This window comes from Sutcliffiella horikoshii (assembly GCF_044809035.1).
Lineage (GTDB): Bacteria > Bacillota > Bacilli > Bacillales > Bacillaceae_I > Sutcliffiella_A > Sutcliffiella_A horikoshii_G.
On record NZ_CP085237.1, the window covers coordinates 3727902 to 3785572 of the forward strand.

The 57671-nt window shown below is 41.5% G+C and carries 49 protein-coding genes and 2 pseudogenes (2 of these 51 cut by a window edge); 3 read left to right on the top strand and 48 right to left on the bottom strand.

Going from position 1 to position 57671, the window contains the following annotated elements:
* The 15 genes from LG307_RS19380 to secA form a co-directional block, all read right to left on the bottom strand.
* On the bottom strand, positions 1-429 hold the start of the coding sequence (locus LG307_RS19380; protein WP_404445432.1) for a DUF1646 family protein. Its footprint begins 579 nt before the window's first position; only the first 429 of its 1008 coding nucleotides appear in the window; the start codon lies at positions 427-429; its stop codon lies beyond the left edge, outside the window.
* Positions 430-510: 81 nt separating this feature from the next.
* Entirely contained in the window at positions 511-2007 is a 1497-nt protein-coding gene (locus LG307_RS19385) for a potassium/proton antiporter (RefSeq protein ID WP_404445434.1), read from the bottom strand.
* A 33-nt stretch (positions 2008-2040) separates the two neighbouring features.
* Positions 2041-2658, bottom strand: a complete 618-nt coding sequence (locus LG307_RS19390) for a DedA family protein (protein ID WP_404445436.1) — start codon at positions 2656-2658, stop codon at positions 2041-2043.
* A gap of 70 nt (positions 2659-2728) precedes the next feature.
* Positions 2729-3061 (bottom strand): hypothetical protein, encoded by a 333-nt coding sequence (locus LG307_RS19395; protein ID WP_404445439.1) that lies wholly within the window; start codon positions 3059-3061, stop codon positions 2729-2731.
* A gap of 132 nt (positions 3062-3193) precedes the next feature.
* Positions 3194-4390: a PDZ domain-containing protein gene (locus LG307_RS19400; RefSeq protein ID WP_404450510.1), complete on the bottom strand. Its 1197-nt coding sequence runs from the start codon at positions 4388-4390 to the stop codon at positions 3194-3196.
* A 90-nt stretch (positions 4391-4480) separates the two neighbouring features.
* On the bottom strand, positions 4481-5959 hold the full coding sequence (locus LG307_RS19405; RefSeq protein ID WP_404445442.1) for a S41 family peptidase: 1479 nt from the start codon (positions 5957-5959) through the stop codon (positions 4481-4483).
* Positions 5960-6224: 265 nt separating this feature from the next.
* Positions 6225-6779 carry a hypothetical protein gene (locus LG307_RS19410; RefSeq protein WP_063559521.1) on the bottom strand — a complete coding sequence of 185 codons (555 nt, stop codon included), beginning with the start codon at positions 6777-6779 and terminating at the stop codon, positions 6225-6227.
* Positions 6780-7229: 450 nt separating this feature from the next.
* Positions 7230-8573, bottom strand: a complete 1344-nt coding sequence (locus LG307_RS19415) for a murein hydrolase activator EnvC family protein (RefSeq protein ID WP_404445444.1) — start codon at positions 8571-8573, stop codon at positions 7230-7232.
* A gap of 105 nt (positions 8574-8678) precedes the next feature.
* Positions 8679-9572, bottom strand: a complete 894-nt coding sequence (gene ftsX / locus LG307_RS19420; RefSeq protein ID WP_404445447.1) for a permease-like cell division protein FtsX — start codon at positions 9570-9572, stop codon at positions 8679-8681.
* Positions 9562-10248, bottom strand: coding sequence for a cell division ATP-binding protein FtsE (ftsE, locus tag LG307_RS19425; RefSeq protein WP_404445449.1), 687 nt, complete (start codon positions 10246-10248; stop codon positions 9562-9564). The genes ftsX and ftsE overlap by 11 nt, the downstream gene beginning before the upstream one ends.
* A 385-nt stretch (positions 10249-10633) precedes the next feature.
* Positions 10634-13057: a S8 family serine peptidase gene (locus LG307_RS19430; RefSeq protein WP_404445452.1), complete on the bottom strand. Its 2424-nt coding sequence runs from the start codon at positions 13055-13057 to the stop codon at positions 10634-10636.
* 306 nt (positions 13058-13363) lie between these two features.
* On the bottom strand, positions 13364-13696 hold the full coding sequence (gene cccB / locus LG307_RS19435; RefSeq protein ID WP_404445455.1) for a cytochrome c551: 333 nt from the start codon (positions 13694-13696) through the stop codon (positions 13364-13366).
* Positions 13697-13757: 61 nt separating this feature from the next.
* On the bottom strand, positions 13758-14627 hold the full coding sequence (locus LG307_RS19440) for a YitT family protein (RefSeq protein WP_404445457.1): 870 nt from the start codon (positions 14625-14627) through the stop codon (positions 13758-13760).
* Between the two features lie 576 nt (positions 14628-15203).
* Positions 15204-16302, bottom strand: a protein-coding gene (gene prfB, locus LG307_RS19445; RefSeq protein WP_404445460.1) for a peptide chain release factor 2 whose coding sequence is annotated in 2 segments (ribosomal slippage) — positions 15204-16229 and positions 16231-16302 — 1098 coding nt in all. Because the reading frame shifts where the segments join, the coding sequence is not laid out codon by codon here.
* Between the two features lie 502 nt (positions 16303-16804).
* Complete coding sequence (secA, locus tag LG307_RS19450; RefSeq protein ID WP_404445463.1) at positions 16805-19315, bottom strand: preprotein translocase subunit SecA; 2511 nt, start codon at positions 19313-19315, stop codon at positions 16805-16807.
* Positions 19316-19560: 245 nt separating this feature from the next.
* Here secA and LG307_RS19455 point away from each other — a divergent pair, with 245 nt between their 5' ends.
* On the top strand, positions 19561-21033 hold the full coding sequence (locus tag LG307_RS19455) for a cell wall-binding repeat-containing protein (protein ID WP_404445465.1): 1473 nt from the start codon (positions 19561-19563) through the stop codon (positions 21031-21033).
* A gap of 50 nt (positions 21034-21083) precedes the next feature.
* Here the strand turns inward: LG307_RS19455 and LG307_RS19460 are convergent, their stop codons facing one another.
* From LG307_RS19460 to LG307_RS19575, 24 genes and pseudogenes are all read right to left on the bottom strand, one after another.
* On the bottom strand, positions 21084-21959 hold the full coding sequence (locus LG307_RS19460) for a DUF6843 domain-containing protein (protein WP_404445467.1): 876 nt from the start codon (positions 21957-21959) through the stop codon (positions 21084-21086).
* Between the two features lie 176 nt (positions 21960-22135).
* On the bottom strand, positions 22136-22696 hold the full coding sequence (gene hpf / locus LG307_RS19465; protein ID WP_404445470.1) for a ribosome hibernation-promoting factor, HPF/YfiA family: 561 nt from the start codon (positions 22694-22696) through the stop codon (positions 22136-22138).
* A 291-nt stretch (positions 22697-22987) separates the two neighbouring features.
* Positions 22988-23374: a hypothetical protein gene (locus LG307_RS19470; RefSeq protein WP_404445472.1), complete on the bottom strand. Its 387-nt coding sequence runs from the start codon at positions 23372-23374 to the stop codon at positions 22988-22990.
* Positions 23375-23383: 9 nt separating this feature from the next.
* Positions 23384-23737, bottom strand: a complete 354-nt coding sequence (locus tag LG307_RS19475) for a hypothetical protein (RefSeq protein ID WP_404445474.1) — start codon at positions 23735-23737, stop codon at positions 23384-23386.
* Positions 23737-24138, bottom strand: a complete 402-nt coding sequence (gene fliS / locus LG307_RS19480) for a flagellar export chaperone FliS (RefSeq protein WP_404445477.1) — start codon at positions 24136-24138, stop codon at positions 23737-23739. Before fliS ends, LG307_RS19475 begins: the two co-directional genes overlap by 1 nt.
* A gap of 19 nt (positions 24139-24157) precedes the next feature.
* Positions 24158-25912 carry a flagellar filament capping protein FliD gene (fliD, locus tag LG307_RS19485; protein ID WP_404445479.1) on the bottom strand — a complete coding sequence of 585 codons (1755 nt, stop codon included), beginning with the start codon at positions 25910-25912 and terminating at the stop codon, positions 24158-24160.
* A gap of 12 nt (positions 25913-25924) precedes the next feature.
* On the bottom strand, positions 25925-26272 hold the full coding sequence (flaG, locus tag LG307_RS19490) for a flagellar protein FlaG (RefSeq protein ID WP_404445481.1): 348 nt from the start codon (positions 26270-26272) through the stop codon (positions 25925-25927).
* 487 nt (positions 26273-26759) lie between these two features.
* A complete protein-coding gene (locus tag LG307_RS19495; RefSeq protein ID WP_404445483.1) occupies positions 26760-27725 on the bottom strand; it encodes a hypothetical protein in 966 nt (321 codons plus the stop codon).
* 280 nt (positions 27726-28005) lie between these two features.
* Positions 28006-28140, bottom strand: coding sequence for a flagellin (locus LG307_RS19500; protein WP_064097876.1), 135 nt, complete (start codon positions 28138-28140; stop codon positions 28006-28008).
* A 321-nt stretch (positions 28141-28461) separates the two neighbouring features.
* A pseudogene (locus LG307_RS19505) lies at positions 28462-28986 on the bottom strand (flagellin); the annotation flags it as partial.
* 285 nt (positions 28987-29271) lie between these two features.
* Positions 29272-29475, bottom strand: a pseudogene (locus tag LG307_RS19510) (flagellin B); the annotation flags it as partial.
* Between the two features lie 171 nt (positions 29476-29646).
* Entirely contained in the window at positions 29647-29874 is a 228-nt protein-coding gene (csrA, locus tag LG307_RS19515) for a carbon storage regulator CsrA (RefSeq protein WP_404445486.1), read from the bottom strand.
* A gap of 15 nt (positions 29875-29889) precedes the next feature.
* A complete protein-coding gene (gene fliW / locus LG307_RS19520) occupies positions 29890-30327 on the bottom strand; it encodes a flagellar assembly protein FliW (RefSeq protein ID WP_404445488.1) in 438 nt (145 codons plus the stop codon).
* A gap of 12 nt (positions 30328-30339) precedes the next feature.
* Positions 30340-30933 (bottom strand): DUF6470 family protein, encoded by a 594-nt coding sequence (locus LG307_RS19525; protein ID WP_404445490.1) that lies wholly within the window; start codon positions 30931-30933, stop codon positions 30340-30342.
* A 273-nt stretch (positions 30934-31206) separates the two neighbouring features.
* Positions 31207-32085: a flagellar hook-associated protein FlgL gene (gene flgL, locus LG307_RS19530; protein ID WP_404445492.1), complete on the bottom strand. Its 879-nt coding sequence runs from the start codon at positions 32083-32085 to the stop codon at positions 31207-31209.
* Positions 32086-32094: 9 nt separating this feature from the next.
* Positions 32095-33957: a flagellar hook-associated protein FlgK gene (flgK, locus tag LG307_RS19535; protein ID WP_404445494.1), complete on the bottom strand. Its 1863-nt coding sequence runs from the start codon at positions 33955-33957 to the stop codon at positions 32095-32097.
* 11 nt (positions 33958-33968) lie between these two features.
* The gene (locus LG307_RS19540) at positions 33969-34433 is read right to left on the bottom strand and encodes a flagellar protein FlgN (protein WP_404445497.1); all 465 of its coding nucleotides are present in this window, start codon (positions 34431-34433) and stop codon (positions 33969-33971) included.
* Between the two features lie 25 nt (positions 34434-34458).
* The gene (gene flgM, locus LG307_RS19545; protein WP_404445499.1) at positions 34459-34722 is read right to left on the bottom strand and encodes a flagellar biosynthesis anti-sigma factor FlgM; all 264 of its coding nucleotides are present in this window, start codon (positions 34720-34722) and stop codon (positions 34459-34461) included.
* Between the two features lie 66 nt (positions 34723-34788).
* Entirely contained in the window at positions 34789-35202 is a 414-nt protein-coding gene (locus LG307_RS19550) for a TIGR03826 family flagellar region protein (protein ID WP_404445502.1), read from the bottom strand.
* A gap of 61 nt (positions 35203-35263) precedes the next feature.
* Complete coding sequence (locus LG307_RS19555; protein WP_404445505.1) at positions 35264-35980, bottom strand: ComF family protein; 717 nt, start codon at positions 35978-35980, stop codon at positions 35264-35266.
* Complete coding sequence (locus tag LG307_RS19560; RefSeq protein WP_404445507.1) at positions 35977-37470, bottom strand: DEAD/DEAH box helicase; 1494 nt, start codon at positions 37468-37470, stop codon at positions 35977-35979. The genes LG307_RS19555 and LG307_RS19560 overlap by 4 nt, the downstream gene beginning before the upstream one ends.
* Before the next feature lie 289 nt (positions 37471-37759).
* Positions 37760-38602 carry a DegV family protein gene (locus LG307_RS19565; RefSeq protein WP_404445510.1) on the bottom strand — a complete coding sequence of 281 codons (843 nt, stop codon included), beginning with the start codon at positions 38600-38602 and terminating at the stop codon, positions 37760-37762.
* A gap of 297 nt (positions 38603-38899) precedes the next feature.
* Positions 38900-39619: a response regulator gene (locus LG307_RS19570; protein WP_404445512.1), complete on the bottom strand. Its 720-nt coding sequence runs from the start codon at positions 39617-39619 to the stop codon at positions 38900-38902.
* A gap of 25 nt (positions 39620-39644) precedes the next feature.
* Positions 39645-40787 (bottom strand): sensor histidine kinase, encoded by a 1143-nt coding sequence (locus LG307_RS19575; protein ID WP_404445514.1) that lies wholly within the window; start codon positions 40785-40787, stop codon positions 39645-39647.
* Between the two features lie 357 nt (positions 40788-41144).
* On the opposite strand from LG307_RS19575, the gene LG307_RS19580 reads away from it, so the two are divergent.
* Together LG307_RS19580 and LG307_RS19585 are read left to right on the top strand one after the other, a co-directional pair.
* The gene (locus LG307_RS19580; protein ID WP_404445517.1) at positions 41145-41780 is read left to right on the top strand and encodes a YigZ family protein; all 636 of its coding nucleotides are present in this window, start codon (positions 41145-41147) and stop codon (positions 41778-41780) included.
* Positions 41781-41804: 24 nt separating this feature from the next.
* A complete protein-coding gene (locus tag LG307_RS19585; protein ID WP_404445520.1) occupies positions 41805-42800 on the top strand; it encodes an LCP family protein in 996 nt (331 codons plus the stop codon).
* Positions 42801-43019: 219 nt separating this feature from the next.
* Here LG307_RS19585 and LG307_RS19590 read toward each other — a convergent pair whose 3' ends face one another.
* The 9 genes from LG307_RS19590 to LG307_RS19630 all read right to left on the bottom strand — a co-directional run.
* Positions 43020-44081: a glycosyltransferase family 4 protein gene (locus LG307_RS19590; protein ID WP_404445522.1), complete on the bottom strand. Its 1062-nt coding sequence runs from the start codon at positions 44079-44081 to the stop codon at positions 43020-43022.
* A 452-nt stretch (positions 44082-44533) separates the two neighbouring features.
* Positions 44534-44701: a glycosyltransferase gene (locus LG307_RS19595; RefSeq protein WP_404445525.1), complete on the bottom strand. Its 168-nt coding sequence runs from the start codon at positions 44699-44701 to the stop codon at positions 44534-44536.
* A gap of 142 nt (positions 44702-44843) precedes the next feature.
* Complete coding sequence (locus LG307_RS19600) at positions 44844-46898, bottom strand: S8 family serine peptidase (RefSeq protein WP_404445527.1); 2055 nt, start codon at positions 46896-46898, stop codon at positions 44844-44846.
* A gap of 149 nt (positions 46899-47047) precedes the next feature.
* Complete coding sequence (locus tag LG307_RS19605) at positions 47048-47965, bottom strand: glycosyltransferase family 2 protein (RefSeq protein WP_404445528.1); 918 nt, start codon at positions 47963-47965, stop codon at positions 47048-47050.
* A gap of 13 nt (positions 47966-47978) precedes the next feature.
* Entirely contained in the window at positions 47979-49106 is a 1128-nt protein-coding gene (locus tag LG307_RS19610) for a glycosyltransferase (protein WP_404445530.1), read from the bottom strand.
* A gap of 563 nt (positions 49107-49669) precedes the next feature.
* The gene (locus LG307_RS19615) at positions 49670-51970 is read right to left on the bottom strand and encodes a SpoIID/LytB domain-containing protein (RefSeq protein ID WP_404445532.1); all 2301 of its coding nucleotides are present in this window, start codon (positions 51968-51970) and stop codon (positions 49670-49672) included.
* Between the two features lie 27 nt (positions 51971-51997).
* Entirely contained in the window at positions 51998-52747 is a 750-nt protein-coding gene (locus LG307_RS19620; RefSeq protein ID WP_404445534.1) for a hypothetical protein, read from the bottom strand.
* A 58-nt stretch (positions 52748-52805) separates the two neighbouring features.
* The gene (locus LG307_RS19625) at positions 52806-54899 is read right to left on the bottom strand and encodes a cell wall-binding repeat-containing protein (RefSeq protein WP_404445537.1); all 2094 of its coding nucleotides are present in this window, start codon (positions 54897-54899) and stop codon (positions 52806-52808) included.
* Between the two features lie 262 nt (positions 54900-55161).
* Positions 55162-57671 carry the 3' portion of a cell wall-binding repeat-containing protein gene (locus LG307_RS19630; RefSeq protein WP_404445540.1) on the bottom strand. It continues 2047 nt past the right edge of the window, so the window shows 2510 of its 4557 coding nt (coding positions 2048-4557); its start codon lies beyond the right edge, outside the window; it ends in the stop codon at positions 55162-55164.

Below are 57671 nucleotides of genomic sequence, written 5' to 3' on the forward strand. Positions count from 1 at the left end.
CCCTATTGAAAAACAAGCAAGGACAGTAAGCCGAATTTGCTCTCTTTTTTCCAAATCCAGCCCCACTACGATGAATACTAACAATAGCGCTGCAATGATTGCCGTAATGACACTTGAGATCAATCCAAGAAATACGACAAGCAAAAAAATAAACAATTTAAAAGGAATCCAGTTTTTCAGAAAGTGGAGGATGCGGCTAAAAGGCGTCTGCAACCACCTGAATACCAGGCCCGCCATCAGGACTGCGAGTGAGATTAGGAACGGGTCGGTTGCGGCTATGAAAAATAGCTTTTCATTGTAGACTCCACTTACCATGCTGGCAAGTATCCCCATGCTTAATAGGAAAACTTCCATATTTTCTTCTATTTTTTTGACAAGTAAAGGTCCTAATAACACGACCAGAAAAATCGATATCAGCCCGAAATCCATTTTTCACACTCCCGCTGTCTGAAGAAATTCTTTAGATAACGGTTCATGTATATGCAGTTATTGGACAAACATGCCTGTTGCTTACAGCGGTTCGAATGAAACGGTTGGCCTTTTAGGGTCAAGCATAGTTACAAGCTCTTTTTTACTCGGCTTGGATACTAGAATATACAAGACATCTCCTGCTTTTATCTTCGTATTTCCTTGAGGTGTAATCAAGTCATTATTACGGATGATGGCATTGATAAGAACATCCTTTGGAAAAGTAATATCTACAAGCCTTTTGCCCTCAATCGGTGTAGCGCTACTGACTTCATATTCCATAATTTCGGCATTTGCTTGGCCGATGGAAACAAGCTCCAACGTATGAGGTGGTTCCGATCTTACAGGTCCGGTGAGTCCAAGTTTTTCTGCTAATATGGATATGGTAGAACCTTGGATAAGACATGAGGTTAATACAACGAAAAAGACCACATTAAAGACAAGCTGGCTGTTTTCAACTCCGGCTATCATAGGGAAGGTGGCGAGAACAATCGGAACCGCCCCTCTTAAACCAGCCCAGGACAGAAATACTTTTTCTTTCATACCGAATCCCATACCAATCGTGGATAAAAATACAGCTATAGGTCGAGCCACGACAATGAGAATAATGGAAAGTAACAAGCCTTTCCAAACGATATCAAATGTGAACAACTGCGTAGGGAATACAAGTAACCCTAAAATCGTAAACATCATGATTTGTGCCATCCAAGCGAACCCTTCATTGAACCGGAAAATGGATTGACGGTAAATGAGGTCTGAATTTCCGACCCAAAGTGCTGCCACGTATACAGCAAGCAATCCGCTGGCGCCGACCAATGCTGTAGCACTGTAAGTCAACAAAGCAAATGCAAGCGCAAAAACCGGGTAAAGTCCACTAGAATCCAAGTTGATATTATTAATGGCGTACGTTGCCAATTTCCCCATCAACACTCCGATTCCAAGTCCCACTCCCATTTGCCAGAAAAAAGTACCGACCAAGGCCAAATAAGAGGATCCTTCTGTGACCATCAACTCAATAATGGATATCGTCAAGAACATCGCCATCGGATCATTGGAACCTGACTCTGCTTCAAGCGTTGCTCCAAGCCTTGCTTTTATGTTCTGACCTTTCAGTACCGCAAAAACCGCCGCGGCATCTGTGGAGCCGACAATTGCCCCAAATAAGAAGCCTTCCATCCACGTTACTCCTAAGATCAGCTTTGCTGCCACTGCAACCACAACAGTCGTCAAAATCACTCCAAGTGTTGCAAGGGAGAGCGATGGCTTGGCAACAGCCTTTACCGTTGACCATCTCGTCTGCAGTCCCCCTTCAAAGAGGATAATGATAAGGGCGAAAACCCCGACAAGCTGTGCCATCTTAGCATTGTCAAACGAGATAAACCCCAGGCCGTCACTTCCTGTTATCATTCCTACTACGATAAACAAAATCAATGCCGGTACTCCCAATCTCGTGGAAAATTTGGTGGTGATAACCCCGACAATCAGTAAAAGTGCACTCAAAAGAATAAAATAATCTATATTTAAGTTTGTTCCAACCATGTTAAATTTGCTCCTTCCAAAAGACCTGCCTTCTTATATCTTTTTCTCCATTCCAATTCTGTTTTTATTATTTCTGTATCTTAGGATTAATATTACAATTAGGACCAGCATTACACCTATTCCAATAGGTTTCATATATATGGAAATTACAGAAGCCGCATCTGCCCAGTGGGGACCAAATCGGAATCCCAGGTAGACATAAGCTACTGTGATTGGAAGCATGGCAAAATAGGTGTAGACCGCAAATACCCATATATTCATCTTTGACAGCCCGCATGGTATCGATATTACCGTCCTGACTCCAGGAATGAATCGGCCAAAAAACGCGATGACCGGCCCGTATTTAGCAAAGAATTTTTCTGCTGTTGCCATATCCTTCTCCCGAATAAAAAAGTATTTACCATATTTATCGATTAAAGGCCTTCCTCCGAATCTACCAAGAGCATAAAGTGTCAAAGGTCCTGTGACTCCACCGATACTACCTGCTAAAACAGCTAGCACAAGGTTCATGTCCCCTTGATACACCCAGTAACCTACCAAGGGCAGAATCAACTCAGCCGGGATAAATTCGAACGTCAAAGCCAAGATAACCCCAAAATAGGATAAATCTTTGAATGACTGTATGAAAGTTAAGATAATTTCTTCAAACAAATTTTCTCCTCCATCTACTAGTTTTATTTCTATTTCAGATTATTAGGAATTATTTAATGTGAGGTTTGCATTAGGAAAGGTAGTTGGATTGGAATTTCTTGGGGAAGAGGTGAATAATTGCAACACAAATAAACTCCTCTTTTTTGTCGATTTGCGATGTAGGGAGCGCTCTCGTAATTGGTGCGTAATAGGAAGTGCTTGTTATGTCGTCTTTTTTATTTAGCTTTTGTGATAAGGTGGCGTAGATCCCAGACCTTGACAGCGACGAAACGATTTCCACATCTTTTCCGCTTTTTTCTATAGAAAAGGCCTTGCCTGTCATATCCATATTATTGTTTACTGGTAGGACAGCCTGGACACTGATCAACAACAGCACAACAAATAAAACACTCCAAATTCTCATAAGTTCTCCTCCTTTCTTTTTGCACATACTATACTATTATACCATTTTATTGGGACCATCTACTAAATTACTATTCATAAAAAAAGAACGTTCCTTGGCATCAAATACATCGCAAGGAACATCCCATTATGGTTATACAGCTTCCGTCTGTTTCCACTTCTTCCCTACCTGTACGAACAGCAATCCCAATTCATGATGGTCACCTTCATACAACGCACATTGCGCAAATCGTGCTTCTCCGTTCGCATCGACCACCTGCAGTTTGCAGAAGGCCCTGTTTTGCTGAAGCGCTTCGTAGAAATTGGAAACAGAATTTACCGGTAAATTGTTTACTTTTGTAATCACTTCGCCTATTTGAAGGTTCATTTTCTCTGCTGGACTTTCCGGGATGACACCCAAAATAACGAGGCCTTTATCACGCTGTACAAAAATGGGCTGTTGTTTGTCGTCTTGGGTTCTGGCTCTAAAGTACAACCATTCCCTCCCGATCACTGCAAGGACTGCTGCCAGGATAGCTGCATTTTCCCACCAGAAGCTTCCAATACTTATTGCCAGAACAAGCACTCCCATCAGTAGCAACTGACGACCAACCAGCGGTATCACGTCCATTGGCAGGCTTGACTTCAAACGCTGGTAATAGCCCATGCTGAACGGAACAAGCCAAATGGACAAGGAATTTTCCCCCAGTTGCAGGGCCGGCCACCATGTGAAGTCCGTCTCGATGCCTCCCGCACCAACCGGTACAAATAGAAACAATGGGAGAATCCATACACGCTGGACAACATGTGTGCCGACCGGCAACCCCCGTTTGCTTTTTTGAAGCTGAGGGGAAGTTTGAACTGGGGCCTGCTTCATGACAAACAGACCTTCTGCCACCATAAGGAATCCCATCAACAACGCAAGTGTCGGTAGATGTGTCTCTCCCAGTGAATCAAACAGTCGCTGAATGAGCGTGACACCTGTTTCCAGTTTAGGCAGGAGCACGACACCCAATAGTGTGAAGCCGAATATGTAAGCCGTCGACAACCATCTAGGCTTGATGAATAGGGTAAAAATAATACTGAAAAAACTTAGAAGGACAACCGTGCCGAACGGGAGAATAACTCCCAGACCAAGGGTCAGAACAGATAAAGCAAGTCCCACAAAAAGACTTTTACAAGCCTTCTGAAACTCAGTCAGTCCGTACTCCACTCTTATATGAAAGTCATGGCGTTCTCTTTTGACGCGAAAATAACCCAATACTACTGCAACGGCTAAGGTCACATAAAGGACAGGGTGGATGAAAAGACGTCCCACTCCTATCAGCAATTCCCAAGCCCACGATTCCATCACCCAATCACCGCCTAATCAAACTAACTTTTCTTATATTTTACCACAAAAAAGTCAGCTCCCACCATAAGGGAAGCTGACTGCTATAATTTATTTCAATAATGTCTTTATAGCCTCTTTCAGCTGTACGTCATTCTCTTTTGCGCGTACCGCTTCCAGGAGTTGTGCTTGCAGTTGTTCTGCCGTTTTGCTGTCCACTTTTCCAGATGAGGATAAATCATTTTCAGCTTGGAAGGATTTCACGGCATCTTCCGTCTCCTTGCTGAAGTAACCATCTTCACGGCCTGGGTTGAAACCAAGTCCTTTTAGCATCACTTGTACATTCTTCACTTTTTCGCTATTGGTATCAAGTGCCAGCTCTTCATTTTCTTCTAGGTTAATCGGGTTGGCATAGAAAAAGTCCGGTTGTTTGACAGGTACGGTCGGCTCCACGCCATCGTTATGGATCCAGTTCCCGTCAGGTGTCAACCATTTATAAAGAGTCAGCTTCAGGTTACTGCCATCACCAAGCTCTAATGCTTGTTGAACAGTCCCTTTACCAAAGGAAGCATCTCCGACTACTTCATAGTTACCTGCTTCTTTTAACGCGCCGGCAAGGATCTCGGACGCAGAGGCACTTCCTTTATCAATCAGGGTCACTATTTCATAAGGCTTTTTCTCTGTTAAGGAAGAGAAGAAACGCTGCTTTTCTCCATTGCGCTGTTCAATTTGCACGTAAGGTTTTTCTTTCGTGACAAGCTCCGCCGCGATAATCTGCACTTGATCTAAAAGACCTCCCGGGTTACCCCTTACATCGACTACTAATCCTTCAATGTTTTGGTCTTCTAGTGCTGCCAACTGTTCTTGAAAGTCTTTCCCTGTATCTTGCGAGAAGGAGGTGATTTGGATATACCCGACTTTTTTGCCGTCTTGTTCGATTGTTTCAGAATACACGGTTTCAATTGGAATCGTGTCACGCGTTACGTCCACATTAAATGGCTCCTGCACGCCAGGTCGCTGGATTTCCAGTGTGACGACCGTCCCTTTTTCTCCACGGATCTTAAGTACTGCCTGATATAAATCCAAGCCTTCTATGTCTTCCTCATCCACTTTTAGAATTTGATCATTCGGTTGCAGACCAGCCTTTTCAGCCGGGGAACCTCGGAATGGGGAAACAATGGTTACCTTCCCATTCTGCATGCCTACTTCTGCACCTATTCCTTCAAACGAAGATTCAAGCGACTGAGTAAATTGCTCTGCAGTATCTTTATCCATATACACGGAGTAAGGATCCTCCAAAGTATCAACCATTCCTTGGATAGCGCCTTCTATTAATTTGCCTGATTCTGTTTCCTCCACATAACGGGAAGAAATAATTTCATATGCCTGTTGAATCTTTTCCATCTGTGCTGCCGTTTCTTTCGGCGATTCCTGTGGTGCCGCTTGCTCTGTGTTATCAGTAAGAGGATTTTGCACGGAAGGTACAGCCGCTGCCGGTCCATGACCGAACCATTGTAATCCCGCATACATTCCTGCAGCTCCAACTAGAACTGATACAACCATTAATACTGTAACAATTTTGCGATTCATGAAAGCTCCTCCTCATCCTATACCCCGTACCGAACGATAGATATGACGCAATTGTACCATAGCCGGCGTTGGTTGAAAATTATTAAAACTTATGTAAGTGGCTAAGGTGATTTTTAGTTTTAGCCTAAAAGTAAGCTTGTCCTAGTTGCCTCATTTCTACCTTGTTACAAAAGGCATCACACAGGGAAGTGTAATGCCTTTGATAAAATAAGTATATGTGTTTGTAGGGTATATTATGTGAGAGAATTCAACCTATCCTTTTATATTAGACATTCTTTAGAAGCTCCTCAAGCCATTGAATATCCGAATTGTATCTTTGATTATTTTGGGACCAATATTCAAGAAATCTTTCTTTGTCATGTTCCCAGTTGGGATAGCTTTCTTGGAATTTTTTTATAAATAGAGCACTTCCCCCAACAATCGCATGATCTTCATGAGAAATTTGCACGCCCCATCTCCCTCTGAGTGAGTATAGGGTGTTTTCTAATACAAGAGGAATTGATTGATATTCACTAAAATTTAAAGACTCCTCAACTTTCCAGTGTTGTGATGGAAATTCTACATCTTGAACGGATGAGATAGTAAAACTATCACCTTCTGATTCAGAGATGAAAAAACCTTCTTCTCCTACAGACTCTATTGCATACTTTAATGCATAGAATTGTTCTTTATTTAAATAGTAACCGTCCGTAGGAAAGATAATCAGCTTTTTTTCTACCGTTTCTTTAAAGGGATTTATAAATGGATCTGATGTAAGTATAACTTTCTCATATGTTTCCTTTAACTTTAACAACTCTGATTGTTTTTGAATTCTTTTCATATGTTAGACCCCCTCTATTATAGGAACTTTATCTTCCTAATTCCTTAAATTTTGATTTAACTATTTTCCCTTCTAGCACTGGGTGCTTCTTATTTATCCCACTGTCTAGAACCGCTACTTTTTCTGGTTGTTGTGCACTAAAGGGACATAACATAAAGAATGCAAACAACATAATAATTATGAATGACCAATAATAGAAACTCTTTAACATTTCCTAACCCTCTCTAAAACCTATTATTACACTCTCAACACAACACAAAATGAACAGTTCTAAATATACAGGTTCAATCTAACAAGAAACTTAACAAAAACTTAAATTAACCTTTAATTTTGAGTTATATCAAAAACACCACCTCAAGAGATGGTGTCAGACTGTTCGCTAAAATTATGCAAATAAAAAAACACAACCCCGCCGCCTGGATTTAACAGCGAGATTGTGTTGGTTAAAAATTAAAAGTTGATATACGATGCAGGGTTCACTGCATTGGATTTAGAACCGTTCCAAGATCCTTTGTGAAGTTCAAAGTGCAAGTGAGGACCAGTAGAGAATCCAGTGTTCCCCATGTTACCAATGAATTGACCTTTAGATACGGATTGTCCTGCACTTACTCCCAAGCTTTCCAAGTGAGCATATACAGTCGTCCAAGTTTGGCCATCAATATAGTGAGTGATGAAAACTACATTACCATAAGAGCTGGAGTAGTAAGCTTGGAATACTGTTCCGCTTCCTGCTGCTACTACAGGTACATTTCCACTTCTTCCGTTTTTACCAACATCGATTCCGTAGTGCTGGGAGCCCCAACGAGTACCGAAACCAGATGTTACGCTACCAGTTGTAGGTCTTGTCCAAGATCCGGATGAAACTGGTGGTGGCGGAGAAGAGACATGTTCCGGCTTAGGTTCAGGTTTTCCTGCTGCCTTTGCTGCTGCAACTGCTGCATCATGGTCTCTTTGACGTTGCTCTTCAAGACGTTTTCTTTCAGCCTCTTGCTCTGCACGTATCGCTGCTTCGCGTTTCGCCCGCTCTTCCGCTGCTTTAATTTCAGCACGGATTGCTTGTTCTTGTGAAGCAAGTACTTCTGCTTCATTTTCTAACTGATGGATTTCATGCATGGTTGCTTGTTCTTTTTTCTTTAATTCTGCCAGTAATTTGTCTTTTTCAGCAATCTGACTCTTTAATTGTACTTCCATGCTTTCTAGGTCAACTAATTGTTGCTCTAATGAAGCAAGCTGTTCACGCATTTCCAGCTCTTTTGCTTCAAGTTCTTGCATGTCATTTTGATGAGCTTGTAGAATATCACGATCGGCTTGAACAATTGTTGCTACCGCACCAACGCGGTCCAGAAAATCTCCAAAGCTTTGTGCACCTAATAATACATCTAAGTAATTCACGGCTCCTCCACCTTGTTGGAAGGAACGAGCGCGATCTTCTAGAAGCTCATTTCTTTTTGCAATACGCTCTTTTAGTACTTCAATTTCTTGTTTTAGTTTTTCGATATCTTTACGAGTTGTATCGATTTCTACTTTTTTACCACTGATTTTATTCTTTGTTTCTGCAACAGCTTTATCTAAGCGTTCCACTTCTGCCCTAATTTCCTGTTGCTCTGCTTGCAGTTGACTAACTTCATTTTTCTTTTCAGTTCTGGTAGATTCATTTGATGATTGTTGATCTTGCACTTCATTAAGCTTTTGTTGCATCTCGTTCGCAAAAGCTTTTTCAGATAAACCTGAAGCGAAGAATCCGGAAAAGCCAATGACTGCAGCAATAGCAATTGTACCAATCTTTCTTCTCATCTCTTACTTCCCCCTAAACTCTTATGTATCCTGACAGGAACAAATTGGTTGTTCCCATCAAGTTTTCTGTATTTTCAAAGCGGGTAATGCATCTATAGTAATCTCTTAAACTCGCAGGAATTTTCGGACAGACATCATGCTTCCCCACATACCGATAAACGCTCCAATTGCAACCAAGATACCAATAACCTGGAATGCGAATGGATAAAACGGAAGCAATTGTATAAACGTGCCTTGAATTCTTGGTTGAACAAGATCTATTAAATAATAGTAGGATGTTAGGATAATGCCAATCGGAACGAATGAACCAAGTATTCCTAACCATAATCCTTCTAAGAAGAATGGCCAGCGGATGAATCCATTTGTAGCACCAACCAATTTCATTATCTCAATTTCTTTTCTTCTGGCAAAGATGGTGATTTTAATCGTGTTGGAAATCAAGAACATTGCTGTAAATACTAGTCCAAGAATCAGGGCCAGTCCAACATTTCTCGCAATCTCAAACACTTTGAACAATCTTTCCACTGTTTCTGCACCATAAATGACTTTGTGGGTGAAATCGAATTCGTCAATTTTCTTAGCCGCTGTAATGGTTTCTTGCGGTGTTGCTGTTTTAATGATGAAAACATCATATAGCGGATTATTTTGTTCAAACAGCTCAAAAGCTCCGCCGTCCTCACCAAAACTATCTACCAAACCTTTCAACTCTTCTTCTTTAGAAGAAAAATCGACTGTTTCTACTTCCGGTAGGTTCTGTATCTGTTGCCTCAATACTTCCTTATTTTCCTGGTTGGCAGTCAAGTCAATGTGAACTCTAATTTCCACATCGCTTTCAATTTCTGAAGCGACATTATTCAAGTTCATCATCAACACAAGGAATACACCAACCAATAGAAGTGTCACCGTCACTGCACTGACAGATGCAAATGTCATCCAGCCGTTACGCGCCAAACTTTTAAAGCTTTCCTTAAAGTGTCGCAGTAGAGTTCTAGGCTTCATAACCGTAGTCCCCCTCTGCTTGGTCACGCACTATCTTACCATTCTCTATTGCAATTACACGTTTTTTGATGGTGTTTACAATCTCACGATTGTGCGTAGCCATTACTATCGTCGTGCCTTTTTCGTTGATTTCTTCAAAGATGCTCATAATTTCCCATGAGGTGTCAGGATCAAGGTTACCTGTCGGCTCATCGGCAATCATTACTTTCGGTTTGTTGACTATCGAGCGCGCAATCGAAATACGTTGCTGCTCTCCACCTGAAAGTTCATTTGGAAGATGGCGTGCCTTGTGCTTGAGTTTTACTAGATCAAGAACTTCCATGACACGTTTTTTAATGTTTTTGGGACTTTCTTCTATTACTTCTAAGGCAAAAGCTACATTTTCATATACTGTTAACTGAGGTAAAAGTTTGAAATCTTGAAATACCACTCCGATATTTCTTCGAAGTATAGGCACTTTGTTTTCCTTCAGTTTGGAAAGGTTTATTCCATCTATGACAATGCTTCCGCTTGTAGGCTTTTCTTCCCTGTACATCATTTTGATGAACGTGGATTTACCGGCCCCACTGGGTCCTACTACATAGACAAATTCGCCTGTTTTTATTTTTATATTAATACCGTCCATAGCTTGGACACCATTTGGGTATTTTTTATAGACGTCTTGCATTTCAATCATTTAATCACCTATCTGGGTCAAAGATTTGAATCTCATTGTAATCCCTGCTTTCGACTCACAGGAAGGAGAGTATTCATTAAACGCTGTCGTAATGCGGATAGAACACTTGCTACTAGAATGCAATATGTATATTTATCTAATTTTTCCGCATAAATTCACTTTATTATTATATCATCTATTTCGACAAAATAAGAGTTTTTATTATTACAGTTTCTTTTCAAATCGAAGTCAACGTTGGTAACAAAGGGATAATTTTCCTAAAAGCAGAAATATGTCGAACGATATTTGTCGCTTTTTATGGGGAAAGAGAAAAAATTCACAAAAAAACACCTTCGGGGGTCAGACCCCCGAAGGTGTTTTTGAAGTTGTGTAGAATACTTTAAGGTTACTGGATTGTTAGTACGTCGGTCGCTGCTACTGCACGGTCAAGGTTGCCTTTTTTGGCGTAGACTGCCACGCGGTAGTTTCCAGCTGGCAGTTGGGTGCCGTCTGCTAGGGTACCATTCCAGTTGTGATAGTTATAGCCTTTTGCAAGATCGGCATCGTATAGTGCTTCCCCTACAAAATTACCTATTGCACCAGCAGGTGTGGCAGTGTAAATCCAAACTTCGAACTCATCCGCTCCACCAGGAAGGTAGGAGTAGATTTCAAAGTTATTTCCACCTAGTACTGTAAAGCCTGCAGAAGTTACGCGAGGGAAATCAGGCTCGCCTACAAATAATATAGTAGGAACTTGAACTACCGTCTCACCTTCTGTAACAATCAGGTGTCCTTCATAGTAACCAGGCTCAAGCTTGGAAGCATCCACTTGAACGTTTACATTTACATTTTGTTTCTTACCAGCTTTAACTTTTGTGTTTTTGCTAGTTTTTGCTTTAACGTGTTTGCCTACTTCATTTTTAAATGTAAATTCTACACTGTAGTTCTTGTCTTTATTAGACAAGTTCTGAATTTCGAACTTTTGACTTTCTGTTTGCTTGCCTTTTTTCTTATCAAATACTCCAAAAGAATAGCTTCCAGGATTCACAAGCGTTTCTGCTTGAAGCGCATCTACTACGCGGATGCTTCCTGCACCTTGAGAATTGTGTGCATATTCTTTATCTGTTGCAGGATCGATCAATTTTTCTGCTGTGTTCATAAGGGCAGATTTTACTTCATACACGCCCCAATCCGGGTTCGCTTGAAGGATTACCGCTGCAGCACCTGCTACGTGCGGAGATGCCATACTTGTACCTTGCTTTGCACCGTAACCGTGTGGTGCATCAGGGTTGAATGTAGGTACTGTACTTACAATGTTAACTCCAGGAGCAGAAACGTCAGGCTTGATCATCCAAGTGTCCACTACCGGACCGCGGGAAGAGAATCCTGCCATTGTTTCCCCTACTCTTTCAGAAAATGCAATGTTAAAACTAACTGTTACCTCAGCTGCTTTTGCTTTCAATGCCACACCTTCAGCTTGGTTTAACATAATTGTCGGAACAGCCATACCAGGAATCAAAGGCATCTCACCTGGTGCGTTGTTATAAAGAATTGCCCCAGCAGCGCCAGCTTTAGCAGCTTCTGTCGCTTTATCTACAAATGCAATGCCAGCTCCACGGCTGATCAAAGCAATCTTACCTGTTAAATCTTTTCCTGCAAATTCAGCAGGAGAACCAAAACCTACGTCAACTAATTCATAATTTTTTCCGTTTAGTGCTAATAATGCTTCCTCTGAAGGAAAACCTTGTACTGCAGAAGATGCATAAGATACACCATCAGAAGTTGTTGTTGCTGCTGTGAATACATTGTAAGGAAGTTGAGTCGCTCCTACAGAGATTGCTTCACGGGAAGTTCCCGGGGAACCTACTGTCCAGTTGTTAGGACCAGAGTTACCATTTGACGTTACCGCTACTACTCCCTCAGCCATCGCTTGATCTAAAGCAATGGAAGTTGCCCAGTCAGGAGAGTTTAAAGAGTTACCTAAGGAAAGGTTCATAATATCTGCACCATCAAGAACTGCGCGCTCGATAGCTGCCACTACGTTTTCCGTAGATCCACTGCCACCAGGTCCTAGTACACGGTATGCAAGTAATGTAGCGTCAGGAGCCACACCTTTAATTTGTCCATTTGCTGCTACTGTTCCTGCAACGTGGGAACCGTGAGTCGTTGCCGCTCCACGAGGGTCACCAGGGAACGTTTCTTGTGGGTCATTATCGTTATCAACAAAGTCCCATCCTAAATATTCACCAAAATTACCTGCTAAGTCAGGATGCGTGTAGTCAACACCAGTATCGATGACTGCTACTGTTACACCTTCACCTGTAAATCCAAGGTCCCAAGCTTCGTTAGAACCGATGAATGGCGCAGAATCGAACATCGCAGGGCTGAATTCCTCTTCGGAAACAACCTCAGTTGTTGTATATTCCACGTTTGGATAAACCGCTTTTACACCTGGAGTCGCTAGTAGACTAGGAATCTCGTTTGCTGGGATTTCAAGAGAGAAACCGGAGAATACATGATCATACTCACGATCTACTTTAGTTTTAGAAGTGCGATCTGCCACTTCTTTTTTCACTTTATCACGAGCACTTTTCAGATTCTGCTTAGACTGCTTTTTTCCTTTGTGCTTCGCTTCAACCATTGATTCTTCTTGTAATTCGACAATAACCTTTACTGCTTTGGAGGATGATAAATCAAAATCTCCTTGTAAAGTTGCTAACTCAAGGTTTTCTTTCCCTGTGTTAGCAGAAACACCATTTGTGGCAAAAGTACTGAAAACAAGTACGAGAACCAACAAAGGCATGAATGCTGCGATTAGTTTCTGTTTCAAATCATCCCACTCCCCTTTTGTTGTATCTAACGACTTTTGTAAAAATTTCTAGACATATACTTAAGTACCATTTACTTACGATAGTCCAAAATCTTTACAAACCAAATTATATTTCAAAAATTGAAATTTTCAATATACTTTAATGCATTAAACGAACAATTCCGACAATTAGGTTATAAAGAACCAGCAAAATTCCACAAATAACCAACAGAAACACCCTGAATAGCCTACTTTACATTTTAGATGAATAGGTAAATTAGAACATAAAAAAGAACCCTCCAGTTTTTAGGAGAGTTCCATTCATTCTTATTTGTGCTGCGCCAACCATTCAGCTAAAACAGTTGCATCTTCTGCAGGTACAAGTCCTGCCGGCATGTTTCCTTGCCCGTTATTAATGATGCTTTCAATTTCTTCTTGGCTGTATTTGCTTCCTACTTTTTGAAGGTTAGGACCACTTGCGCCCTCCATGTTCTTACCATGACAACCTATACAGCTTTGATACAATTGCTGCGCTTCTTCATTTTCGACCATGGCGAATTCGCCACCGCCTGATGTTTCCTGCTCCTCATCGCCACCGCCACAAGCTGCAAGAGTCAAAAGAGAAGATCCAAGAACAAATGCCATAAAATACTTTTTCATAGGTAGGTCCCCCAATTTTTGAGATGTAATTATTACCAAGATTGTTTTTATTATATCCTATTTATTCTCTTTTAAAACCCTCGCCCAACACTTCAGAAGCATTGGTTACGATCACAAATGCAGCAGGGTCAATGGTCCGGACCACTTGTTTCAATTTTGTGAATTCGGTCTGATCCACCACACACATCAACACAGGCAATTCATTTTCCGTATATCCTCCATAAGCGGCAAGCTTGGTCACACCTCGATCAATTTTTGTAAGGATGGCGGCCTTAACTTCTTCTTCTTTCTTGGTGATGATGATAGCCATCTTGGAATACCCAAGGCCCACTTGTACGAAGTCAATTGTTTTGGATGTCACAAAAAGCCCGATAAGAGCGTACATTCCAAGCTCCAAATCAAATACTACTGCGGCTGAGATAACAATTAGCCCGTCAATCATCGCGACACATGCGCCGAGCGTCAGACCCGTATATTTGTGGATGATTTGTGCTGCCAGGTCTGTTCCACCTGTTGAGGCACGTCCTCTGAAAACGAGCCCTAGCCCAAGTCCGACACCAATTCCTCCAAACAATGATCCTAGCAGCGGATCTTCTGTGGCAGGTGCAACATTACTTGTCCAAAGTACAATCACTGGCAATGTGATCGTCCCTACAAGTGTTTTTAACCCAAATTGCTTTCCAAGCAGAATTACTCCTGCTAAAAAGAGCGGAATATTAAAGCATAACTGCACAATACCCGGTTCCCAATCAAGGAGCGATTTCAGTATGGTACTGATTCCACTTACCCCACCGGAAGCAACCTTGTTCGGCAGTAAGAACAAGTTGAACGCCAATGCCACAATCGCAGACCCCAACACTACATATGTATATTCTTTCACCCGTTGATAGACGGGGTTCACTTGATACCCATTTCTATTTTTCCGACTCAACTTAAAGCCCCCCAGAATCTTTCTTAAATACACACAACGAGCAAGAGTATAGCACGCGATTATAAGGGTGTAAATGGCATTGGTATAACGTGGTAAAGCGTTAATGCAAAGTGCAAACCTGGGATTTTTGGAGTGATTAAGGTTTGTCAAAATAACGCATTCATTCCTCGTAGGATTTCCATTTGTTTGTACACTATTCAGATATGCTAGGAACCCTAGCTCATCAAAATGTCCGATTGGTTGGTTTGATTACCCCTATCTCCATTTTTCTCTCTCGTCGGGGCACCAATGAGGCTCTTTGATTACCCCCAACTCCATTTTCCTTCTTCTCCGGGCACCAATGAGGCCCTTTGATTACCCCTACCTCCATTTTTCTCTCCTCGGGGCACCAATGAGGCTCTTTGATTACCCCCAACTCCATTTTCCTTCTTCTCCGGGCACCAATGAGGCCCTTTGATTACCCCCAACTCCATTTTCCTCCCCCTCAGGGCACCAATGAGACTTTTTAGGTTACACTTTCCCGTTAACACAAAAAACACCCCCGGCCTTCCGAGGCCAGAGGTGTTCCCATTCAAATTATAGTTTCGATCTCAAATAAGCATCAATAAACGGATCCAAATCGCCGTCCATGACCGCTTGTGTATTACCGACCTCCGTGTTTGTACGGTGATCTTTTACCATGGAGTATGGATGGAACACATAGGAACGAATTTGGGAACCCCAGCCGATATCCTTCTGCTCGCCGCGGATCTCATCCAGTTCCGCCTGCTGCTCATCCAACTTCTTTTGATAAAGCTTTGCTTGTAACATTTTCATCGCGCGCTCACGGTTTTTGATCTGAGAACGCTCCGTCTGACACGTTACGACCACATTTGTCGGTAGGTGAGTAATACGGACCGCGGAATCGGTCGTATTGATATGCTGTCCACCCGCTCCACTAGCGCGGTACGTATCAATTTTTAAATCTTCCGTACGGATATCAATCTCGATGTTATCATCAAACTCCGGCATAACCTCACAAGAAACAAAGCTTGTGTGGCGACGGCCTGAAGAATCGAACGGAGAAATACGCACAAGACGGTGTACCCCTTTTTCCGCTTTCAAATAACCATAGGCATTGTGTCCCTTGATTAACAATGTAACACTCTTGATCCCCGCTTCGTCTCCTGGCAGGTAATCAAGTGTCTCCACTTTGAAGCCTTTACGTTCTGCCCAACGAGTGTACATGCGCAGCAATAGGGAACCCCAGTCCTGAGACTCCGTACCGCCAGCACCAGGATGCAACTCAAGGATTGCATTGTTCTTGTCATGCTCACCGCTCAACAATAATTGAAGTTCAAACTTGTTGAAATCCTCAGCTACCGTTTTCACTTCACTGCCCAGCTCTGCTTGCAGCTCAGCATCTGGCTCTTCTTTTACCAATTCATATGTCAGTTGCAGGTTTTCATAGTTCTCGTTCAACTCATGAAATTGTCCAACAGGTTCTTTCAATGCGTTCGCTTCGTTGATGACTACCTGAGCCGCACTCTGGTTGTTCCAGAACTCTGGATTGGACATCTCATTATCAAGCTCAGCAATACGACGTTCTTTGGCCTCTAAGTCAAAGAGACCCCCTAAACTCGACTAATCGCTTAGCCATTTTTTCTAACTCGTGACGAATCTCTACTAATTCCATTTATTTCACCTCATAAAATTTTCACTAACACGGATTTAACAACCCTCATTAAACGAACAGGGCAACTAATAATCTATATTATCGTATTTCACACAAATAAAAAAGTACCTGAGTGATGGTGCTCCATCAAAGAGAGGAGAAATGTTCAATCAATCGGCCTTTTCCTTTCCTAAGATAGCTTTTTCAAAAGTTAATCCAAAACACAACCTCTGGACCCCTTGGGAGGCCTCATTTCCTATTTTCGGTTATTCAAACGTTGGTTTAAAAAGAACTATTTTAAAGTAGGAAAAACACTTCAAAACCATCATTTAGCACCTTATCCCACAATAGCTTCTTCAAAAGTTAATCCCAAATAGAACGGCTGAACCCCTTGGGATTCCTACGTTTCCATTTCCCATTATTCAAACGTTGGTTTAAAAAGAACTATTTCAGAAAATGTCTAAGTGTTCAATGAACATGGAAAAAGTGAGGCCAATTAAGCCCCACTCTTCACAAACTACCATTAATTCCCACAGCAGTTTTTATATTTTTTACCGCTTCCGCAGATGCAAGCATCATTGCGGCCAACGTCCATTACTTTTTTCACTGGCTTTTTCTTTGGAGGTTCTCCGCCGCCCTCTTTCGGAATAACCGCTTGGCCTTTTGCTACTTCTTCACGCTGCAGGTTGTTACGGATTTGTGCCTTCATGATATACTTTGCAACATCTTCTTCAATGGAAGCAATCATGTTTTCAAACATCGCAAATCCTTCGAACTGATACTCACGAAGCGGATCGATCTGACCGTATGCACGAAGGTGGATACCTTGGCGCAATTGATCCATTGCATCAATGTGATCCATCCATTTACTGTCCACTGCACGAAGAACGATAACTTTCTCGAACTCACGCATTTGCTCTGGAGTAAGCTCCTGTTCCTTCTCGTCATAGCGCGCTTTCACTTTTTCGACGATAAGCTCGGACATTTCTTCTGGCTCTTTGCCGCGAAGATCGTTTAGCGTAACTGCTCCTTCTTCTAGAAGGTTTGCATCTACATAATCAACGATTCCTTGCAGGTTCCAATCCTCTGGAACTTCTTCTTTTGGTGTATAAAGACCTACTTGACGCTCGATGGCGGAAACAAGCATTCTTTCCACGACTTCACGAAGGTTCTCGGAATCCAACACTTCAAAACGTTGCTTGTAAATAACCTCACGCTGCTGACGAAGAACATCGTCATATTGTAGAAGCTGTTTACGAGCATCAAAGTTGTTACCCTCGACACGTTTCTGAGCTGATTCTACTGCACGAGAAACCATTTTACTTTGGATCGGCTGCGTATCATCCATACCCAAACGCTCCATCATCGTCTTCATATTGTCAGAACCGAAACGGCGCATCAATTCATCTTCCATGGAAAGATAGAATTGTGTCACACCAGGGTCTCCTTGACGACCAGAACGTCCACGAAGCTGATTATCAATACGGCGGGATTCATGACGCTCTGTACCGATAACAGCAAGACCGCCTACTTCTTTCACACCTTCGCCAAGCTTAATGTCCGTACCACGACCAGCCATGTTCGTTGCGATCGTAACAGAACCTTTTTGACCTGCTCCAAGGATAATATCCGCTTCACGCGCATGGTTTTTCGCATTCAATACATCATGCTTGATGCCGCGCTTCGCTAAAAGTCTAGAGATAACTTCAGACGTTTCAATGGCAACCGTACCTACAAGAACAGGTTGCCCATTTTTATGACGCTCAGCGATATCGTCCGCCACCGCATTGAACTTACCTTCAATTGATTTGAAAATAAGGTCGGCACGGTCATCACGTACGATGTCTTTGTTCGTTGGTATCGCAATAACGTTCATATTATAGATGTTGCGGAACTCTTCTTCCTCTGTTTTCGCCGTACCAGTCATCCCGGCAAGCTTTTCGTACATACGGAAGTAGTTCTGGAATGTAACGGTAGCAAGTGTCATGCTTTCGTTTTGGATATCCAAACCTTCTTTTGCCTCAATCGCTTGGTGAAGTCCATCAGAATAGCGGCGGCCTTTCATCAGACGACCTGTGAATTGGTCAACGATGACAACCTCGCCTTCCTGCACCACATAATCCACATCATGATGCATCGTGACATGCGCTTTTAAAGCCTGGTTGATATGATGGTTCAACGTAACATTGCCGACATCAAACAGATTCTCGATGCCGAAAGCCTTCTCGGACTTCGTAATGCCGTCCTCTGTTAATTGAACACCTTTAGTTTTCACATCATACGTGTAATCCACATCTTTCACTAATGTACGAGCAAATGCATTTGCTTGGATGTACAATGCGGCAGACTTCTGGGCACTACCTGAAATAATCAACGGTGTACGCGCTTCATCGATCAAAATGGAGTCAACTTCATCGATTACCGCAAAATGAAGGGGACGCTGCACCATCTGCTCTTTGTACAACACCATGTTGTCACGCAGATAATCGAATCCAAACTCATTGTTTGTACCATAAGTGATATCCGCTTTGTACGCTTCAATCTTTTCATCGCGGGACAATCCGTTTAGGTTCAAGCCAACAGTTAATCCAAGGAACGCATAAAGCTGACCCATTTCTGTCGCATCACGGCTTGCCAAGTATTCATTGACTGTAACAACGTGAACGCCTTTTCCAGTGATTGCATTCAGGTAAACAGGCATCGTTGCCGTCAACGTTTTACCTTCCCCTGTTTTCATCTCGGAAATGTTTCCTTCATGCAAGGAAACACCACCCATAAGCTGTACTTTATAAGGATATAGTCCGAGTACTCGCTTAGACGCTTCACGAACAACCGCGAACGCTTCTACCAGCATGTCCTCAAGCTTCTCGCCTTTTTGATAACGACCTTGAAATTCAGCCGTTTTCTCTTTTAACTGTTCATCCGTAAGTCTTGCCACATCGGCGCTAAGGGAATCTATCTGATCCGCCATTTTTTCCAGACGCTTTAATTGACGCTTATTCATATCAAACACTTTATTTAATAAACCAAGCATACAAACGCTCCTCTGTAACTATAGTCTTATAGCCTAAATAATATATAAATTTTAACACTTATTGGGGGGCGGTACAACTTATTACCGGAATTGCCACAACGGTTTCCTTTTATCGAAATATGTCAAGTGGAATTCTGTCGAAAGAACAAATATATTTTTCGCTATTGGCTATTCCATTTTTAGTAAGATGGAACTATAATCATTCTGTCACACCAAAATATTTGACAAAATCGGAGGAACAAAGCGTGTTAAAAAGTAAATTTTTTGTCGTTGCCCTAGCCTTTATTTTTGTAGTATCATCACTTGCCGCTCCTGTTGCTAATGCCTCTAACTCCTTCTTCCAAGATACTAATCTTGAACAAGCAGTAAAAGACAGCCTTGAAGTGGACAAGCTAACTGAGGACAGTTTCGCAGATTTCATTGAGCTATACGGCTCTGAATATGGAATTAGTAGTTTAGTAGGTTTAGAGACTTACGGTACAAACCTTGAGTTCGTTCTTCTAGACAACAACAATATATCTGACTTAACACCATTTACAAACTTAAAGCAAATCCAACACTTGGAGCTTTCCGGAAATAATATTCAAAACGTGAAACCACTTAGTGGATTGAAAGAGACTTTCTTATCGCTTGGATACAATAACATTTCAGACATCTCCGCCTTTAAAGGATGGACTTCCGGTATGTTGGACCTTTCCGGAAACAATATCACGGATATCACTCCATTAAAAGATATGAAAGAAGGTATGGTTTTCTTATTTGAAAATCCATTAAACGATAAATCACTAGAATTAATTAAACAACTTGAAAAAAATGAAGATTTAATGATCATTCATGACGGTTCTAAATTTGCAGACCGAATTTCCGGTCCATCTAGATTTGAAACAGCTGTAGAGATTTCCATGTCCGGCTGGTTTGAAGCAGATACAGTTGTACTTGCAAACGGATTGAACTTCCCTGACGCACTTGCCGGCGGTCCTTTGGCTTATGCGATGGATGCACCAATCTTATTAACTCGTCCTGAAACATTACATGCAGCTACAAAAGAAGAAATCCTTCGTTTAGGCGCTAAAAAAGTTGTCATTCTTGGCGGAAAAGCTGCAGTTTCTGAAAAAGTAGAAAACCAACTTAAAGGACTAGGCATCAAAATTGATAGAATCAGCGGTACGGACCGTTACGAAACAGCTAAAAAGATTGCTGACCGTTTAGGATCCCAGCATGATGAAGTGGTAGTAGTTAGCGGGAAGAACTTCCCAGATGCTTTATCCATCGCACCATATGCAGCGATGAATGAATTACCTATACTTTTAGTAGCTCCAGATAAAGTACCTGCTTCTACAAAAGCAGTATTAAGCAAAGCTTCTGAAACACTTGTCATTGGTGGACACGCTGCAATCGGCAAATCCCTTGAAAAAGAATTCCCGAACCACACTCGTATCTCCGGTGCAAACCGTTACGAAACGGCAGCAAAAGTTATCGATGTGTTAGCAATGGAACCTATGCATGTTTTTGTTGCTAACGGCAGAGGATTTGCAGATGCTTTAACAGGCTCTGTGCTTGCAGGTTACTACGGTTCTCCACTTCTATTGGTTAACCCAGACGAAGCTCCTGAGGCGACGATGAAGGCTGTAGAAAAGTACAACATCAACAACTTTACCATTTTGGGCGGAGAAGCTTCTGTACCTGAATTTGTAGTAGATCAATTGCTACGTGACTAATAGATTAACGCAAAAAAGCACTGCAAACGCGCAGTGCTTTTTTCTTTTACCTAATAATATCCCCAATACTTCAACACTTCCCTCGTCTGCGCGTCATACCGCTCCTTTCCAGACATCCGGAAATCCTCACCGCAGCTCGAATTTGTTACTTGCAAGGTTTCATATTCCACTCCCATACTCGAACTGCTGCCAGGACCATGATGAATGCAGGACGATTCAATTTCCGACCTGTTTCCTGATTCATCTACATAGAAATATTTATCCGTTACCAATCCCGCTCTCCATTTACTAGATGTCTGGAAAATGGCATACTCCTCTATACCTGAACCTTTTAAAGTGGGAAGTTCCTCCACACTTAAAGGAATGACAAAGAACTCTTCTTCTTTTGCTACACTTTCTTCATTTTGCCCATTATATAAAACAACTATCGAACCCTCATACCCCTCAGGAATTAAATAAATGGTATTCGTCTCCTCATCACTACTTGTAGTAATTATTTGAACATTCACACCCCATATCGCCAATGCAGCGAACGGAATGACAACTAGTAATCTCAAGAATTGAAGCTTTTTCGTTTTATCCTTTGGTGTATCCCTGACAACCTTGATGCCCTCATCAATAAAATAGAACAATACAGCACATATAATAGAAAAGATTGCAAGCCCTTCTATCACGAGCACTGTTATGTAACCAAAAAATATATAGAGAAAACCTGCAACATACACCCTGCTCTTATTTAGACTTTTAGTAAGAAGTTCTGATAGAAAGGAAACTGGCACACCATAAATGTAGTTTCCGATTAAGGCAAAAATCAGAACAAGTAAAATATACCCTATTTCTCCTGAATTCCAAGAGCTCGTAAGCAATAAACCTATTGATAAAATAATACTTGAAAACAATGCAGATACTAATTTTCTCAATAACATTTTTCTCACTCCATTTCCAATAGAACCAATATCCTCCAATATCCATCAAATATATCTTATCACAAAGGGGAAGTGACAAATGGATATTTTCCGACAAATACCTGCATCATTTCCCGAGAAATTACGACAAAAAAAGAGGCCCGTATAGGACCCCTTTCACTTAACGTATTTACTTATTAATAGGATTCAATCAATCCATATTTCCCATCATTTCGCTTATACACCACATTCGTTTCATTGGTCGCAGCGTTTAAGAATACAAAGAAGTTATGGCCGAGCAAGTTCATTTGAAGAATCGCTTCTTCGCTGTCCATCGGCTTCAAGTTGTAACGCTTCGTACGAACCAAGTCTGCTTCGTCCTCCTCATCCTCCACTGTCACATGGGCTGGAGCTCCGTTATCAATCACTTCGTTAAATAAGTATTTAGGTGAACCTGTATCACGAAGTTTACGGTTGACCTTTGTTTTATGCTTTCTAATTTGTCGCTCTAGTTTATCTACGACAAGGTCTATCGCTGCATAGAGATCATCGTGACTTTCTTCTGCACGTAACACTAGGCCTGTCATAGGAATGGTCACTTCAATTTTTTGTTGGTTGTTGTAGACTTTCAGATTCACTTTGCATTCTGCATTGTCTGTGGAATCAAAATAGCGTTCAATCTTTCCGATCTTATTTTCTACATAATCTCGGATTGCTGGAGTTACCTCAATGTTTTCACCGCGTACGTTGTACTTCATAAACGAACTCCTCCTTTTGTTCCTGTTTGGATTTTCCTTGCATCCAAACAATCTGCCTACGTTCCCTTTCTTAATGGAGAAAGGTTAAGCTTGCATTAAGCTTATGTAAACATATTTCTACAATACCCAACAGAATTCCTGCCTAAACGTAAAAGAATTATTAAGAATTTGTGAAGGGGTGTGTTTGGCTTGTTTTTGTGGGGTGAAACAAGTATATGCGGGGAGATAAGAAAACTTTCATTTAATTTTATAACAAACTACAAAACAAAAACCCTCCAAGTTTTTAGAGAGTTAGTGGGCGATGTGGGGGAGGATGTGGTGTTGCATTTGGGTTTTCCAGTTTTCGTATGCTGGTTTGATATAGGTTTGCAGTGCTTCTTTTTCTGGTGTGGTGTTTTGTTCGAAATGGCCGATTTGTTCGAGTTCATCTACAAGATCGCCAAATTGGGCAATGACTTGGCGGGCCTCTTCGTTTTTTTCAAAAAGAAGGACGAGGTTCACGTGCGCTTCTGCAATTTTACCGATAGCCTCGTAGCTGTCCAGCACGACTTGGCGAGTTACAGGTGCCGAGGCGTTTTGATTTCCGTCACTCAAATAGTCGAAAGCTTCTTCTACTGTCTCAAGCAGGGCATTATATTTCTTTAATAAGTAAAATTCACCTTCTGTCAAATCAGCCATCCTGTACACCTAGTTTCTTTTGTCATAATACATTCCATCTGCTGTCGGAGACCGATATGCTTGTCCATATGCCTTCGCAGTCTTTTTGGACTGCTGAATCTGGGCCCACTCCTGCTTTAACTGTTTATGAAAACTTTCAAGCTTCGGCGTTACTTCCTGGCTGGCAAGGGCCACCTTTTTACCGAGTGCCATCTCTGCCTCCGAAAAAGGTGGAGCAAGACGCTCTAACAAGGAATCTCTGATTTGCAACACCTTATCGATCTCTTCCAAGAAAGCGTCCCGGCTTTCTTCGACGGGTAAAGGCCCATCCAGTAGCGCCAAAAGATGCGTAGTGACTTTATCCAGGTTTTCAACGACGTTCATTACGCCTGTCCACCTTGAACAAAAGCCTGCTGGCGGGTTGCCTGAATAACTTGCTTCCAAGCATCACAGAACTCCATCATAAGGCCTTCCACTTCATCCACAATGGAAGAATCATTCTTCAGGTTAGCATCAATCAGACGTCGGTTCATATAATCATACATCGTCATCATCGACTTTCCGACATCATGACTTGTATCCAATGTCACCATCAATTCCTGAACAATTTTCTGCGCTTTGATCAGGTTCGTGTTCTTCATCTCAATATCCTTATCTTCCATTCCCTTTTTGGCAAGCTTCATAAACTTGATAGCCCCATTATAAAGCATCAACGTCAACTCACCAGGCGTAGCGGTGTTGACGGAATTTTGCTGGTAAGCTTGGTAAGGGTTCTTCATAGCCATGGTTGTTCACTCCTTGTTATCAGCCACTGAAAAATTGACTCATTAATTGCGTGGATTGTTGGTTTGATTGTCCGATAGCTTTTTCCATTGCGGTAAATTGGCGCCAGTAACGGTCCTCTACGGTTTGCATGCGGCGTTCGAAAGCAGAGATACGCTGATCAACGTTTAATAGTTCACGTCCGATGGTGAATTGCTGCGCGGTACGGGTTGCGTTTCCGGCGCGTGCTTCGATTGAGGTTATGGTCGATCCTGCAACTTCACGCAACTTCCTTGCTATCCCAAGTCCTGTTCCATTTTCACCATTTGAAGTGAACATCTGCATTACTGAATTCGGGTCATTTGCAATTGCCGCTCTTAGTTTATCTTCATCGATAAGAAGTTTCCCTTTATCACGATAATTTGCGCTGGTAGTTATCCCGAGTTGTGCTAGTTGATCATATTGTCCACTTAAGCCCGAAATGGATTCATACATGACCGATCTCATTTTACCTAAACCAGAAGTTAGGATAGAATCATTTCGCAACAGTCCGCTTCTTGCTTTTTCTTCCCATTGTTCAATCTGTTTTTCCGACAAGGCTTCTTTTTCTTCATCTGATAACGGCTTATAATCACGATAGACAGGCTCACCTGTCTTTCCATTAATTTTTTCAATTAGTTCATTGTATTTCGTTATATAATCCTTTATTGCATTGAAGGTCTTATCTGTATCATTCGCCACGTTGATGGTCGCCGACTCACCTGGTGCCATATTTTCTTTGAGATTAAAGGTTACACCGTTAATGGTGAAAGTATTAGTATTACGTTGAGTAGTGACCCCGTTAATCGTAACAGATGCAGCCGTGCCACCGTTCTCTCTGCTTTGATCAAGATTCATTACACCTGTTAAAAATGTCCCTTGAAACTCTATTTCATTACCAGTACCGTTGAAATTACCGGCTTCCCTTTTGCTTAGTACTAAACCACCATTATGCTCATCATAAAAAGCGGTAAGCCCAAGGGAGGAGCCGTTTATTTTGGAAACCATTTCGTCCATCGTAGTGTCTGCATGAAAATTAAACTCAATATCCTGCGCTTCCCCTGCCTGGTTGTAGGTCGTGATGGCAAAACGAAAATTAGCAGGTACTTCCACGACAGCTCCATCATCCAAAGTGTTATTAAAAACGATCTCGCCTGTCGTTTCATTGTAATATGCTTGATTTTTTCCGGCTTCAAACTTGTCTGCACCGTCCACCATTGTATAGGTAATTATTTCATCTGCACTATTTTTCACTTTAACTAAAGACATATCGTCTCGGTCAAGTCCAGTCCCAACCTGAATTCGATCTGTAGCTCCAGTTATAGTAGTGGCAGGAACGATTGGCGGGAGCAAATCATAATTTGCAATTTCTCCCCTTTGTTCCCATAAGCTTTTTGTGGTATCAAGCTTGTTTGTACCCTCCATCATGGAAGTGGTAGAACTATTTGTGGCCACTGTTGCTACCTGAGCATCCTTAATTGTATAGGAAACATTCGCTGCAGATGTAGTAGCTGTAGCCGAAACCTTATCATTTGTAGAAGTTACCTGTTTTTGCGAGTAGGTCCGCTGCAATGTCATATCAAAAGAAAGATTACGAAAATCGTTTAACAATCTATTCGTCTCGCGGTAGTCATCCCGCTTCCACTCCAACAACTGCTTTTGCTGAGTCAATTTATTCATTGGCATACGCTGGGCCTTCATCAAGTCACTAACCATCTGATTTATATCCAACCCACTCTGAAATCCAGTTAAGCGCATATCCTTCACCACCTAAATCTTTTTATCAACGAACAACCCCATATACTCGGTCATCGCCGCATACATATCTAAAAACTTTTTGGAAGGAATCTCCCTTATAACCTGATCAGTGGCAGCATCCACCACCGTCACATAATACTCATTCAGTTCATCATGCAACTCAAACCTTACAGACACATTCATCGGCTTCATAAAATCATTCATGCCGTCAACGATTGTCTCCATCTGACGTCTGCTCTGTTCAGGATGAGCCTGCTTCGTTTCCTTAATTGATACATCTATTTTAGTTGAAACTGCACCTTGAGTTTGTACTCTAGTTGTGGGATCTATGGTGCCGCCTCCAATTGGCGAAATTTGCATACGGGTCCCCTCCGTGGAAATTATACTCTAGTAGTAATATCGGATAATAGTTCTAATGTTAAAGAATAGAATCAAATTTATTCTTGATTTCCTCAAATCCAATGTTTTTAAAGTCTTCCGGTAGTATGGGCAAAAATGCGTATCCATCTAGATTTCTATAGAAAGCTATTTTTCTATCAGCCTTTTCTTTGTAACCTTTGTATTTATTGCTATGATATAACCCATATAACCCGAAATATTCTACAATAATGGTTTGTTGTCCTAGATTAATTATCCAATCTGGCTAATAGCAATCATTACTTATTGGGTTAATAAATTTTATCTTTTCTCTTGTAATTTCTGCATCCTCCAACCAATCACACTAGAAATTGTGAATTTGCAACTCTTCCATGGAATTACAGAGTTGACCGTCGACTCTACTAACAATTTGTTCTTCAGGAGAGAATGTATATTCCGGAAAGGCTTCCGTAATCAAAGGTGGAATTTGCTATCGCCGATCTACCAAACTTATAAACCTTGGGAGAACCTTTCTAAAGTATGACCTATTTAGAGTGGGAAGGTCATCACGTGGCATGCTTCTCTTTTGACAAAAGGAACGTAAAGCTTGAATTCTATTTTCCTTACTATACCAATACCTTTTAGGGACCCGCTGGAATTCCGTTATTTCAAATTGACTAGGGTATAATGCGTTAACGAGTTCAATTGGTGAAGCGTTATATTCTTGGATGAGCCCATAGAGACCTTGTTCTTGGAAGAATGATTTAGTGAAGTATTTTGGTATATCATGATGAGGGATATTGTGTTCTTTAAGTAGAGAGTCGATAGTAGTTCTTACATTTTGGATGTTTTTCCAATATCTATTGGCTTTACGGAATTGATCCAAGGTGAAATCTAATGGAAAGAGGGATAATAATAATTGAGAGGGTGAGCCTTTATGTTTTTTTAATAGAGCGGACAATCCATACTTAATTAACAGCTCTTGAGTGACTATAATTGGTAGTTGGTCAAAGTTAATATTTTCTTCATTAACGATCTCCATAACTCTTTTTCGAGCATGATTAGGATTGTTCCAGTACCTTTGAGGAACGCTCTCGAAATCAGAGACATTAAATTTATCAGGGTATAAAGCATTCATTAAACGATTGGGTGAATGGCCATATCTTTTTAATGGATTAGAAAATCCCCAACTCACTAGAGTTTCCACTTTTGCTACCTGAGGAATATCTTGGAAAGTATAACCATGGTTCTGAAGGCATTGTTCAAAATACCGTTTTATATTATTTGTGTCAGCCCAATATCCTTTTGTAACTCTTTGGAAATCGGTCTCAATAAAGCAATCTTTATACACAAACTTAATTAATTTTGGGATAGATCGGTAATGATTTAAAAGTCCAAATAGCTTATAATCCTTAAATGATTTAATAGTTAATAAAGGTATTTGTTCACGCTTCAATTTTAGGACTCCCTCAACTGCATATCTGAAAATAAAAATTATGTTTTCTTTATTTTCTAATGTACCTTTAGGAAACGATTTCCTTTCTCCTTTAAGCACTTCTATATAAAGCTTAACTACTTATTGTTCCATTAATTTTTCTAATGGCATAGAACGAAAGGTATCTAATATATCCAATCCAATCACCTCCTACAGTACTATCATACCTTAAAAAGGAACGCATGTTCTATTTTCAAACAAAGGAAAAAGCCCGGAAAATCCAGGCTTTTTCTTGTTATAATTAACGAAGAAGTTGTAAAACTCCTTGTGGTTGTTGGTTCGCTTGAGCCAACATTGCTTGTGATGCTTGTGCAAGAATAGAATTCTTAGTTTGCTCCATCATTTCTTTCGCCATCGTGCGAACATTTACTTTCATAAATGACTAGACTATATCTTCACCCTAACATATTTGTAGGGGCCGGGCACTTCGGATTTACAGTGCTGATGAACACTGTTTCACCTATGGATTTCATCACCATAGCTTTCGCCTTAGATGGTTTATCCTAGTCGTTGAACCTTCTCCATCCTTTCGGAACAGGAGCTTGGCTGCTGATTGCCAAATCTTTTCTTTTTTTGGACCATCACGCCTGTCGTTTACAACTACGTTGTGGCAAGAAAAGCTCTAATGGGTTTCCAGCAATTCACCCGATAATAATCGCTAACCGTTACCAGTTAGGACGACTGTGCTTTTTACTACTTAAGCAGCTAAAGCATAATCAACGTCACGGATACGAGATTCCGCAGCAGTTAGGTTTTCAGAAGAAGTGCTTAGGTTGTTGATAGTGTGCTCTAGGCGGTTTTGATTCGCACCTAACATTGCACGCTCAGATGAAACTTCTTTAATTGCTGAATCTAAGGATGTTATTGCACTATCTGCACCTGCTTGATCAGAAATATCGACAGCACTAAGGTTTAATACTGTTCCACTTGCAGTCATATCTCTAATCGTTAACTCCATGTTTTGTCCATTATTGGCACCAATATGAAATTTAAATACTCCTGAACCTGAACTAGTTGTATTTAATAGTTTTTCTGTGTTAAATTCTGTTTGATTTGCAATTCTATCTGCTTCTGAGATTAATTCACTAACTTCTTTTTGTAATTCTACACGATCATCATCGGTATTAGTATCATTAGAAGATTGAACAGCTAATTCACGAATTCTTTGAAGTATGTCATGAGTCTCATTCAATGCTCCCTCAGCTGTTTGGATTAATGAAATCAATTATGTTATCGCAGTGGCTTTTTATCCTCTGCTTCTTTATGTTTCCATAAAGTTCAGGTCATATCTTCACCCTTGTAGGGTGCCCCGCGCTCTTGGGTGGGTTATTGGTACGGATCCTCACCACCTGACCGTCACACCTTCCTAGTTACTTTATTTCCGATTCACTAGGCTTGGCTCGGTATTGCCCACCATCCACATGATAGCTTAGCTGGTTTGGGGTTCCACCGAATTCACGGAGTTATCATTTAAGCATTACTGCTTAAAGCGGCATTTCTATTTACCGTCTTGTGCATTTCGGGAAGCTTGATCCAATCCACGAACCTGAGCTCTCATTTTTTCAGAAATAGCTAGTCCAGCTGCATCGTCCCCAGCTTTGTTAATACGTAAACCAGAAGACAATTTCTCCATAGACTTCATTTGTCCTGCAGTTGCAGAACCTAACTGACGGTGCGTGTTTAACGCAGCGATATTGTGATTAATTCTCATTATAATTTTCCTCCTTGAGTTGTCGCCGATTTCACGTCCTTGTGTAATCGGTATTAGATTTGCAGATAGGTCAAAAGTCGGCCGCCTTTTGATTCTATTTGCTTACATGTTTTATATCGACCTGTCTCGACAACTGTTAATAGGGGTGGAGAGAATTTTTTACTGATTATATTATTTTTTTAGTTGGTTGCTTAAAGCTTGCAGTAGATCAAGAGAGGAGTGGGATGCTGCATTATTTTCCTCCTGAATGGAAAGATAGATTTCTTTTCTATGTATCTCGATATGCTTTGGTGCTTGGATGCCGAGTTTTACCTGGTCACCATTGATGCTAAGGACAGTAATTTCGATGTCATCACCAATTTTGATGGTTTCGTCTTTTTTGCGTGTTAATACTAGCATGCGGTCTCCTCCTCTCTATTTTGCTATCATTTCTGAAAACAAATTATGCTTCGTCTGATAAGGGCTGCCTGTCAAGATCACTTGCTTTCCGAGTTTCTTTTTCACGTTCACCACAACAGGAGCCTGAAGGTTGGCAGTTGTCTTATTAAACGGGTCCGCCATCGTCAAAACTGTATAGACAGTCACATCTTCAGGGGAATCGAGCTCAAGGGTATCCACTGCTTGATTCTCCAAATTAAAATCATAATCCGGGTAGAATGTGAATGGATTGGTCATCACAAATCCTAGCTCTGATGTCTGGACCGACTGCAAAATATAAAACGTTCCTTCTTCCGTAAAAGGAATAATCGCGAACTCCTTCTCGTCCACGAAACCAGGAATACCATTCGGAAATCTTAACACTTCTTCTCCCCTTATCTCTATCAATCCATGATACTTCGTTTCTATTTTCATCGTTTCACAACCTTATATTTTTTGTTCGTAGCCACCTGTGCCCACATGGCGCAGGTTCTCAAAATCAATCTCCAAAGATGGATGATTGGCCAAGTTAACCTGTGCGGAACCTGGTGTGTAATCATGTACCGGCTTGTTTATTTTCGCATCAATCACAGGTTTTCGTTCTTGCGCATCAATATCCACCCTGCCAGGCTCATAATCAATTTTCACACTAAAATGCGATGGAATCCAGCCAATATTAAATTCCTTCAGGGGACCTTCACTATTCCGTTTCGCCTGACGTCCAATTGCGCCGCCGCCATGTTCAATCCGCATCATTTCATTGCCGTCCTGCGCAACCCGTGCAAGACCAGCCAACCAGTCCTGCCGTCCAAGCTGCGCCGCTTCCTCAATCCTTCTCCCTACACTCTTCAAATCCATATCCTCCCGCGCCTGCGTCTGATCAATCGTCAACCTCCCAGGCGTCCGCCGCATCGTCAACTCCGCCTTCGGTTGCTCAATACTAAGTTCAGACTTGGGCTGCTCAATCTGCTGAACAGGCTTCTGAATCTGCAACTCCGTCTGCGCAAAGGTCGACTGTAATCGAATCTGAGGAAATAGCATTCTTTCTCACTCCTTTATTTATGGGTTTTCGAAGTCTTTTATGGTGAATACAAATCCCTAGTTGATTGAAGTGGAAGGCGCGCAGACGCCCGCGGGAGGAAGGGACAGGGGTGACCCCCACAACGAAGTGAGGATGCTCCCGGACCGCCCGCAGGCAAGCGAAGCGCCTGAAACGGAAATCAACTGTATAGTGTATATCCTAATATTTTCACAAAAAAACTGCCCCAGAAACAACTGCCACCTAAACAGCTCCCTCCAAGACAGTTCCTCACCCTACCTTAAAAAATCCAACAACGAAGGCTGAATCACACGCGCACCCACACCAAGCGAAGCACGATGCACACTCTCCTGCGACGTCAAATCCGTAATTACCTTCTCAATATCCGCATCCTCATTATCAGACAAAATCCGTGTCGCCACCACTTCCTGATATCCAATGCGATTGTCCACCATCTCCAAACGGTTATAACGGGCACCAAGCTCCGAACGCTCCGCCGAAACAGTATCCGCCGCTTTATCAAAACGCCCCATCAAATCCTTCAACGCACCCGTATCACTCTTCTCTAGTGCCGACTGAAGCCCATTCCAGATCTCCAACATGTCCTTGTTAAATACATTTTCCGAATTGATGTTGGACTGAAGCTTGATTCCACGAGATACCTCCACCTCAAACGGAGAGTTTTCTGTGCTAACAGAAGCTGGATCATTCGCATCCGTAATTCGGGGTTTATCTATCGCTGTTCCGTTGAAGATGTATTTTCCGGCAACCTGTGTGTTGGCAACCTGAACGAAATCGTGTTTCAGCTGCTCGATTTCTTTTGCCATCGCCTGACGATCTTCAGGTGAATAGGTATCATTCGATCCCTGCACCACCAATTCGCGAGCACGGTGCATGACACTTTGCACGTGGTCCAGTGCCGCTTCCGAATTTTCCATCCAGGCATACGACTCACTCAGGTTTCGCTTGTATTGTTCAAGCTCCGTCAGGTTTGTACGGTAGTACATCCCCTTCATCGCCACGACCGGGTCATCGGATGGGCGGGAGATTTTCTTACCTGTAGAGAGCTGTTCCATCAACTTGCCCATTTTGCTATAGCTTGTGCTTAATTGACGCAGTGAGTTCTGCGTCAGCATGCTTTGTGTAACTCGCATCTATCTAACCTACCTTCCGCCTATTCCCATGCCGTTTATTATTTTATCTAAAAGTTCGTCCGTTAACGTGATCATTCTGGCTGAAGCGTTGTATGCATGTTGATACTGGATCATGCTCGTCATCTCTTCATCTAGTGATACACCGCTTACCGATTGACGGCGCTGATCTACAGACAACCGTAACGTTTCGCTGTTATGAGAAAGTCGATTTGCTTCCTGTGCGTCTACCGCCAATCCGCCGATCACACTTTCATAGTAGTTTTGGAATGTAGTAGATACGCCGTTCAACTGAAGCGAGCGCGCTTTTACTTCAGCCAAGGCTACCGCGTTGCTTCCGTCCCCAACACGACCGCCGACCTGTCCGGTTTTTGGGATGTCCACATTGATGAAATTCCCTTTGGACACATCTTCCAGACGTACCTTATCAAGATTAAAAGTAACCGAAGGATTTCCCGTCTCATCTATAAATTCCTCGGACAATGTCGCTCCAAGCGCTTGAAGGCTTGTAAAATCTCCAGACGTTTTCAGTTCCTTTTTCGGGGACTGGGTTGCATCATATACCTTATAGGTAAACTGCTGAACACCAGCAGCATCCACACTAGATTGAACAGTGACAGATACATTTTCCACGCCGTTATAGCCATGAAATTCTCCAGTTGTGACGATTCCTTCGTTATAGCCGGATGCAGCGATATTATCCAGTGACTGTACGATATCCGCCGATACTGTTAAAAGTTTCGCGGCGTTCTTTTTATTTCCAGCAGTAATGTCTGTATTTTGAAACTCAAAGAATTTGAACGCTGTATGCTCTCCCGTTTCCATGCTCGAGATGCTCCAGCCGGATTCATGGACTCGGTTTATTTCTTGCGCAAATTCAAAAGCCACTGTATCAAGATGGTTCAGCATATCAGGGTAAAGTCCCTTTTCCGTGTTGCCTTGCATAAAACCATAAGAGTCGATCAAGCCGAGAAGTTTACCAGAAGCCTCCATGCTTCCGATCCCAAAGCTTGCATCACCAAGCTTGAAGCCATCCACAAGTCCCGTGTCTGCGCGATATTCAAGGGAAAAGCTGTTTACTCGAAGATTCGCACCATCGACCAAATTGCCGATTTTGCGACCAGTGTCATCCACCAAATCAACTGTTAGCTTTCCTTCCGCGAGCGCATCGGGGCTTCCGCCAGTTCCCACTCTTGAAGTTTTGATGTTCACAAGCTGGGACAGTTCGTCCACAAGGCGGTCTAGTTCATCATATAGATCATTAGCAAGATAGCCATGTGGCTCGATTTCACCAATCTGCTTATTAACATTGTTAATCTGCTGGCTAAGCGCGTTCACTTGCTTCAACGTAACATCCATTTCATTTTTGATATCTCCGCGAACGGAAGATAAAGAATCCGATAAAAATTGAAACGTTTCCGCTACAGCCAATCCGCGCTGTCTTACAACGGAACGGGCACCTGCATTTGTCGGGTTAACCGCCAAGTCTTGAAACGCTTGCCAGAAGCGGTCCAACGTGGTGGAAAGACCCGTCTCAGATGGTTCGTTCATAATTTCTTCCATCTTTTGCAGAGAGTCCGCTCGTGACTCCCAGTACCCAAGCTTATTATTTTCCCCGCGATACTGGATATCCAGGAAACTCTCCCTCACACGCTGAATACTACCTGCCTCTACACCTGTCCCAATTTGCCCAGGAATTTGCGGACGATTTAAGGATGGAGATGGATATGGTTCAGTCTGGACAAAATTGACTCTTTGTCTTGTATATCCTGGTGTATTGGCGTTGGCGATGTTATGACCGACCGTCTGAAGGGCAGTTTGCTGGGTAACCAGACCACGTCTCGCAACTTCGAGACTATGAAATGTTGAACGCATGGATGTTCCTCCTAAGCTCTTGAATCAAACAGCGAACGCGCCGGGGCACTCACAGGTTTCTTCGTATTCGCAGGTTTTTCGTAATTCACCGCATTTGGCTGCGGATTTAAGGTGTTTATAGTCATGGTGACAAATTGCAGAGATTGCTCAAGCAGAAGCTGATTTAGCTCATTTTGCTTTTGAATGTTGGTGATGGTTTCAGTCAGTCTTGCTTTCAAGTCAAGCAGGGTATCCCTTTCCGTAGGGGTGCCCAATTCTGCAAGCTCCGTAACCGTTTTCCCATCGGACAGTTCCGCTCGTTGCTTTTCCAGTTGGACGATTGCTCGGGTATATTGTTTTTCTTCTTTAGTAATCTGTTGAAGCTCTTCCACTTTGTTCGCCTTGACGATCTCTTCTTTCCGTACGGTGAGCTCATTGAGGTAGGCGTGCAACGTGAGCATTTTTTCAAGTATGGTGATGATAGTTGGAATCGACATAGGTTCTCCTTGTTTTGAAGCTCTTTTATTTATTTGAGTAATAATCAATCATTTTGTTGGCGACGGCTTTGGAATCTACTTGATAGGTCCCGTTCTGCACGGAGATTTTCAGTTTCGCGACCTTTTCCTGACGGGCTTCAGCAAACTGAGAACGCTCTTGCAATTCTTTAGCTTTACTAGATATTTCTACCTGGTCGCTCTTGGCTTGGTTCGTTGTCGCAGTTTGATGCTGTTTCATTTGATTTTTATATGGGTTAACCCCTGAAGGTCCTAAATTGTTTATCTTCATACAATACCCCTTCCTTTACGAACAGTTTATCTATCTATTTTATCGGCACAATGGATAGAATGTTTATTAAAACTTCTTATTTAGTACGTGGTATGTTTTTCCTTCTTCACGAACCGAACGTGCTCGCTCTTCTTCGCGTTCTAGTTGGGAAAGTTGTCCGTGTATATCTTTTTTACAACTCGCACAGAGCTTGTCCTCCCTAATAATCCTACCACAACGGTCGCATGGATAACCTAAATTCGGAAAGTGAACCAGTTGGATGCGGCCTTTTCTGATGAATTTGATGATCAGATATTCCTCGACTCCCGTTCTTTCCACAACCTGGTCCATCGACGCCGTCCGATTTTCACGTTGGCGGATATATTTATAAACACTTTGGTACTTTGCTTCTTCTTCTTTATAACACGTTTCACACACTTCCCGGAACGCATTTTTCACATATATCTGACCGCAACTTGGGCAATTATCTAGCTGAGACATACCGCAACTCCCTTTCGAGCAATAAATTCTTATTCTTTATATCGTAAAAGGTGGCAAAATGTTAACTGCGAACAAGTGTATACGAGGAAATATCCTTTGCACCGGCATCCTTCAGAACCTTCGCTGCCATCCGCACGGTTGTCCCCGTCGTGTAAATATCGTCAATGAGGAGGATGCTTTTCCCCATTACTTTTTCAGGCTCAGGAACATAGAACGTATTCTCCCGTTCCAATCTCTCCCGTCGTGCCTTTTTTGATTGCTTGTCTGAATTGTTTTTAGAGAGTAACTCTTCCGGCTTTCCAGGCAAAAACTCTGCCAATAAAAGCGACTGATTGAAACCACGTTCATATTTACGTTCTGGACTTAAGGGGATGGGAACAAGAATGGGCCGCACTTTTTTATCCCACACCTTTTCAAATGTGTTCCGGAATTCTTTCTGAAACCCTTGAGCAAGCACGGCATCCCCCCGGAATTTATACCTCGCCAATATATCTTTCATCTGTTCATTGTACTGGTAGACGGACCGGTTTTGTTGGAGCAGACCGGTTGTCTCCGGGTCGCCTTCCCATCTGAAGCAGTCGGAGCAGGTATCTCCATGGCGGTTTTCTTCTGCAACCAGTGTCCACTCCCGCCCGCAAATTTCGCAAAGCTCTCCGGTGATTAGTTGAAAAGAATTTTCGCAGTCTTCACAAACAGGATGACGTTTTTGCAACCCTAAAAATGCACTCCATCCAAATGCAGAGGAAACATTACCGTGACAAAACAGGCAATTCCTCATTTCAAAAATCCTCCCTTCCTTGCTCGATAATTCATCCTTCTAATTTGATCAACCGCAGCCACCATTTCATTTGTCTTTCCATAATGGAAAAAACGGACATCCCCATTCGGGTAGCTCCTGCTTCTACCAACTCTGCCAGTAATCTGCACAAGTGCACTTTCCGTGAAAACATCCTCTTCCGCCCCAAGCACCCCCACCTGAACATCAGCTACCGTCACACCACGCTCCAAAATGGTCGTAGTCACAAGAATCTTGATTTTCCCTTTCCGGAAATCTGCCACTTTCTCTTTACGCTCTTTGTCTTTTGCATGGACGCCAGCTACGAGCTCGCCATGTTCCTTGGCTAAAATTTTCACGACTTTCTCCAAAAGGGCTATATTGGGGACAAACAAGAATATGGGGCTTCCTTTTTCCATGTGTTTTCTGACCCAAGTACGGACATTCATTGGAAGTTCGTCATTTTTCACTCGCTTCTCCCATTTTCCACACCACTCTAAGGCTGGAACCGGTAAGGGATGTTTGTGATATCTAGCTGGGATCACGACAGATTCAAGATTTTTAGCACGAACCTCTCTTTGCATCTTTTTCGATGGAGTCGCACTTAGGTAGATCAGGCTCCCGTCTTCCGTTCGTGCCTGGTTTGCCCCATACTCAAGCGTTGGATCCATGGAGTAAGGAAAGGCATCGACCTCGTCAATGATGAGGGTATCAAATGCGCGGTAATAACGAAGAAGCTGGTGGGTGGTGGCGATGGTGAGCGGGGCATTTTTCACTCTGTTCTCGCTCCCTCCATAAAGAGTTGCAACATCAATGGTAGGAAAAACTTGTTTTAACCTTGGGGATAGCTCAAGTACCACGTCTGTTCTTGGTGTGGCAATACAAACTCGGCCGCCTTTCCTTAGCGCGGCTTCTATTCCTTTAAAAAGAACCTCCGTTTTCCCTGCGCCGCAGACTGCCCAGACAAGGAGCGAGGTGTTGCTTTGGATTGTTTCGACGACTTTGTTGGAGGCGAGTTGCTGGCCTTTGGAGAGGGTGCCGTCCCATCTGAGGGTGGTATCTTGGTCAGTGGTGTTTGGTCGTGGCCCACTCCAAGAGAAGAGCGGAGTGCACTCGCTTACCCTCCCCATCATGATGCAATGGCGGCAATAGGTGCAAGGTTGTTGACAGCGGGCACAGTCGAACGAAGCAAACAGGTTTTGATTCACGTTTCCGCACCGATTGCATTTGGACTCTGGATTGGTTGAGCGGACTCCAACATTCAGTTGTATGTATCCATTTTGGTAATGTGCTTGGAGGGTGTCATGGCTAAAGGGGAGTTCATCAGGTAGAAGGCGCTTACCGCTTAGGAAGTGTTGGAGTTCCTTTTCGAAGGGGTATGTTGCCTGGATGGGAGGGTGCGGGATGGAGGGGACTTGGGAAATCCTTTGAGTGTGTTCGGTTTTTTGAGTGGTGATTTTTAAGTGGTTATTGGTTGTTTGGGTGAAGATCATTGGTTTCCTCCTTGGAATTGGGATTTTTGTAATAGATGGGCTTTTCTCTCTGCCCGTTTGGTTGGTACTTTTGTTTGAACGGTGAGAGAGGAGCGCTCTCTACGACCGTTTCGTAGGATTTTTTCTTCAAACGGGACGAGAGACGCCTCCTCTACGCCCATCCCGCTCCATTTCCACCTCAAACGGTAACAGAAGCCCCCCATCTCCCCACAAACAAAAAAAGACACCCCAAGCAACCCACTGCTCCTGATGTCTTTCCACTCTCGATGTTGTGTCCATATAATTAATATTATCGCTTATACCAGCCAAGACCCAATGCGCCTTCACCTAAATGCGTTCCGATTACCGGGCCAAAGTAGCTTAGGAAAAACTCCACGTGCGGGTATTTCTGTTCCAGCTCTCTTTTCATTTCTTCTGCTTCCGTTTCACGGTTTGCGTGGATCACACATGCTCGCATCGGAACTCCTAAAGAAGCATCCTCATCAAACAGGTCATGAATGCGTTTGACCGCTTTTTTGCGTGTGCGGATTTTCTCGAAAGGCACAATTTTCGTGTCGACGAAATGCAACAGCGGTTTCACCTGCAAGAGGCTTCCGACAATCGCTTGGGCGCTGCTCAAACGTCCACCGCGCTGCAGATGGGAAAGGTCATCCACCATGAAGTAAGCACGGTCCGATTCTTTCATAACATTCAATCGTTCCATAATTTGTTCGGGCGACTTTCCTTCTGCGGCCAATTCCGCCGCTTCTAATGCGTAGAAGCCTTGGATCATACAGCTGATTTCGGAATCAAATGCGTGCACATCGATTCCTTCTACCATTTCGCCTGCTGCTACAGCACCTTGGTATGTGCCGCTTATTCCACTGGATAGGTGTATGCTTACAACGGCATCATAGTCTTTTGCAAGCTTTTCAAATAGGGAAACAAACTCGCCGATTGCAGGTTGAGACGTGGATGGAAGCTCTCTGCTGTTTTTAACCTCTTCGTAAAATTGCTCTACTTTGATGTCGACTTCTTCTTGGTACGATTCGTTCCCGAAAATAACATTTAGCGGGATCATATGTATGTCATGCTTTTCGCGTAATTCTGCTGAGATATAGGCAGTACTGTCTGTAACAATCGCCGTTTTCATAATGTAGACCTTCCTTATACTGAGTATTTCTGTTATCTACTATAGATTGTACATGAAATGGGAATAAGTTTCATCTTTTGTTTGATATTTATTGGCAGAGCGTTCGCTCGTCAAATTTTATAAGCCAAGTTTAGGATTTATAAGCCAACTTTTTGATTTATAGTCCAAGTTTTCATTTTATAAGCCAACTCGCACGATATAAATGCCAATCGACACGAACAGACAGGTTTCGCACCCCCGCCCCCCACACACAACCCAACACCATAAAAAAAACCTTGGAGAAAAAAATCCCCAAGGTTACCTAACCTCTACCCAGCCATTCTTGATTGCCACAACAACAGCTTGTGTACGGTCATTTACATTCATTTTTTGAAGGATGTTACTAACATGGTTCTTAACCGTCTTTTCACTGATGAACAACGCTTCCCCGATTGCCTTGTTGCTTTTTCCGTCAGCCAACAGCTGAAGTACTTCGCATTCTCGGCGTGTCAACAGGTGAAGTGGGCGGCGAATTTCAACTTGCTGATACGTTGTAACGGTAGAACCGCCTCCAACGCTTCCGCGTGAACCGCTTCGCACACCATTTTCCGTTAGTCGGCGATATTCCCTTACAAGGTTGTGCGTCACTTTCGGGTGAAGGTAAGAGCCGCCGTCAGCAACGACCTTGACTGCATCCACTAACGCATCTGCATCCATCTCTTTTAACAGATAACCGCGAGCGCCTGTTTGCAGTGCGTGGGTAACGTAGTTTTCATCATCATGAATGGATAGTACGATGACCTTTGTTTCCGGGTTGGCTTCCACAAGTCGCCTTGTAGCCTCTACACCGTTTACTTTTGGCATGTTGATGTCCATGATGATGACGTCTGGATCATGCTTTTCCATTAAATCAACCGCTTCCTCACCATCGTCACCTTCTGCCACCACGTGAAAGTTAGTTTCAAAATCAAGAATGCGTTTTACTCCTTCACGGAAAAGCTGATGATCATCAATAATCACGATTTTTGTCGTATCCATTCCTCTCATCCTCCCAAATACATCTTTAGCCTAATGGAATCTTGATGAAAACGTTGGTCCCTTTTCCGGAAGAGGACTGGATGTCCATTTCCCCGTTAATCAGTTCCACTCTTTCTCTCATTCCAATTAAACCAAACGACTTTTCTTTTTTTTCTGTCGTATCAAATCCTACTCCGTCATCTTTGACAATGACAATGATATGGGTAGGTTTCACTTCTAATTTCACATAAATGGAGCTTGCCGCCGCATGCTTAATGGCATTTGTCAGCGACTCCTGTACAAGCCGGAACACTGCTACCTCGAGGTTGGAGGAAATGCGATGTTCCACACCGAGGTTCATAAATTCAATCTGTGGATATCCATTATGATAATCCTCGATAGTCGAAATATATTTCTTTAAAGTAGGCACCAACCCAAGATCGTCGAGTGCCATCGGTCGAAGGTCATAAATGATCCTTCGCACTTCATATAGAGCGGAGCGCACCATTACTTTCAAGGAGCGGATCTCTGATAAGGCCTCTCCAGGGCCCCGCTCCCGGAAAGTACGGTCAATCAAGTCGGATCGCATCATTACATTGGCCAGCATTTGCGCCGGGCCATCATGTATCTCCCGAGAAAGTCGGCGACGCTCCTCTTCTTGGGCTTCCATAATCTTAAAGCCGAAGTCACGTTTTTCAGATGCGTCGGCAATCATCTGACCAACCTGCTGAAGATCACCTGTGACATAATTCAATATCACGGATACCTGACTGACCAGGCGATCAGCTTTTGTAATGGTTTCCTCCAGATTCAGCAGCCTGCGCTCTATCTCATTTCTGCGATTGCGAAGCTGTGCCTCATTTTGCGAAATCGTATGGAGCTCCAACTGAAGCTCATGTGCATGGTCATATGCTTGTCTGATTTGTTCTTCTGTATAATTTTTAAATTGCCTGCTTACTTCTGAAAGACGGTTTCTTGCATGCCGGACTTGGATTTCAAGCTTGTCCTGTTTCTGGATAAGCTGTGCCACTTCCAACTTCACCGCATTTAACTCTTTTCCAAGGTTCTCGAATTCTTTACGAGAGCTTTCCCCGATTTCAAAGATCTCGTCCTTGCTCAATTCAACGGTTTTCACCATTTGTTCAATGATCATGTCTAATTGTTTAGAGTTTATAACTTTCCGAGACATAGGACATCCTCCAAAAGACCCTGTATTCTTAAAAGAATATTATGAATACTTCTTTATTGTTATAGTACATTATACCCAAAAAGAAGAAAGACACTATATGCTATATCATTCCATATCTTCCAAACATTTGTGGGGGTAGCTGTCGAAATTTGTCCACACTTTATTATATCGGACTAAAGTTTTACTTGTATAACATTATTATTACAATCGGGTTAAACTTTGTCGATTCTTGCCATTACAAGGAGCTATGAACTATATTTTATTTGATGTCCTATCACCCAGCACTTATAATAGATGGAGTATGGCCTATTTTCACACCATACAAAAGTGCCAATCCTTTAAAGGAGCGTTGTCAGATTGCTATCTCACTACTATACCGTAAAAGGGCATGGAGAGCATGAAATTGTGATACAGAAATCAAGATTCATCGCACACGTGGCCCGAGCAACTACTGAAGAAGAAGCCCAAAGATTCATTCAAGAGATAAAAAAGAAGCATTGGGACGCAACACACAACTGCTCTGCATATATGATCGGAGAAAACAACCAGGTCCAAAAAGCCAACGATGACGGCGAACCCAGCGGTACAGCAGGAGTTCCCATCCTTGAAGTCCTTAAAAAGAAAGACCTGAAAGACACTGTAGTTGTCATTACCCGCTACTTCGGCGGCATTAAACTTGGTGCTGGTGGGCTGATTCGCGCCTACGGAAAAGCCACTTCAGAAGGAATAATAGCTACAGGAATGGTAGAACGAAAATTAGTGCAAATTATGCATACAAACGTTGAGTACACATTATTAGGAAAGATAGAAAATGAATTGCGTTCTTCTTCCACAAGCATCTTGAAGGACATTCATTATCTGGAAGACGTAACCTTCGACGTGTATGTAGAGGATGATAAATCTCAAGAATACGTGGAGTGGATGACAGACCTCACAAATGGAAAAGCAGAAACCACTCCTGGAAAACGTCTTTACCTTGAACAGGACGTGTAAATTAATTAAAGAGGAGATATAACATTGGTTAATTCTAGATTTGAAAAGAAAAGAAAGAAAGGCAAAAGACTAAAAAGAGTCTTACTTGTCATCACAACTCTTTTCTTAGCAGTAGTTGCTTATGGTGGATATTTATTGTTTGAAACATATCAGGCTGCCAATAGCGCCTATACGGAATTGGATAGAGAAAAATCTAAATACAGGGATAAAGAGGTAGAGATTAATAAAGATCCTTTCTCCGTACTGATTATGGGAATTGAAGATTACTCTTCAGGTGGAGAAAACGGTCGTACGGATACTTTAATTGTTGCTACACTAAATCCAAAAGAGAAGACAATGAAATTGTTAAGTATTCCTCGTGATACCTTAGTGTATTATGAGCACCTAGGTTATGAATCACGGATAAATCATGCTCATGTATATGGTGGAAAAGAAATGACAATTGAAAAAGTGGAAGAGTTGCTAGAAGTACCAATTGATTACTATTCAACCGTAAATTTTGAAGGCTTCAAAAACGTAATTGACATTATAGGCGGAGTGGAAGTAGAGGTACCTTTTGACTTTACAGAAAAATCAGATGTAGATAATTCCATCCTTCAGTTCACTGAAGGAAAGATGAATTTAGATGGGGAAGAAGCTCTCGCCTATGCCCGAATGAGAAAGCAGGATCCTCGTGGAGACTTTGGACGTAACGACCGACAGAAACAGATCATTCAAGCTGCAATGAGCGAAATGCTTAAGCCAGGAAACCTATTCAAAGTAGATGATATCGCCAAAGAGATGGGCGATAATGTACAAACTAATATTAGGGTTTCAGAAGGGATAGGGTTAAGCAAATTGTATGCAGGCTTTAATTCGTCCAGTGTGGAAAATGTAACACTTGAAGGTGCAGATGATACGAGTTCAGGAGCATATTATTTTGTTCCTTACGAGGAGAGTATCTTGGAAGTGAGAAGCATTCTTAAACAGCATCTCGAGATTGAAGATGCTACTGCACAAGCAGAAGAAACGACTGAATAAGAAAAAAAGACCTTGGATAGGAAGTTCAACATTATTACCGATGCCTTTGTAACTCCTATAAACGTTCATGACTCTGTTCCCTATTTCTTGGCCTTCCCGTTACACTTGGGAAGGTTTTTTTATCTTTGTTTCACAATAAAAAAGTGCCAAACCCAATTGAGGGTCTGGCACTGACATCTATCAATCTATCAATATTAAGTCAGGTGACTCAATTATTCATTAATGTCTTCCAAATACTTTCCTGTAGAACTTCATAAACGGCTTGTTCTGTTCATTAAAGATGCCAACAAGTTCTGCAATAAACTGGATCAAGATGATAAGAAGTACGGTAATTAAAATCGTACCCCAGATGGTCGCAGAAGTTAAAAAGATTGCACATGCTGCAAAGGTGATACCAAATCCGTAAATGACAAGCACAGTATTCCTATGGGACAAACCGGAAGCCAGCAACCTGTGATGTAAATGACTTTTATCAGGTGCTGAAATTGGTTGCTTGTTCAAGATTCGGCGAATGATCGCAAATGCTGTATCAAATACCGGCACACCGAGGATAATAATCGGGATGACAAAACTGAAAAGTGTCACACTTTTATATAGCCCCAGTAGTGATAATACGGAAATACAATATCCTAAAAAAAGTGCCCCTGTATCTCCCATAAAAATTTTGGCTGGGTGGAAGTTATAAAACAGGAAGCCAATAGTACTCCCCAGAATGATAAGCGATAGGGTCAAGATTAACTCTTTACCGCCAAGACCTGCAATAACTGCAATGGTGCCAATGGCGATAGTGGAGATACCTGCTGCAAGCCCATCCAACCCGTCAATAAGGTTGATTGCATTAGTGATTCCCACAATCCAAAGAATTGTAATAGGGATGGACAACCAGCCTAATTCAAGGCGTTCTACGATGAACGGTATGGTAATGAAGTCAATTTTAAGACCTGTATAAACGATAACACCAGCTGCTGCAATTTGGCCAAGAAGTTTTGTTCTTGCTTTTAGTTCATATTTATCATCGAAGATTCCGATCAACACGATAATTAATGCCCCAATGGTAATCCCGGTAATTCTTTGGTCATAAAGACCAACAAATACATATCCTACAACAACACCAATGAAGATGGCGAGACCCCCTAAGCGAGGCATGATCTTCTGGTGGACTTTTCGATGGTTCGGTTTATCGGTTGCTCCAATATAATGAGCGAATTTTATAACCAATGGCGTGATAACGAGGACGGTGATGAATGACACTACGAAAGCGAGTATTAACTGTAAATCCATTATCGTCACCTAATTTCTTGTTCTTATTTTTAGCATTTCATATTTGCGGAACAAACATGTCTAGTTTAATTATCCAATTGCTTGTATCGCACACTTTGTCATTTTAACAGATATTTTCTGTATTGAAAATAAAATTGTGTAAATGTAATAGTAGGTGTCCTTTGTTGTAATATTGATGACTTAGTGCGTAATACAGCACTTAATCATCACGTTTTTATTTAGTCATATACCCGATAAACTCCTTTTTGAACGCCATTGTATGCATAATTTACAAAACTCTATACAGACTTAAAAATCTCAGCTCCTCTATTTGAGGATAAATTTCCCAATTCTGTTTCACTGTTTTGAATTTATTACTATAAATGGATTCATCACCATTTTTACGAGCTACAGCAGCACCAATGTGACTTTTAGTTGTATTAAATTAATTCGCGCATCATTTCTGCATATTGTTATATAATAAAAACACTATTATCACTTGATTGATCATCTACAAGGAAGATACCCAAATTTTCATACGTTTGGTTAAGCACAGACTCAATGCAGCTTGCGATATGTTTTTCTGCATTATATACCCGTGTAAAAACAGTCACTAAAAGAGAATGGTTTCGTTCACTCATAATTAATTCCTTTTCCAAAAATTAAGCAATAATACTAATAATATTTACCTATACTTTCTTTTACATTCCTTACTAAAATAATTAAATGGCTATCGAAAATCGATAGCCATCAAAGCCTAGTACCTATTAATCTTAATAAATATTAATTGCCCAAAAGAATGTTATCAATTTTCCACAATACGCTTGAATGAACTGCCTGTCTGCCACCAAGTATTCCAAATTCTTGATGGGTACGTTTCTCAAGAAAGGTCTTTGTTGCAGAATCAATATCTGAAGGACGGACAAGCATCAAGGCTTTCCCTTGCTTTGCAGCTAGCAATCCACCTGTTAAGGCGTCTTTAAAGTCTGCTCCTGTGGCAAAATAGTAGCCATCGTAAGACGAATTAAAGTATTCTGCAACCGCTATATTGGTTTTATATCGATCCGCTCCCGATATCCGGGTAGCTTCTAAGCTTTTTTGAACAGAATCACTAATGGGTTTCGTTCCACCAACAATGTATTTATTTGTAAAATCATACGATTCAAGAAAATCCTTTGTAGCACTTGGGACCCAAGCTTCTTCTACAAACACAATTGGCATACTTCTCTTTGCCGCTTCGACCGAAGCAGACAATGCATCCGGAAAGCTCTTGCCATTCACTATCATTACTTTCCCATTATCTTTGGCTACGAACTTACTTATCTCCACAGCCGTATCATAACGCGTCTTCCCTGAAATCCTCGTTGGTTTCAATCCATTAGCTTTTAATTTATCCTCTACACTTTTACTGATTGCCTGTTCTCCACCGACTACAATAACATGGTCCACATCCATTTCTTTCATGGAGGAAATGGTTACCTGTGGCAGATAGCTCTTCTCCGATAAGAAAATAGGACTGTTGATTTTATAAGCCAAAGGAATGACCGAAAGGCTGTCTGCAAACGTTTTATTGCTGGATAAAATTGCGAACTTACCCTTTAAAACACGGTTACCATTTGTCAATGTCGATGAAGATACAGTATCCCAACCTCTTTTGGCAACTTCCACTGATGTTTCCAAGGAATTCTTGCCTGAAATCCTGTTTTTTCCATGATAATACTGAAGGGAGGCTTCCGCATTTACTTGGCCAAGTCGTATAGGTAAGTCTAATGCATTTTTACTTGACTCTTCTATGATTTCTTTTAACTGTCGACCTGTTAGGTTCTTATCTGTACTTTTCAACATAGCTGCCTGTGAGGAAACTAAAGGAGCAGCCATACTTGTACCGCTCATTTTTCCGTACCCACTTATACTAGTTGAAAAAGAGGTAGGTAATGTGCTGAATATTTCAACACCAGGTGCAACTACTGAAACAAAGTCGCCGAAGTTTGAAAAATCAGCCAGTTCTCCTGTTAAATTAGATGCACCAACAGAAATAACTCCTGGATAGCCTGCTGGATACTCCACTGTATCAGATGAATTATTTCCGGCCGCGGCCACTACCATGACGCCAATATTTACAGCTCTATCAATCGCCTCTTTCAATGTATTGTTCTGTTTTGGACCAGCAATACTGATGTTTATGATGTCTGCTCCATTTTCGATTGCATAATCAACTCCGGATGCAATATCAGAGGCAAAAGCACCTTGGCGATCTCCTACTTTAATTGGCATTATGTAGGTATCTTTTACTATTGATACAATGCCGCTTCCATTATTTGTTTTTGCACCAACAATACCTGCTACATGTGTACCATGTCCAATTTCATCCACTGGCATGCTGCTTGGTGATAAAACATTGTAAGGCTTAAGTACGTTTTCTTTCAGATCAAGATGGTGAAGGTCTATCCCCGAATCAAGCACAGCAACGACTGGCTTATAGCTTTGCTCGTATCCAGACCATGCTTCCTGCACATTCATCACTTGTAAGTAATCTTTTTGGTATGGATAGTAGGGGTCGTCTGTATTGGTAGTTGTGCTTGTATAATAGAAGAAGCTGTCTTCTTCTACATATTCCACTTCCTCTTGGCTTTCAAGCTCCTTTTTTATTTTATTGAAGTCTTTCTTTTTAATGTTTTTTATTTGTGGTTTTACTTTGCTAAAAGAATAATTGCCTTTTTCTTTATATTTGACAATTATCCTTATGTTTTCTTCTTGAGAAGCATGTACAACCTCTTTTTCGATAAGAGGGGTAAGGCACAAGAGCATTACGAGCATAAAACTTAGGCATTTCTTCATCTTCGTTTCTCCCCAATCCCCCTTGATTTCTATCTGATTCACAACTAATGATTTAGACAAACATTACATCTTTAATGATCCAGCCGTTTCCGTTTCTTTCACCTGTGAGTTATGCACATGTACATCTTTTGTTTTAAATCTCGTGCAAGTCATTTGCGTCTTTCTGGTTGGAGTAACGATACTACTGACAATAAAAACGGTGGTAAGAACAATGCTACTGCTTTAATATTTGGATAATAGAATAGGCTTTTTAACGAATACTTCAACGAATAAAAGTAATTATTGCGATGCACAGCCTTTGCTAGATGCAAGAATCTCGATGACTTGAATCTTCTTTGTAGTATAGAGGATTTTCCTTCAAGAACTTCACGATATTTTATAAAAAGATAGTTTAAAGCCCTGTGGTGATTCTCGCTTTTTCCACTAATCTGATTGGCTGCATTTTTAGCGATGGTATATCTGACATTATATTGATTATCATGCGCTACTGTTGTACGTTCACAACATCTTATCCATAGGTCATAATCTTGCATAGCAGGGAGATTATTATCAAAACCTCCAGCCTGTTGGAATACATCTTTTTTTACTGCAACGGATGATGTGGTTCCGATATAGTTATCTTCGAATATTTTTGGATACAGGTTCCCTTTGACGGTAGCGGGAATTTTTCTTATCACTTTTTTACGGTTAGTATTATAAACAACTAACTTCCCCGAATACACCAGTCCAACTTGTTCATTCAACTTAAACTGTTGAAGCTGACTTTTAATTTTTTCAGGTTCCCATGTATCATCATCGTCCAAAAACATCAAAATATCCCCCGAAGCATGTTCTGCCCCAAGATTTCTTGCATAGCAAGCACCTTTACTCTTTGGTATTTTCAGGTATCGGTACGTAAAGTGTTCACTGTTATATTCGTTCAAGAACCGTTCAGTTTGTCTGTCCTCACCATCCATAACCACCATAACTTCGTCCGGCTTTTCCGTTTGCCCCTCTATACTTTGCAAGGCCAGAAGCAAAAGCTGCGGTCTATTATGTGTAGGGATGATGACAGATACATTATTCATAATTGCTCTCACCCTAACCCTTCGTTTCTTCTACCCTCTGTTGTAAAAACTCTTCATATTTGGAGACAACATACTTATCCTCCATTTGATTTAAATGTAGGGAGAGGGCCTCATTATCTCTATAACTTTTAACTTTTATCTTATCTATCATAGCCTTAGCCAACTCGTCTGGTTTTCCCACCGGTACAAGCGAACCGAATTTCCCTTTTTGAAGAATTTCGTCAGGACCACACTCACATGCAGTCGAAATGACCTGCTTGCCTAAATAAAGGGCCTCTACAAGTACATTGCCGAAGCCTTCCCATTTTGAACTTAATACAAACAAGGAGGCCTTATTTATATAAGCATAAGGATTATGGACAAAACCGCGTAGTTCTACCGCATGATTCATCTTCTCCTTGGAGATGATAGCCTCCATTTCTCTCCTTATCGTTTGCTTCCCGTCTCCCAAAATAATTAAACGTGCATGTGGGGCTTCTTGGAGAACCTTAGCAAACGCCCTTAACATGGTAGGATAGTCTTTTGCTTCAAAGATCCTCCCTGCTGCCACCATTGTAAAAAAGTTAGGATCATTCAACCATGGGTTATCAACTGTTTCGAGCGCTTTCTCCTTTATTTTACCATTAATGACAGGATTATAGATTACTTTTATTCTATCATTTGTCAGCCCTAAAAAGTTACCCGATTGTTTTGCCACACACTCGGAAACTGCCACGAAATGATCCGCACTAGGGAACAATTTCCGCATGAAAAATGGATAAAAGCGGTGCAGTTTTGTTCTTGGGCGTAAATAGGACTGCTTCAAGTTTGTATGCAGTGCAATAATATGTTTTGTATTAACCTTTGCAACCTTCATCGCAAGGCTCGAAACGATATTGGCATTATCAAGCCCTGACAAAAGAACATCTGGCCTATTTTCCTGCAAATAATGTCGCAACTTCCATACACTAAGGAAAGTCTTTTTAGATCCAAGCGGTACAAGCCGTACCTTATCCGAAACTGTATGTAAAAGCTGACCCTCGCGTTTGATAAGGATCAGATCTACTTTATGCCCCTTTTCTGCCAACCCGTTTGCTAAAGTGATGACCACTTTCTCGGCTCCGCCAAAGGTTAGTACAGGAATAAATAAAGCAATATGCATTTCTTAATTTTCCCCTTTGTCCAAAATTAATTTTTCATAACTGTCCGCACTGTTTGTGGTGGTAAAGAATAAGGAGCATTCAAGTAGCTTTTCTTTACAAAGGGCACTTGATAGTAGTATCCATAGCACTGGCTATGGCAATATTATCTCCTTCGGATACTAATGCACCGAAATTCCCGTCTTCTAAAATCCCACTTTGACCACTATGGCAATTAGAACGGGTGTGCAGGAGTAAATAATTTAGATGCTGGCAAAGCTGACAAGTGCCTGTACATCGTGAGATAAGGAATATGCATAAGGATGTTTTATATGATAAAACATGTTCCTCCACATTATTAAGTACAATTTAATTCATACTTCATTTATTATACATAAAAGTTAAGATAACTAAAACTTGTAATCATATTGGATAGCTTTTACACCGCTGTTCCTTTCCGCAAATGGCTTCGCGTTCCGCGGGAAGGTGCTTGACGCCATTTGCTCCAATCCACAGCTAGAAATTCTAATGATTTAGAATCTTGGTTTAACACAAAAAGCTGCCCCGCATAAGGACAGCTTTTCTATTACTTCAATATGTTAGATTCAATTTCGCTTCTCGTCGTTTCAGAAATTGCTCCAGTTCCACCTAAGTAATGAATAGAAGGAACGTAATGGATATTCTCGTTGATGTATTCAGATACAACATCAGGCAATGTATCTTTCTTCGTCAATAGAAGTGGTGCATCCATTTTGGCAGCAAGTACCGATCCAGGAAGAGCATCAATGAATTGTTCTCCGCGAGCAAAGAAAAGGTTGCGCGGATCTAAATTGTACTCATTCACAATGGCAACACTTGTTGCGTAGCGATCAGGTCCGCTTACACGTTTCACTTCACCTACAAGGTTAGACAATTTCGCCTCTACCTCATCCGAAACGGCACTTCTACCGCCAATGATTGTTGCCTTTTTCACATTGTTATCTTTTAGATACTTCTCCACACTTGCCGAAAGCTCGTCCACCTTAGTAAAGAGAATCGGAATTTGATTCAAAGCAGCATGGGATGCAACTGATAATGCGTCAGGTGAAGTAGAGCTGCCTGACGTGAGGATCACTTCCCCACTAGCGTCAATTTGTCCTGCTACTTCCACAGAAGTGTCATAACGATCACTTCCTTTGATTCTTGTAACTTGAGTAGCATATTGACCTAATTCCGCTACTGTTTTATCCGAAACGGCCGCTTGTCCGCCTAGAACATAAATCTGGTGGATGGTTTGTGTTAACAATAGCTCTTTTACTGAGTTTGGTAACTCGTCTGTTTTCACCAATAATAATGGTGCATTGTACTTTTTCGCTAACACACTTCCAGTCAATGCATCAACCGGATTGTCTCCGCGACCGATTACCACCGTTTGGAAGCCTTGTTCCCAGCCATATTTTGCAATCGCTGTACTAGTTTCATAGCGGTCTGTTCCTCTTAAACTATTATTAATATGATCAGAAATATAGTTGGTGAAAGTAGTGCCAGGGTAGTAGAATGCAAGAATATCTTCATAAGCTATTCCTTGGTCCGCCATTGCTTTTGCACCATATTGACTCATTCCTACTCCATGGCCCCAACCTTTACCTTTGATGTCATAGACTCCATCTTTTAGGTTGATGGAAGTAACAAAGTGACTCTTGAAATCATTGATTCCAAAAATGCCACGCATATTGGTAATTGCACTATTTACCTGCTCAAACGTGTGAAGTTTAATTTGGGTAATTTCTTCGTCATCTACATTTTTTGTTTCCATGACAAAGCTGCCATCTTTATTTTGGACAAAATAATTGATCTTGTAACTGCCATGAGTTCTTCTTTGTCCAGGAGTCGTAGAGTTTGAAACTGCCACATCGCTGATACCAACTATCTTAATGTTCGCTTCTTTCAACGCAAGCGTATTGTTCTTTAAGTAATTTTTCACGTTGTTGATTACTTTTGCTTCATCTGTACTTGCAAATTTAAGCGGGTTTTTCACACCAAATTCCTGTATGGTTCCCCACCACGTTTGCGGTGCTTCAAGGTCTAGGCTTTCTAGTGCAATTTGTTGGGATCTTAACATAATATTCCAATCAAAAGCTGGATCGTAAGGATCTTTCTTTGCGTTTAGATAATCCAGTTGGGATCCGCCAGGCCATGCCCCTTTATTCGCTTCAATATATCCACCATTATTGGAGCTGAATACTGCGTCAATCAGGCTGCCCTTATATGTAAGAACCTGTCCTTTTGTTGCGTTGACCGCTTCGTTTGTGTTCGCATACTTTGATTCGTCCCACCAAATATAGCCGTCATAACGTTGAGAACCAACATCATCGGTGATTACTTGATGAACTCTTTTCAATGCATATGTTCTTGCCGCAACCGCTTGTGCCTTTAAAGACTCAATCTGCCAGCTAGGATAGATTTCACTCGGCAACACACCTTTAAGGTAATCTTCCATCGGCAACTTGTTTACAGGTACTAGATAGTTATTTTCTATTGTATAACGGATGCTTCCTAAATAAGGCCTACCGTTTAAACGGATGTAATTGCTTTTTCCGTACTTAACCGGTTTGATTTCAAACGTTTGATTAAAACTCTTGATTTTTTTTCTATTTTCATAGAGTTCAATGACAGAACCATTCAATTTCACTTCATAATTTCTATCTTGCTGAAGTTCAAAATCACTGCCTACCAACTGATAGGTTCCGTTAATATTGAAAGGAATGGTTTTTCTCTCTTTCAGGTGATACTTCAATTTCACAGATACCTCATTTGGAATGGAAGCTCCAGATGAAGCCTCTACTTGCGTAAGGCTCGGCAGGAATACTAGACATGCCACAAGTAATGAAACAATCCACTTTTTCATTTTTCTTCCCCCATTGTGTTTCTTTTCTTATTTTTCTACGACCTCAAGCTCTGATTTCCCCGAATAACCATATTCCCCAGTCACTTCGTATGTTTCTTTTACTAATCCATAACCTGGAGCATAATAGCGTGTATAGATGGTATCAGCATCCTCCACTTCATCTGTCACTTTTTTGATGACATAAACATCTTCAAATGAACCATATGCTACATCCAGTTTGACTCCGCTTTCTACTAGTTCCCATTGTGCGGTTGTTTCTGAGAGCAACACTTCCGGATTGTCGTTTGGTGTGAAGGAATCTAACATATTAATGGATGCATCATCTACGGAAACCTCTTCATAAACAAGTGCCATTTCTGTTGGTGTCCATTTATAAATCTGAATGGACTGATTACCGCCAACCATCATAGCAAACTGTACATATTCTTCATTTGCAGCAATGACTTTTTCTGTAACAACAATGTCCTCGCCGTCCGTGAATTTCTTTTCCCAGCCGACGCTTGGTTGATAAACTTTTAAACCAGGGTCTGATGGCGTTTCACTTTCTTCTGTTTCATCAGTTGAAGACTCTTCTTCGGGCTTTTCTTCTTCCTCCGTTGTTTCCTCTCCTTCTTCTTCTTTACTATCGGCAGGGACAGTATTTTCTGAAGTGGATTCTTCTTGTGTTTCTGAGTTCGTTTCATTATTTGTTACGATTTCTTTTTCTTCCGTTTTAGAGCAAGCCGAGATCACTAACAATAAACAAGTTAAAACAATTAATAGAGAAGACTTTTGCAAAACAATCACCTTTCAAAAGAAGCTCGATAAGAATAGGTCTTATCGAGTCTTCTGTTTGTTATTTTAGTTTGGTAGTAATGGTAGAAATTTGTGTGTCATTGATGACACTTGTTCCACCAATGATTTCTACTTTATTCACTGTCACGTCATTTGTGTAAGCCATCAGGAAAGACTCCACATTACTGTTTCTGCTATTCCCCACTAATACTAGCGGAGCACCATTATGAATAGCTAAAGGAGCAGAAACTAAAGCATCAGGGAAATTCTGTCCTGTTGATACAAGGACCGTCTCACCTTGAAGATCACTTGAGAAACTCCACAATAATTGTGCCAATGTCTCGTATCTATTAGCTCCAGATAATCTAGTAACTTTACTAGCACCCGTAATGGAACCTTCTACTTTTGTTGACACCGCGGCAGTTCCCCCGACAATGACAACTTCTTTTCCTGCCATATAAGGGATCGCATGATGCGAGATCCAGCTTTGCTCAGTCAGTAGAATTCCCCAGCCCTTTTTCGCGGCGATCGGTGCAGCTGCAAGGGCATCTGCAAATCCTTGTCCGGAAGCTAAGAACACACCACTAACATCTCCAAGTTCAGCCAGGATGGCTCTATTCGTTTCATAGCGGTCTTTACCAGAGATTCTTTCTACTTCCAGTCCACTATTACGAAGAGTGATTTCTGCTTGTTCCGGAACCGCACCATGCCCTCCGATGATTACCACTTTGTCAGCACCTAGGCGAGTAATTTCAGCTATTACTTCTTCGTTTAATTCTGTGTTTCTAGAAAGTAAGATTGGTGCATTTCCATATTTTGAAGCCAGTGGTCCTGCAGATAATGCATCTGCAAATGTTTTACCTGTTGCTAAAATGACCGTTTTATCTGCTTTTGTTGCGTCAAATCCATTTGGATAGATCTTTTTCGATGTTTCAATGGCAGTTAAATATCTATCTGTTCCAGAAAGTCTTTCGGTCTCTACTACTCGACTTACCGGGACTCCGCTTATATTCGTCCAAGCGACTTCATTTGTACCGATCACAGTAACTTTAGAATTAGCACTTGCCTTAGCAATAGTTAGGGCATAGTCATAATCAAGGTACCTTCCTACAAGCTTATCTTGACTGTACACTTCGTATTTAGGCGTAATATAATTCGACCAAACGATGAATCCAGTCTTGTCCTGAGTAACTCTCGTATCTTTTCGATTTTTAGCAAAATTGATGGCATCTTGTTGTGTATAGAACTCTTGCAATAAACCATTCAATTTATCGTAAACTTTGAATTTATCACTTGTGAAAATGGTTTGTTGCTTATCTTTATCCCATACTTCCACATAATTTGTTTGGTTTCTAGCGTAGTTCAAAGCGTCGTCTCTTTTATCAAAAGTAGCTAATTTGTTGCGATCTTTGTCGTATACTTCAAAAACTTTAAAATAATTGATAACCGCTGTTGCCATTCCATGTGCAGCATTTTGCTGGAATTGCGCAGTTTTAATAAGTTTTTCTTCATCCTTATTCGTCATAAAACCAAGTTCAGCAAGAACAGATGGCATTTGAGCATTTCGGATGACGAAAAATGCTTGATGATTATGAAGTCCTCTATCTATGTATCCTTTATCGATCTCTCTAATTTTACCTAATGTTGAATTATGTATTAATCTAGCAAACTTTCCACTTTCAGCCGCTAATCCTACTTGGATTGGGTCTGGCGGATATTGTTTTTCCGTTTCACTCATTGCACTGTAGTCGTAATAATAGGTTTCAAACCCTTTTGCCACTTGTGAAGTTGGATGTGCGTTATGGTGAATGGAAAGAAACAGACTTTCATTATTATTTCCTGTGACAAAATTGTTTGCCAAGACCATTCTTTGCTTCAAATCTTCTTGGGAAGTTGCTGCAAAATCTTTACTGTTGGAATCGCGTGTCATATAGACTTTAATGTCTGTATTCTTGAGCAATTCTTTTAAGCGGATTGCAACATCTAAATTAGCATGTTTCTCACAATAACCAGTTTGATTACCTGAGAATCCACACGTGCCGGAGAATTTACCTCCATGGCCCGGGTCAATAACCACTACCTTTTCTGCAAAAGAAACAATGGGTGCCATAAAAAATAGGAACACTAGCAAACTACAAACCTTAAAATAATTCACAATTAACACTTAACCTCCCAATAATGAAAAAAATATCGAATCTTGTTATATTATACCATCGGAAATTACAGAATTGTGTCGTTTTTTACATTTTTCATATTTTCATCTCATAAGTATTAACAAGAATATTGCGACAAATCAAGGTTTTTCTTCATATCCTTTAATTAAAATAAACCAAAAGCACTATATGTCAGATCCTCCTTCCAACAACGAATAAAGCCGCCAGAGGTTACCCTCTGGCGGCTTCATCACATTCAATCTATTACTTTACGATTTTTGCTAAGTGCTCAAACACTGTAGCAGAAACAGCATTTTCTCCACCAATTACAGTTAAAGCATCTACTCCCTCAGAAGTTAAGAATCCTTCAACATGCTCAGAAACGCTAGTACCAACTAGTAAAATACCAGTATGGTCATTAGCAGCAAGTGCTGCACCAGCTAGAGCATCTGCAAACTGCTTTCCAGTTGCAACATAGTAATGGTTTGCATCTAAATCAAAATGCTTCGCAACATTTACAGCAGTCTCGTAACGGTCTTTTCCGCCAATTCTCTTAGGATTTGGTAGGGATTTCAATACGTTATCAGAAACAGCTGCAGTTCCACCAACGACAATAGCTTGTTTAGGGCTAAGCGCGATTAATGCTGCGTTTGTTTGTTTTGGTAATTCATCTTGGTTTGTTAACAAGATCGGCATGCCGTTTTGTGCTGCATAAGAAGCAACAGATAAAGCATCAGGGAAGTTCTTGCCATTAACAACAACTACTCCGTTCGCTCCGTTTGGTGCAACCTCTGTCGCAATCGCCCCAGCAGTAGACCATCTGTCAGAACCAGATAGACGCTTCACTTCAAGACCGTGTGCTTTGAAAGTATCTTCCACATCTTTGCTTACAGCTGCAGTTCCGCCAAGGATGTAGACTTTCTTCGCTCCTAATCTTGCAATCTCAGCTTTCGTAGCATCTGGTAGAGAAGCAGTTTTCGTCAATAGTAGTGGTGCATTGTGTTTATGAGCCAACGGTACACCAGCAAGTGCATCGGCATAGTTGTCTCCACGTGCAATTACTACTACATCAGACTGCTCCCAGCCTTCTTTACTTAATTCCACTGCAGTAGCATAACGATCTGCTCCTCTTAAGCGATCTACACGCTCTGCAACTTCATTACGATAAACAGTTACTTCTTTTGTTACTGTGTTTCCACCTAGGTCTGTCAAAGTGAAGACGAAGTGGTTATTACCTGGCTCCAAGCTTAACGTCGTTTCATGTTCTACGCTAGCAGGTTCCATGACCTTAACAGGGCTTGTGAAAGGCTGTTCAAATACATGGTTGTCATCAACATGTAGAGAAACATAGTTGAAGTTGTCTTCTAATAAAGTTAGAGCTGTTACTTCTTCTACATCCATATCAACAAACTTCGGTACATCTACAGTTAATGTAGGACCAGTCGTATCAACGAATACTTTTCTAGAAATACCGAACTCATTACCTGCTCCATCGACAGCAGTAACAAGGATATCGTGATAACCATCTCCACTGAAGGAAGCATACGTATCAAATGCATATCGAACTTGGTTTCCAACTTGTGTTGGAGTTAGAGCAACTTCTTTACCATTTACTAATACTTTTTCAACACGTACGTTATCTGTTGCATAACCAGCTACTCTGATATCGTTTGTGTTATAAGCTCCGAATGGTTCTGGAGTAGTAGTTGGCAAGAATAAAACTGGCTCAGTTGTATCACCATTTACCAATGTGTCAAATCCAATGTTCATTACTTTATCTACTGCTAGTACTTCAATATCAGATACATCAGACTTAGGAACAGTCACGCTTGTAGCATCTGCAGGCAGCTGTGTTGCTTGGCCGTTAACATATACAACAATCGCTTGAATTCCCACTCCTGCATCAGATGCAGTCCAAGTTAGTTCACCTGTTTCCTCGTCATAAGAAGTGATTTCCACTTCAGGAGCAGTAGTATCAATTACTACTGGAATTTTCTTGGATTGCCACTTATCCGTTCCATCAACAAGAGCTTTGATCTCGTAATGGTACTTTCCGTCTGCAACCACTTTATTGTTTACTGTCCCATCCCAAGCGCGAGAAGCGTTAAGGGAGTAGTATGATCCACTTCCAGCATTGTAGAAAGTTTTTCTTACATAGTTAGATGAAAGGACTCTGCGCAACTGTTTGCCGTTTTCATCAAGTACATTGTACTGAACTTCTTTGGCATTACGCAGGTATGCATTAATAAAGTTGATGTCGTCATTCCAAGCATCACCATTAGGGCTCAAACCATAGAATGCTTTTCCTTCTTCATCTAATAAATGGCTGATAAATTTAAGGTTTTTATCCACTGCATCAGATGCAAATCCTGCATCATAATACTTATCTTCACCAAACGCCATGAATCCGTCTAAGACAGAAGGAGCACTCCAGTCACCATAGAAACCTAAGAATGGTACAGAAAGGTCTGCTTCGTAAGGGTGAGATAATGTTACAAAACCTTCAACAAAGATATTTTTCACAAGATCCATTGTTGTTGCAGAGCCATCTGCTTTGTAACCAGGGATTTTTGCTTTTGAAAAATCAATTGTTACAGTGAATTCTTTTGTTTCTCCTGCTTTAAGTGTAAGTTCTTTTGGCGCATTTACTGTTGCACCCTCTAAAGAACCTGTTGTTAAAGCATTTAATTTAGGGCCGTTAGCTTGCTCTAAGAATGTGTCTGTTAATACAGAAGTATCCACTTTGTATGCCACTTCATAGTCAGCTACGTTTG

What these genes read in the sequence shown, in the direction of transcription:
- LG307_RS19500 (WP_064097876.1), bottom strand. Translation starts at nt 28,140, where the DNA reads ATGAAAGTAAATGTTCGCACGATGGCGAAAGAAATGATGGAGCAAACT.
- LG307_RS19525 (WP_404445490.1), bottom strand. Translation starts at nt 30,933, where the DNA reads ATGCTATTTCCTCAGATTCGATTACAGTCGACCTTTGCGCAGACGGAG.
- hpf (WP_404445470.1), bottom strand. Translation starts at nt 22,696, where the DNA reads ATGAAGTACAACGTACGCGGTGAAAACATTGAGGTAACTCCAGCAATC.
- ftsE (WP_404445449.1), bottom strand. Translation starts at nt 10,248, where the DNA reads ATGATTGAAATGCAAGACGTCTATAAAAAATACCCAAATGGTGTCCAA.
- LG307_RS19570 (WP_404445512.1), bottom strand. Translation starts at nt 39,619, where the DNA reads ATGGATACGACAAAAATCGTGATTATTGATGATCATCAGCTTTTCCGT.
- fliW (WP_404445488.1), bottom strand. Translation starts at nt 30,327, where the DNA reads ATGAAAATAGAAACGAAGTATCATGGATTGATAGAGATAAGGGGAGAA.
- LG307_RS19615 (WP_404445532.1), bottom strand. Translation starts at nt 51,970, where the DNA reads ATGAAAAAGTGGATTGTTTCATTACTTGTGGCATGTCTAGTATTCCTG.
- LG307_RS19470 (WP_404445472.1), bottom strand. Translation starts at nt 23,374, where the DNA reads ATGGCTGATTTGACAGAAGGTGAATTTTACTTATTAAAGAAATATAAT.
- LG307_RS19395 (WP_404445439.1), bottom strand. Translation starts at nt 3,061, where the DNA reads ATGAGAATTTGGAGTGTTTTATTTGTTGTGCTGTTGTTGATCAGTGTC.
- LG307_RS19555 (WP_404445505.1), bottom strand. Translation starts at nt 35,980, where the DNA reads ATGAGGAATTGCCTGTTTTGTCACGGTAATGTTTCCTCTGCATTTGGA.
- LG307_RS19550 (WP_404445502.1), bottom strand. Translation starts at nt 35,202, where the DNA reads ATGTCTCAGCTAGATAATTGCCCAAGTTGCGGTCAGATATATGTGAAA.
- csrA (WP_404445486.1), bottom strand. Translation starts at nt 29,874, where the DNA reads ATGCTAGTATTAACACGCAAAAAAGACGAAACCATCAAAATTGGTGAT.
- fliD (WP_404445479.1), bottom strand. Translation starts at nt 25,912, where the DNA reads ATGCGCTTAACTGGATTTCAGAGTGGGTTGGATATAAATCAGATGGTT.
- LG307_RS19565 (WP_404445510.1), bottom strand. Translation starts at nt 38,602, where the DNA reads ATGAAAACGGCGATTGTTACAGACAGTACTGCCTATATCTCAGCAGAA.
- cccB (WP_404445455.1), bottom strand. Translation starts at nt 13,696, where the DNA reads ATGAAAAAGTATTTTATGGCATTTGTTCTTGGATCTTCTCTTTTGACT.
- LG307_RS19460 (WP_404445467.1), bottom strand. Translation starts at nt 21,959, where the DNA reads ATGTTATTGAGAAAATTAGTATCTGCATTGTTTTCAAGTATTATTTTA.
- LG307_RS19475 (WP_404445474.1), bottom strand. Translation starts at nt 23,737, where the DNA reads ATGAACGTCGTTGAAAACCTGGATAAAGTCACTACGCATCTTTTGGCG.
- secA (WP_404445463.1), bottom strand. Translation starts at nt 19,315, where the DNA reads ATGCTTGGTTTATTAAATAAAGTGTTTGATATGAATAAGCGTCAATTA.
- fliS (WP_404445477.1), bottom strand. Translation starts at nt 24,138, where the DNA reads ATGGCTATGAAGAACCCTTACCAAGCTTACCAGCAAAATTCCGTCAAC.
- LG307_RS19415 (WP_404445444.1), bottom strand. Translation starts at nt 8,573, where the DNA reads ATGAGAAGAAAGATTGGTACAATTGCTATTGCTGCAGTCATTGGCTTT.
- LG307_RS19400 (WP_404450510.1), bottom strand. Translation starts at nt 4,390, where the DNA reads ATGGAATCGTGGGCTTGGGAATTGCTGATAGGAGTGGGACGTCTTTTC.
- LG307_RS19590 (WP_404445522.1), bottom strand. Translation starts at nt 44,081, where the DNA reads ATGGATTTACAGTTAATACTCGCTTTCGTAGTGTCATTCATCACCGTC.
- LG307_RS19595 (WP_404445525.1), bottom strand. Translation starts at nt 44,701, where the DNA reads ATGAGTGAACGAAACCATTCTCTTTTAGTGACTGTTTTTACACGGGTA.
- LG307_RS19405 (WP_404445442.1), bottom strand. Translation starts at nt 5,959, where the DNA reads ATGAATCGCAAAATTGTTACAGTATTAATGGTTGTATCAGTTCTAGTT.
- ftsX (WP_404445447.1), bottom strand. Translation starts at nt 9,572, where the DNA reads ATGAAGCCTAGAACTCTACTGCGACACTTTAAGGAAAGCTTTAAAAGT.
- flgM (WP_404445499.1), bottom strand. Translation starts at nt 34,722, where the DNA reads ATGAAGATAAACAATTTAGGACCTTCAGGGGTTAACCCATATAAAAAT.
- LG307_RS19605 (WP_404445528.1), bottom strand. Translation starts at nt 47,965, where the DNA reads ATGAATAATGTATCTGTCATCATCCCTACACATAATAGACCGCAGCTT.
- LG307_RS19600 (WP_404445527.1), bottom strand. Translation starts at nt 46,898, where the DNA reads ATGAAGAAATGCCTAAGTTTTATGCTCGTAATGCTCTTGTGCCTTACC.
- LG307_RS19540 (WP_404445497.1), bottom strand. Translation starts at nt 34,433, where the DNA reads ATGTCGATTCCAACTATCATCACCATACTTGAAAAAATGCTCACGTTG.
- flgL (WP_404445492.1), bottom strand. Translation starts at nt 32,085, where the DNA reads ATGCGAGTTACACAAAGCATGCTGACGCAGAACTCACTGCGTCAATTA.
- flgK (WP_404445494.1), bottom strand. Translation starts at nt 33,957, where the DNA reads ATGCGTTCAACATTTCATAGTCTCGAAGTTGCGAGACGTGGTCTGGTT.
- LG307_RS19385 (WP_404445434.1), bottom strand. Translation starts at nt 2,007, where the DNA reads ATGGTTGGAACAAACTTAAATATAGATTATTTTATTCTTTTGAGTGCA.
- flaG (WP_404445481.1), bottom strand. Translation starts at nt 26,272, where the DNA reads ATGCAAATTTCGCCAATTGGAGGCGGCACCATAGATCCCACAACTAGA.
- LG307_RS19575 (WP_404445514.1), bottom strand. Translation starts at nt 40,787, where the DNA reads ATGTCTCGGAAAGTTATAAACTCTAAACAATTAGACATGATCATTGAA.
- LG307_RS19610 (WP_404445530.1), bottom strand. Translation starts at nt 49,106, where the DNA reads ATGCATATTGCTTTATTTATTCCTGTACTAACCTTTGGCGGAGCCGAG.
- LG307_RS19410 (WP_063559521.1), bottom strand. Translation starts at nt 6,779, where the DNA reads ATGAAAAGAATTCAAAAACAATCAGAGTTGTTAAAGTTAAAGGAAACA.
- LG307_RS19560 (WP_404445507.1), bottom strand. Translation starts at nt 37,470, where the DNA reads ATGATCTTCACCCAAACAACCAATAACCACTTAAAAATCACCACTCAA.